The sequence below is a fragment of the Zobellia sp. OII3 genome (assembly GCF_002211465.1).
GTDB classification, from domain to species: Bacteria; Bacteroidota; Bacteroidia; order Flavobacteriales; family Flavobacteriaceae; genus Zobellia; species Zobellia galactanivorans.
In genome coordinates, this window is record NZ_MWRZ01000003.1 from 172,062 (window position 1) to 229,732 (window position 57,671).

Genomic DNA, 57,671 nt, shown 5'->3' on the forward strand with positions numbered 1-57,671 from the left:
CACTCGAAAAAGTAGACCATCAAAATATTCTTTCTTTTGTTTCGGCTTCGGCTATCGGGGTTTATCCAGATTCCTTAAGCCGATACTATACCGAAGAAGAAAAAGCGGTAGATGATAGTTTTTTGGGGGAGGTTGTAAAAGTTTGGGAAGAGGAAATCGATAAATTCAAAAGTTTTTCGTTCAGTGTAGCCAAGGTAAGGATAGGCTTGGTCATGTCATGTAAGGGCGGTGCTCTGCCCGAAATGGCCAAACCGGTCAAGCTTTACTTGGGCGCGGCATTCGGCAGTGGGGAGCAATGGCAGTCATGGATCCATATTTCCGATTTGGCCCGTATCTTCATTTTTGTATTGGAGCATGGCCTGAGCGGAGTTTATAACGGGGTGGGTCCCAATCCCGTTACCAATGCCAAGTTGGTAAAAGAAATAGCCAAGGTGTTTGATAGGCCGCTTTGGTTGCCCAACATCCCAAAGTTTGTCATGCGATTGTTGCTGGGTAAAATGTCCTACATCCTCTTTGCGAGTCAACGGGTCAGTTGCAAAAAAATAGAAGAAGAAGGTTTTAGTTTTGAATATCCCAACGTGTGCGTTGCCCTTGAAGGTATTTATAAAAGTGCCGAATGTGCCGATGCGTCAGGTATGCAAACCTTTAATAAAGAATATGTTTCCTAAACGGTTCTAAGATACTAACGTTCAAAACATCTGCAATTTGCAGGTGTTTTTTGTTTTAGGGCGTATGGGTGTGGTTTGTGGTAAGTAAGCTAGTCGGTCATGAAGGCCATAGGACCGTCTTTTTTTGGTGACATTTTGACATTTTTAAAGAAATGGCAGTACTTTTGCCAACCAAAACACGAGAATTCAAATTCAAGTAGAAATGAGCGATAAAGAAAAAGCTGAAGACTTTGAAGAAGTTGTTGATCAAGAGGAACAAACGGAAGTAGAGTCTGCGAACGATATAGAACAAGAAGAAGATATGCAAGAAGAGCTTAGTGTAGAAGAACAGTTAAGGGAAGATCTTGCAAAAGAGAAAGACAAATTCTTGCGTTTGTTCGCGGAGTTTGAAAACTTCAAAAGACGAACTTCAAAAGAAAGAATGGACCTGTTCAAAACAGCGGGGCAAGAAATTATTATTTCATTGTTGCCGGTCTTGGACGATTTTGAGCGTGCCTTGAAAGAGATGGCCAAATCTGAGGACAAGGAAATGTTCAAAGGAGTGGAATTGATTCGGGTGAAATTCCGTGAAACCCTAAAATCAAAGGGCTTAGAGGAAGTTCATGCTGAGGTGGGAGATGCGTTTGATGCAGAAATACACGAGGCCATTACACAGATTCCCGCGCCGAACAAAAAGCTCAAAGGTAAGATTGTTGATGTAGTCGAAAAAGGATTTAAGCTGGGCGATAGAATTATCCGTCACCCCAAAGTGGTGGTCGGAAACTAAAAGAAAAGGATGAAGGAAGATTATTACGAAATACTTGGCATCAGTAAAAATGCCAGTGCAGCGGAGATAAAAAAAGCATATAGAAAAAAGGCTTTGGAATTTCACCCTGATAAAAACCCAGGTGATTCTAGGGCGGAGGAAATGTTCAAGAAGTCTGCGGAGGCCTACGAGGTGCTGAGCAATCCTGACAAAAAAGCACGTTACGACCAGTTTGGCCATGCGGCCTTTGATGGTTCTGGAGGCTTCGGTGGCGGAAGCATGAACATGGATGATATCTTTAGCCAATTCGGCGATATTTTCGGTAGTGCTTTCGGTGGAGGTGGTTTCGGTGGCTTTGGCGGCGGAGGCGGTGGCCAGCGCAGGGTCAAGGGGAGCAATCTGCGCATTCGTGTTAAGCTGACCCTTGATGAAGTGGCCAATGGCGTTGAAAAGAAAGTAAAGGTCAGACGAAAAGTTCAGGCCAGTGGCGTTACCTATAAAACATGTGGTACGTGTAACGGTAGGGGGCAGGTTACCAAAATAACCAATACCATCTTAGGACGTATGCAGACCGCAGCTACCTGTAGCACTTGTGGGGGTAGTGGTCAGATATTGGACAAAAAACCGAGCGACGCCGATGCTCAAGGCCTGAAAGTTTCCGAAGAGACCGTAGCAATCAATATTCCTGCAGGGGTAGAAGAGGGGATGCAGTTAAAAGTGCCGGGCAAGGGTAATGACGCTCCCGGTAATGGTATTCCCGGTGATTTGTTGGTAGCCATAGAGACCATTGATCACGCTACGCTAAAACGTGAAGGGGATAATTTGCATTATGACCTGTACATCAGTTTTTCCGAGGCTGTTTTAGGTACATCAAAAGAAATTGATGCCGTTGGTGGCAAGGTGCGTATTAAACTTGAACCAGGGATCCAATCGGGTAAAATATTACGATTAAGGGGTAAGGGTATATCCAGTATTAACGGCTATGGTAGCGGTGACCTACTGGTGCATGTAAATGTCTGGACGCCAAAAGAACTCAATAAAGAACAACGAGACTTCTTCGAGCGAATGCAGAACAATGAAAATTTTGTGCCAAAACCTGAGAAATCTGATAAGTCTTTCTTTGAAAAAGTAAAAGATATGTTCTCTTAATTCAATTTTATTGAGTTTTAAATAAAAAACGTATATTTGGTTTAATATTGGATTACCAATATTAATTTTCTTTTTCATAGCAATTTTTTTCCCATCCTTATTCTATAAGGGTGGGTTTTGTTTTTAAGACCAATGCTAATGTCGTGTAAAGACAAAAAACTATCTTTGACAAAATTGCGTGCATGAACAATATTTTGGTCACTAAAGAGGTCACCAAACAATTTGGGGAACATACGGCTCTAGACAAAGTTTCTCTAGAGATTCCTAAAAATAGTATTTATGGACTTTTAGGGCCTAACGGTGCCGGAAAGACTACCCTTATACGTATTATCAATCAAATTACATACCCTGATCAAGGCGAGGTTTTCTTTGACGGACAACCTTTGAAGGCGGAGCATATTGCCCAAATTGGCTATTTGCCGGAAGAAAGGGGACTGTATAAGAGTATGAAGGTGGGCGAACAGGCCTTATATCTGGCACAATTAAAAGGTTTATCGAAGGCCGAAGCAAAAAAACGGTTGAAATTTTGGTTCGAGCGTTTGGAAATAGGGGATTGGTGGAACAAGAAAATTCAAGAGCTTTCTAAGGGCATGGCCCAAAAGATACAGTTTATCGTTACGGTATTGCACGAACCGAAACTCTTGATCTTTGATGAGCCCTTTAGCGGTTTTGATCCCATCAACGCCAATATTATCAAAGATGAAATACTAAAGCTCAAAGAGAATGGTACCTCCATTATATTTTCTACACATAGGATGGAATCGGTAGAGGAACTTTGCGAGTACATTGCACTGATTCACCGCTCTGAAAAAATACTGGACGGTAAGTTGTCCGATATAAAAAAGGCATATAAGAACAATATCTTTAAGGTAGGATTGCAAACCGAGCAAGCCGAAGTGCTTTTGCAAGAACTGGGCGACAAGTTTACCATCAACGCATCGCAAATCGACCTAGAGGAAAATCAATTGGACCTCACGCTTCAATTGCCGACCAATGATTCACGTGAATTATTGACCTATTTGTCGACCAAGGCCAACATCAACCATTTTGTAGAGACCATTCCGTCTACAAGTGAAATTTTTATACAAACGGTACAAAGCAAGGGAGGGGAGCATGAATAAACTATCGCTTATTATAAAAAGGGAATATTTGGCCAAGGTGCGGAATAAGTCCTTTGTAATAATGACATTTTTGAGTCCGATACTTATGGTCGCCATGGTGATTCTCATCGCGTATTTGACCAAAGTGAACGATAACGAATCACGTGTTATAGCCATCCTTAACGAAAGCGATTTTTTTTCAAACGATTTTGTGGGATCGGAAACCGTTTCATTTGTTGATTTTAGGGATATTTCCCTAGAGGCGGCAAAAGACTCCGTAGCGGGGCTCGGTTTTGATGGGTTGTTATACATTCCTAGGGATACAAGTTTAAAGGCTGTGACCGAGGGCGCGTTTTTTTTCACCCCCGATGCCCCGCCTACCCAAGTGGTACAGCGCTTGGAGAATACCTTTCAAGAACGCTTGCGCCAAGGGTATTTGCAGGAGTTGGGCATTACAGCGGCAGATTATGCGGCCATGGATGCCAACTTTGACCTCAATACGGCTACGTTCAGCGGAGAAACCAATCTTAAGGGCATTACCGAACTCAAGGCCTTTATCGGAGGCGGCTTTGGTTATCTGATCATGATGTTCATTATTATATACGGCGGCTTTGTGATGCGTAGCGTCATAGAAGAGAAGACGAGCCGTATTATAGAAGTGATCATTTCTTCGGTGAAGCCGTTTCAGTTGATGTTGGGCAAGATCATAGGTACCTCCTTGGCCGGTATTACACAGTTCGCTATTTGGATTGTTTCTGCCGGAATACTGTTATTGATATCGTTTGCCGTATTCGATATTGACCCGTCGGCCTTGAATACCGGGGTGTCGGTAGCACCCAATATGGGGCCGGCTATGCCATCGGTAGACCATACCATGCAATTGTATGCCCAAGAACTTTTTAAGATACCTTGGGTCATGTTGATTACCTTCTTTTTGATCTATTTTATTTTGGGCTATCTGATTTACAGTTCTATTTATGCCGCCATTGGTGCGGCGGTCGACAACGAGACCGATACCCAACAATTTATCTTTCCGATAATCATGCCTCTGATGTTGGCTATTTACGTAGGTTTCTTTTCGGTATTCAGTAATCCACATGGCCCCATCGCCGTGGGGTTTTCGCTTTTTCCCTTAACCTCACCTATAGTTATGCTGATGCGCTTACCTGGGGGAATAGGGGAAGGAGGGGTTCCTATTTGGGAACTGGTGACGAGTATTATCCTATTAATTGCTACTTTTATAGGTATCGTTTGGCTAGCGGCCAAAATTTATCGGGTAGGTATTCTTATGTACGGTAAAAAACCGACCTATAAGGAACTGTTCAAGTGGTTAAGGTATTGAACATGATACAAGACACACAAAGTAAGGTAGAAGAGATTATAGAAGAAGATATCTGGGGGGCCATCAAAGAATTTCTCAACCTGGGTATTAGGTTTGGCGAGGGTGAAAACACCATCAATATTACCATTGGTCTTTTGCTTTTGCTCTCCCTTGCATTTTTTGCTACAGGTTATATCCTGAAATGGATGCGTAAGCTTATAACCAGGCGAATGGAGGAAGAAGATCAGTTGAAGTTCGTTAGCGTCTTCAAATTTATCAGGTATGTCGTTTACTTGGTGGTCATACTGCTGACAATGAGCTCTGCGGGTATTGATATTACCCTCTTGCTAACGGCGTCTGCTGCATTGTTCGTCGGACTTGGTCTGGCACTTCAAGAACTTTTTCAAGATATCATTGGGGGCATTTTTATCATTATCGACAAGTCGTTGCACGTGGGCGATATTATTGAGGTCGATGGTAAGGTGGGAAAGGTTTTTGAGATAAAGCTACGTACCACAAGGGCCATAACCCGAGATGATAAGGTAATCATTATACCCAATCACAAGTTTATAAGCGATATCATTTACAATTATACCCAGAACCACAAAACGACACGTGAACAAGTTCGTATAGGGGTGGCCTATGGAAGTGATATACAATTGGTGACAAAAATATTGAAAAATATAGCGGAAGATCAAAGTGGGGTTTTGAACAGTCCGAAACCCTTCGTTATTTTTGAGGATTTTGGCGATTCGGCCTTGATGTTTTCTTTGAACTTCTATATTACCGATAGTTTTAGTGATCCTCGGATAAAAAGTGAAATACGGTACAAGATAGACGCTGAGTTTAGAAAGAACGCTGTTTCCATACCTTTTCCACAGAGAGATATACATATAATCCAACAAAAGCCGTTTTAGAATAGTGATATCAGTTCAACCGGAGGAAAGTATTAGATACCTTACCCGTACCATTTTTTTCTTTTTGTGGTCTTTTGTAGGCTTGGCACAAACACCTGATGTGATCAGGGCCGAATATATGTTGATGCCAAGAAATGATTCCGATGCCGAGTTGTCGCGAATGAAGCTATTGGTTAACGTTCCCATTAAGGTGCGCGATTCGAACAACGTGATTTTAGGGGCCGAATATAACCGCTTGGCCTATAATTTGGAAAGGGAGCTTCCCTTCAGTAGTGCGGGGTTGAAGCAGTTCCATGTCTTGGATTTTAACATGGCGTACGTTTGGAAATTCAATCCTAATTGGCGCTTTATCGGTGTGGTTACCCCACGTTTGGCATCCACATTGACCAATCCTTTGGAAAATGGTGATTTTTCGGTGAATGCCACGGTCGGCTTTTTTAAGGAAAAGAAAAACATAGACAAGCCTATGATTTTGGTGTTGGGCGTGGCCTATAATTCTACGGTGGCCCTTCGTATCCCCCTACCTATTTTTTATTATGAAAGACGCTTTAGCAAAAGTTGGAGCTTTGTAGTAGGAATACCTAAGACCGGAATGAAATTCCACCTCAAGGAAAGGCATCAGTTTCAAACCGAATTTATTTTTGACGGATACTATGTAAATCTTCAGAATAATATAGTGCTTCCGAATACCGTTAGTGCCTCGTCGGTATCGTCGTCTGCCGCATTGGTAACCGTGGGGTATCAGTTTAGGCTCGCCGCAAATACCTTTATCTATGCCTATGCCGGTCATACGGTGTTTCAAGACGGGGTGTTGAGAGATGCCGATAGAAATGATATATTTACATTAAACGATAATCCCAGTCTATACTTTAGAACGGGGTTTAGAATAGGACTCTAAATTCAAGATATTATGCCTAGAATATTAGTAATCGAAGATGAATCCGCGATCAGACGGGTGTTGGTAAAGATCCTTTCCGAAGAAAGCGACACCTATCAATTGGAAGAGGCCGAAGATGGCCTTAAAGGTTTGGAAGCGGTAAAGAACAATGATTATGACCTAGTGCTCTGTGATATTAAGATGCCCAAGATGGATGGTGTTGAGGTACTCGAAGCGGCCCGAAAAATTAAGCCGGAGACCCCTTTTATCATGATTTCGGGGCATGGAGACCTCGATACGGCCGTCAATACGATGCGAATAGGGGCTTTTGACTATATTTCAAAACCACCCGATTTAAATCGCCTTTTGACCACGGTGCGCAATGCGCTGGACCGTAAGGAATTGGTGGTCGAGAATAAAATCTTGAAAAAGAAGGTCAGTAAGAATTATGAAATGATCGGTGAGAGCGAAGAAATCACCATCATTAAGGATATGATAGAAAAAGTGGCACCTACCGATGCCCGTGTGCTTATAACGGGGGCAAACGGTACCGGAAAAGAACTGGTGGCCCATTGGCTCCATGAAAAGAGCCAACGTAGCGCTGCTCCGTTTATAGAGGTCAATTGTGCGGCCATTCCTTCCGAGCTTATAGAGAGCGAACTTTTCGGACATGTAAAGGGGGCATTTACTTCGGCGGTGAAAGATCGTGCGGGTAAATTTGAGGCGGCCAACAAGGGAACGATATTTCTAGATGAAATCGGCGATATGAGCCTGTCGGCGCAAGCCAAGGTCCTCAGGGCATTGCAGGAGAGTAAAATATCTCGCGTAGGTAGCGATAAGGATATTAAGGTCGATGTACGTGTCTTGGCGGCGACCAACAAAGACCTAAAAAAGGAAATCGAAGAGGGGAACTTTCGTGAAGACCTCTATCATCGACTGGCCGTTATTCTTATAAAGGTTCCTTCCTTGAACGATAGGCGAGACGATATTCCCTTGCTTATAGAGCATTTCGCGAAAAAAATAGTCAATGAACAAGGTATAGCCCCTAAGGCTTTTTCTGCAAAAGCGATCAAGCTTTTAAAGAGTTATGACTGGACAGGTAATATCAGGGAGCTCAGAAACGTTGTGGAACGATTGATAATCTTGGGCGGAAGTGAGGTTACTGAAGAAGATGTCAAACTTTTTGCCAGTAAGTAATAGACCTCCTACTTGGATAACTGATTGCACTCTCCAAGGCTTTGTAAGGCCTTGGCCGTAATCTCCTTGGTTTTTAGATTGTAGTATTTTTTGCCTTCCGACAGCTTGGGCTTTAAAAGTTCTTGTTCACAATTTTCGTAAATCCGTTGTGCAAAGAGTCGGGCCTCGGCACAATCTACCGTATTGATGACCTTTTCTAAGGAGTGTTTGTACTTTAGTAAGGCCTTGTCGATTTTCGCCCGTATTTCTGACTGGTCTACGACCCCTTCGTTGTAGGGTGTTTTCTTTGTGGTCTTGGTGACGTTCATGGCAAGGCTGTTCGACCCGTAAATACTCCCGTGCTCATCATGGTTGGCAATGGCATCCAAGCTTTCTTGGGTATAATCGAGGGCTTTATTGAGCAGTATGCGCGCACCGTTGATCGATGTTGCTCGGGTCGCATTTTTCAAATACTCTATATTTTCGATCATACTGTCGGTAGCGTACTCGCAACCACAGTCCTTAATTTGTTTTTTTGATTTTTCAAGGGCGGTCAAGGCTTTATAGGTATAAAACTTTGTCATTTTCAAATCGTGCATCGAAAGTGCTTTGTTCGTCTGGTTTTTGACGTAGCCGATATTTGAATTGGCGTATTCGCAGGCTTGACCCATTGCGAACGAGGAGAAAAACAAAAATGTGAAGATAAAATGTATTCGGTAAAATAACCTCATATAGTAGGAATTTTCGGCTGTAAAAATTTGGGGTTAATACAATGTAAAGTTAAGCCCGCCAGTAGCTTACAGACGAAATTTTTCGATGCATGGTAGGGCTCCTTGGATATTTTGGATAAAGCGGACACTTCTTTTGTTGAACGGTCATTTTTTTTAACAATTCACTACCGTTCAACGACAAAATATATTTATATTCAACCTATGTACGGACCAAAAATGACCCAGTTTAGGGTAGATAAAGAGATAGAGCTTTCAAAATGCCCCACCCATGTTGATTTTGGAAGGAGCGAAAAGGAGCTTAAAAAGGACTTAAAAAAGATTCGGGTTGAGCTTGGGGAGTTTCAAGATACCCTTTACGCCCATGGAAAATACAGTGTCTTGATCTGTTTGCAGGGTATGGATACGGCAGGGAAGGACAGTCTTATTCGTGAGGTATTCAAAGACTTCAATGCCCGGGGCGTGGTTGTTCATAGTTTTAAAGTGCCTACGGCCTTAGAACGGGGGCATGATTATTTGTGGCGCCACTATATAGCATTGCCGGCCAAGGGCAAGTTTGGGGTGTTCAATAGAACCCACTATGAAAACGTTTTGGTAACGAGGGTGCATCCCGAGTATATTTTAGGTGAACATATTCCCGGTATTCATTCCGTGGCCGATATTGACCAAGAATTTTGGGACAAACGCTTCGAGCAGATCAATAACTTTGAACGCCATATTGCCGAAAACGGTACCATCATCTTTAAGTTCTTTCTTCACCTGTCGAAAGAGGAACAGCGATTAAGGCTTTTAAGAAGATTGGCCCTGCAACGTAAGAACTGGAAATTTTCGCCTAGCGATCTTGAGGAGCGTAAGCTTTGGAAGAAATATCAACATTGTTACGAAGACGCCATTAACGAGACCTCGAAACCCCATGCCCCATGGTATATAGTTCCTGCGGATAATAAAAAGGCTGCCCGGGTGGTCGTAGCCTCTGTGCTTTTAGAGGAGCTCAAGAAATATAAAGACATTAAAGAACCCGACCTTGACGATAAAATAAAGGCTAACTTGGCCCTTTATAAAAACGAATTGGAAAACGAAAAGGAATGAAACGAATAAGTCTACTTCTATTATTGTACATCACTTTTGGAAATTCTGTTCTAGCCCAAGACAAAGATGCCGCGCAGATAAAAAAGATATATGATCAGGCCCTTACCCAAGGTAAAGCTTATGATTGGCTCAATTATCTTTCCAATCAGATAGGGGGCAGGCTGTCGGGCAGTGTTCAGGCCCAGCAGGCGGTCGAGTATACCAAGTCGCAATTAGATTCTTTGGGGCTTGATCGGGTTTGGCTCCAACCGGTAAAGGTCCCCAAATGGGTGAGGGGTACGCCTGAATTCGCCTATTTTGAAACGAGTCCGGGACTTTCTACCAATGTCAATATATGCGCCTTAGGGGGCTCTGTGGCAACTCCCTTGGGAGGTTTAAAGGCTGGTGTGGTAGAGGTTCAGGGTATTGAAGAGCTTGAGGCTCTAGGAAAGGAAATAATAGAAGGCAAGATCGTATTTTTTAATAGACCCATGGACCCGACCTTGATCAGCACCTTTGCCGCTTATTCAGGCTGCGTTGACCAAAGGTATTCTGGGGCCGAAGAGGCAGCCAAATACGGTGCCGTGGGGGTAATCGTAAGGTCTATGAACTTGAGGATAGATAATTTTCCACATACGGGTTCAATGGGATATGGGGATACCCCCGTTTCAAAACGCATACCGGCCGCCGCAATAAGTACCAAAGGGGCGGAATTGTTGAGTACTACCTTAAAGCTGAATTCCGAGACCAAGTTTTATTTTAAGCAAAATTGTAAGCAGTTCAATGACGTAGAGTCCTTTAACGTTATCGGTGAGATCAGGGGGGCCGAGTTTCCTAATGAAATCATGGTCATTGGGGGGCATCTCGATTCGTGGGACTTAGGGGATGGATCACACGATGATGGTGCGGGTTGCGTGCAGAGTATGGATGTGCTTCGCTTGTTAAAAACAACGGGTTACAAGCCTAAAAGAACAATCCGCGTCGTTCTGTTTATGAACGAGGAGAACGGATTAAGGGGAGGTAATAAATATGCTGAAATCGCCAAAGGCAAAAATGAAAAACATGTTTTTGCCCTGGAAAGCGATGCAGGAGGGTTTACGCCTCGCGGATTTTCTTTTGACTGTTCCGACGAAAACCTGAAGCAGGTTCATAGCTGGAAGAGCCTTTTTGAGCCGTATTATATCCATCTTTTTGAAAAAGGCTTTAGCGGGGCCGACATTCGCCCGTTGAAAGATGACGGAATCGTATTGGCCGGGCTTAGACCTGATTCCCAAAGGTATTTTGAGCACCATCATTCCGAAAATGACACCTTTGAACACGTCAATAAAAGGGAGCTTGAGCTAGGCGCGGCATCTATGGCCAGTTTGGTCTATCTGTTCGATACCTACGGTGTGGTGACTTCCCCCAAATAAATAACGGGAAAATAGTTCGTCTGAAGGGGCAGTCCACATCCTTTAAGGGAGGAGTTGCATCATAATCTTGACTAGGCGGGGATAAAGGACTTGTTCGGATATTTCCGGACAAAATTATGTACCTTTGCCGCTCATTAAAAAAATGAGAAATGCAAGACGGAATCTACGCAAAATTCAATACTGACAAAGGTGAGATTTTAGTAAAACTTACCCATGATAAAACGCCCGGTACGGTCGGTAATTTTGTTGCCTTGGCAGAAGGTAAGCAAGAAAATACGGCCAAGGCCAAAGGGGAGCCTTATTACGATGGGCTAAACTTTCACAGGGTCATACCTGATTTTATGATCCAGGGCGGATGTCCACAAGGAACCGGTACAGGTGACGCAGGATATAAGTTCGACGATGAATTTCATCCCGACCTAAACCATTCGGAACCCGGTGTCCTTTCTATGGCCAATGCAGGACCTGGCACTAATGGAAGCCAGTTTTTTATTACCCATGTACCTACTCCATGGTTGGATAACAAGCATACCGTTTTCGGACACGTTCAAAGCGGTCAGGATGTGGTCGATAGCATTGCCCAAGGCGATAAGATAAATAGTGTTGAAATCGTTCGCGTAGGTGACGATGCCGAAAAATGGGATGCACTTGCGGCATTCGAAAATTTTAAAACTTCCAAAGAACAGCGTCTTGCCGAAGAAAAGGCTAAGCAAGCTGCGGAATTGGACAAGGTTGCCGCCGGATTCGATGAAACCGAAAGTGGACTACGATATAAACTGATCCAAAAAGGTGATGGGCCCCAAGCCCAAAAGGGACAAACGGTTTCCGTTCATTACGAAGGATCTTTGTTGAATGGTCAAGTTTTTGATTCTTCTTACAAACGCAATCAGCCCATCGATTTTCAGTTGGGGGTAGGCCAGGTCATTCCCGGGTGGGATGAAGGCATAGCGCTATTGAAAGTAGGTGATAAGGCAAGGTTGGTGATACCATCGGATCTAGCGTACGGTAGTGCCGGCGCCGGTGGGGTAATTCCGCCGAACGCAACCCTATTGTTCGATGTTGAATTGATGGGGGTCAAATAAAAGACCCAAGTATATTATAAAAGAAAGCCCTGACCTTACGGTCGGGGCTTTTTTATTGTGATACATAGAGCATACCCAGTGGGGAAATTCCAAAGGAAATAAGTCTACTAAAGTTTTGTAAGGGTATTTTGATCAGCTATAATACCGCTCGCGTCTTGCAGGGTATATAGATGAAGTTAGCTTTTAAAAAAAAATGATGGTAGTAGGATACTACTTATCGTGAGTTCTTCGCCCTATTGGTACTTAAGAACAATAAAATGATATTTACTACCAACAGTATAAAGAGTATACCGAAAAAAGTTAACATAGTCGCTTCAATTATTATGGTTATTGGGGGATAAGTGTTTTTTATGAAGATGCATATATTCTAAAAGGGTTGCTTCAAAAAAACCTAAACAAATGTATGAAAAATATTACGAAGTTATTGTAGGTTGGCTAAAGGGCAAAAAAAAGCCCTGATACCATTGGTATCAGGGCCTGTATAAAAAAAGTTTATGCGTCTTTCTTAGTCTACAACTTTCACATTTACCGCGTTCAGTCCTTTTTTACCTTGTTGTAGCTCAAATTCTACAACGTCACCTTCACGAATTTCATCGATTAAACCAGAAATGTGTACAAAGTGATCTTCGCTTGAACCATCTTCAGTGATAAATCCGTAACCTTTGGAATCATTGAAGAATTTTACTGTTCCTTTACTCATAATACAAAAAAATTAAATTAAATTATGTCGCGAAGATAAGGTTAATAAATTTAATTAAATGATTTTTACCAAGTTATCTTTGGTTTATGCTAAGGTTAGTTGTAAGAATGTTACCTAATTTTGGTTCTAATTTTACTATCTTTTTTCTTTCCAAAAGGGGTAAAATAAAATGTTTTATTCCTTGGTTTACAAGAGCTGAACCTCTTGATACCTCCTGTGTTTTATAGGGTTTTAATTTATTTTCCTACAAATTTAATGTAGGAAATTTTAACGAATGCCTTGGGTGTCCTATTTGGGATTAAAGCATAAAAAAGCCATAGATGTTAAAATTCTATGGCTCTTATCAATATTTCGATTTTTTTATGCCGTCGGATCCGGAGTCATTCGCAAATAAGGTTTAATTTCTTTTACACCTTTACTGAACATGGTTTTTGCGTCTTCGGTAGTAATGGCCGGGCTAACAACCACGTCTTCACCGTTCTTCCAGTTGGCAGGGGTAGCTACCTTATGGTTCGCGGTAAGTTGTAATGAATCGATAACACGCAATAGCTCATGGAAGTTTCTACCTGTTGAAGCCGGATAGGTAATCATTAGCTTGACCGTTTTGTCGGGAGCGATGATAAAAACCGAACGAACGGTTAGGGTGTTGTCGGCATTTGGGTGAATCATGTCGTAAAGATCTGATACCTTTCGATCTTCATCGGCTATAATAGGGAAATCTACCGTAGTATTTTCAACCTCGTTGATATCTTTGATCCATTCAACATGGGATGCGGCCCCATCTACGCTCAAGGCCAACATTTTAACGTTGCGTTTCGCGAACTCATCTTTAAACTGGGCCGCAGTACCTAGTTCGGTGGTGCAGACCGGGGTGAAATCAGCAGGGTGTGAAAAAAGAATACCCCAACTATCGCCTAAATAATCGTAAAGGTTTATTTGGCCTAATGAACTATCGGCCGTAAAATTTGGGGCTTTGTCGCCCAATCGTATTGTTGCCATTTGAAATGTTTTTAGGTTTGAAATAGAATCCTATAAATTTAGTAGATTATAAAAACAGAACCTTAGGTTAATGGTTAAAAATCTATTAAAGTTTTCTATTTTTAGAAGTATGGAAAATAATGAACTAGAAGCCCTTCAATATCCGATAGGAAAATTTCAACGTCCGAAGGAAATTGACCACGAACAGATCCAGGAATGGATTGAGGTTCTTGAGAAATTGCCCAATGAATTAACTCTATTGGTCGAGGGCTTGACCGAAGAACAATTGGAAACCCCTTATCGACCGGGAGGGTGGACGGTAAGACAGACCATACATCATATAGCCGATAGCCATCACAACAGTTATATACGCTTTAAATGGGCCTTGACGGAAGACACCCCCATAATTAAGGCCTACGACGAGAAGGCTTGGGCTAAACTATTTGACAGTAAAACCGCACCCGTACAATTGGCATTAGACCATTTGAGTGCCGTTCATGGTAGATGGGTCTACTTGTTAAAAGGCCTTGGCGAAGAACAGTTAAAACGAAGGTTTGTTCATCCAGATAGCCGTGTAGCGATTGCTTTGGATGAGAATATCGGTCAGTATGCATGGCACGGGCGGCATCACTTCGCGCATATATACAATTTAATGGAAAGAAAGGGCTGGACCCGCTAAAGAACCTGCGCTATTTTTTCCATTTAATATTACAGCCGATACTCGGTTTCTGTACTTCGCTTATCTTTTGGTTGCCTAATAGCGCATCTATGGCATTGCGAAGGTCTTTTCCGGTTACGGGAATGCCATTCTCAGGTCTTGAGTCATCCAATTGCCCGCGATATACCAATTTTAGGTCGGCATCGAACAAATAAAAATCGGGAGTGCATGCGGCATCATAATCTTTGGCCACTTTTTGGGTTTCGTCATAGAGGTAGGGAAAGGTGTAACCTTCTTCTTCGGCTACCGCTTTCATAAGATGAGGGGCGTCTTGTGGGTAGTTCTCCACATCATTGCTCGAGATGGCGATAAAGCCGATACCCTTATCTTGGTAAGTCTTGGCGAGACGGACCAATTCGGGGTTGATGTGTTTTACAAAAGGACAGTGATTGCATATAAAGGCGATAAGCGTTCCCCTTCTTCCTTTGAGGTCATTTAGGGCCGACATTTCTTCCGTAATTGTATTTTGAAGCTTGAAATCTGGTGCTGTCGTGCCGAGCGGAAGCATATTGCTTGGTGTTCTTGCCATGGTGTTCTGTTGTTATCGATTTAAATTAGTAAAAAGTGTTTTGTGTCCCTTTGCCAAACCACAATCTATTTTTACCTTCATATTTTTATTGGTACGAACAAAAATAGAAATAATGGCCGAAACGATAAACTGGCAAGACTTTGCAAAGATAGATATGCGGGTGGGAACGATTGTAGAAGTTAATGATTTTCCTGAAGCGCGTAATCCGGCCTATCAGGTGCATATTGATTTTGGTGAGGAAATAGGTGTTAAAAAAACCTCGGCGCAGATTACTACGCTATATACAAAAGAAAAGCTTTTGGGTACCCAAGTGGTTGCCGTAGTTAACTTTCCGAAGAAACAAATTGCCAATTTTATGAGTGAATGTCTTATCTTGGGTGCCGTCAACGGTAAAGACGTTGTTCTCTTACAGCCGGAAGCAACTGTAGCCAACGGACTCAAAATATCATAATTGATTGACCGAAACCCTTTTAGATAACGTATCGCTTAATTTTGACGCCCAGGCACAATGGGTATTGAATGTTTCGCTCTCCCTGGTTATGTTCGGCATTGCCCTAGAAATATCCGTACAAGATTTTAAGGTGCTCTTTCAAACTCCAAAAGCTATTTTTACGGGCCTCCTTAGCCAATTTGTGCTATTGCCCTTGGTTACTTTTCTTTTGATTTTATGTATTGAACCTGTGGCAAGTATAGCCTTGGGTATAATTATGGTCGCCGCCTGTCCCGGGGGTAATGTTTCTAATTTTATATCACATATAGCGGGCGGTAACACGGCCCTTTCGGTCAGTCTTACGGCCGCAGCTACCTTATTGGCCGTGGTAATGACCCCTTTAAACCTGCAATTTTGGGGCGGACTCTATGGGCCTACCCAAAATATTCTTAAAGAAGTGGCCCTGTCGCCATGGCAAATGGTTGGGTTGGTCTCGCTTTTATTGGGCCTGCCCTTGGTCTTGGGTATTTGGTTGAACCATATAAAACCTGTTTTAGCAAAAAAAATGGGGAAAGTTCTTAAAACGGTATCGCTGATATTTTTTATACTATTGGTATTTTTGGCCTTGTATAATAACCGAGCGGTATTTTACGACTATATAATGTACGTTTTTTGGATCGTGGCATTGCATAATGTATTGGCATTTTTAACGGGTTTTTCGTTTGCCAAGCTTATGGGCCTATCGGAAAAAAATGTGCGTTCTATTACTATAGAAACGGGTATTCAGAATTCGGGATTGGGACTTCTTTTGATTTTCTCCTTTTTTGATGGTCTTGGCGGTATGGCGCTCTTGGCTGCCTTTTGGGGAATTTGGCATTTGGTGTCCGGTCTTTTGCTGGCTGCTTTTTGGGGTTATAAACCAATTAAAACAGAAAAACTGACTTGAAAAATATTGGCTATCGATTACTAAAGGTCTGGATCAAGTCCGGATTGTATTTGTACTATGGAAAAATAAGGGTTTCTGGACTCGAGAACGTGCCCAAGGACAAAGCGGTGTTGTTTTTGCCCAATCACCAAGGTGCCTTGCTGGATGTATTGCTGATTGCTGTTGACTGTAATCGTAAGCCTTTCTTCTTGACACGATCTGATGTCTTTACCAAGCCGACCTTGAAAAAATTCTTTGCGTATTTAAGAATGATTCCTATCTACCGTATACGGGATGGGAGGGAAGCCCTTAAAAATAACCAGGCCGTCTTTGACCAATGTGCGGAAATATTTAAAGACAATCATGCCATTGTTATGTTTCCCGAGGCCAACCATAACATTAAACGCCGCGTAAGACCCTTGAGCAAGGGCTTTACGCGAATTTTGTTCAATGCCGTCGAAAGATTGCCCGAAACGGAACTCTATATTGTGCCCGTGGGGCTAAACTATAGGGGCAATTCTAGTTTTCCCGATAAGGTAGCCCTTTACTACGATAAGAATATCTTGGTCAATACCTTGTATGACCCTAAGGATGTGCAAGCTTCAGTGAATAGGGTGAAGGGAAAAGTTTCCGATAGGTTGAAACAACTGACGACACATATAGAGGACTTCGATAATTATGAAAACATAGCGGGGCAGTTGAACCGCATGGATGTCGATTTTTTAGATCCTTTTGAAACGAACAAGGTGATAGAAGGATTGGATCCATCTGTAAAGGTATCGGATCAAGTAAGGAAAAAAGGACCGTTACGGGTCGTGGCCGATGCTATTTTTGAAGTACTGAACTTTCCGGTTATCTTACTCTGGCGTAAATGGGCCAAGCCAAAGGTTTGGGAACCTGAGTTTATGGGAACGCTCCGATTTGGATTTTCCTTATTGGCCTATCCTGTATACTATGCACTCTTGTTTACGTGTATCGCCCTGTTTTGTAATAGTCTTGTGGCCTTAGCCGTAATTTTGGCCTTGTTCGTATATAACTGGGCCTATGTTAGAAGGAATTGAATTAGGCCCCTAGGTATAGGTATAAAAAAACGACCACATGTTGTGGTCGTTTTTTTATTTAGGTTGCAAGTCTTTTTAAATATCGTCAAAGCTTACATCCGTAAAACTTTCGGTACTCGAAGGCTTCATTTCTCCGTTGGTGACAATTTCTTCTTCTTTTTTGAAATCTTTTTGGTGACGTTCGGAGATTACTTCTGAGCCCTTTTCCTCGATAATGAAATTCATCATTTCCTCTACATTGTCCTTAAAGGCTTGAAAATCTTCCTTGTATAAGTATATTTTGTGTTTCTTGTAGTGGAAAGAGCCATCGTCGTGAGTAAATTTTTTACTCTCTGTAATCGTTAAGTAATAATCTCCTGCCTTGGTACTTCTTACATCAAAAAAATATGTGCGTCTACCTGCCCGTAATACTTTGGAATGAATTTCCTCCTGGTCCATTGAATCTTTTTCGTTCATCGCGTTTAGTGTCTAGTTAATAGTGTTAATCTTTCAAAAATGTAAAAAAAAAGCCAATACGACAACAATTTTTTAGTTTTCTTTCTCTGAAAGTTGAGTGAAGTACAGATCTTTATAATATCCGTCAACACTGTTTAAATCACTATGGTTGCCTTCTTGAAGAAGTTCTCCATTGGAAAGAACCAAGACCTTATCGGCGTTTTTCGCCGAAGAAACACGATGGCTGACAATAAGAGTGGTACGATTTTTTGACGCTTTTTTCAGATTGTTCAGAATTTCTTCTTCAGTTTCTGTGTCAACTGCTGAAAGACAATCGTCAAAAAGATATATTTCGGGTTTTTTTAAGAGGGCACGCGCAATAGAGACCCTCTGTTTCTGTCCGCCGCTCAGGGTGATGCCCCTTTCGCCCAATACGGTGTCGTAGCCCTTGGTGAAACCTACGATGTTTTCATGTACTACCGCAGCTTTGGCCGCATTGATAACCTCTTCGTCGGTAGCGTCTTCCTTGCCGAATTTAATATTGTTCTTTATAGAGTCTGAAAATAAGAAGGCGTCTTGGGGTACCGCACCGATGGCTTGGCGTAAACTGTTTATGTTCAATTGCTCTATGGGGGTGTCGTCTATTAAGATTTCACCCGAGGTCACATCGTAAAGTCGGGCCACAAGGTCTAGAATAGTCGACTTTCCTGACCCGGTCTTTCCTAATATGGCTACCGTTTCCCCTTCGTTTATGGTGAAAGAAATATTCTTGAGGGCCGTAATTTCAGTGTCTTCATAAGTAAAGCTTACATTTCTGAATTCGATTTTTCCCTTTACGGGCGTTTCTTCGAGTACGGTATTCTTGATATCAGGAGATTCTTTTAAAAATTCGTTGATCCTTTTTTGTGAGGCTTCCGCCCTTTGTACGATAGAGGTCAACCAACCGATAATGGCTACCGGCCAAGTAAGCATGTTTACGTAGAGAATGAATTCCGCAATAACCCCGGAAGAGGCTATTTCCCCATTTATATATTGCTTTCCACCTATGTAAATAACGAAAATGTTACTAATACCGATGAGTAAGACCATTAGGGGGAAGAACCAAGCATTGACCTTTGCCAAATCCATACTCTTGTTTTTTCCTTCAAGGGCAAGGGAGCTGAGGTCGTTATTAATGTTCGGTTCCAAGGCATATGCCTTGATGACCGAAACCCCCGAAAATACTTCTTGGGTAAAGGTTGAAAGGGTAGAGAGGTATTGCTGAACAACCGTACTGCGTTCATGGATTACCTTGCTGATGTAATAGATAAGTACCGACAATATCGGCAAGGGTATTAAGGTATAGGCGGCGAGTTTCGGGGCCGTCATGAACATGATCGGGATGATACAGGCAAAGAGCGTCAGGGTGTTTATGCCGTACATCAGTGCCGGTCCGGTATACATTCGCACTTGGTTTACATCTTCGCTGATACGGTTCATCAGGTCGCCGGTGCGGTTCTTCTTGTAGAAATTTAGACTTAGAAATTGATAGTGGTCGAAAATTTCGTTTTTAAGGTCGTACTCGATATAGCGCGAAACGTTAATTATCGTCTGCCGCATTAAAAAGGTAAAGAAGCCCGATAAGAGGGCGGCACCCACAATGATCAGTATATATTCAAGAAGGAAATCCTTGGCGGTCGGTTCCGAGATCTTATCGTTCATGAAATCCTCGATAACCGTAATCGATTCTTTGACGTATCGGGGCATGACCAGTTGAAGCACCCGGGCAATGATGGTAATGAACAATCCGACCAATAATTTCGACCAGTATTTTTTAAAGTATTTATTTAGGTGTGCAAGTTCCTTCATGAAAGGTTTCGGCTAAGAAATATGTAATTGGCCAAAGATAGTGGTTTGGGTATAAACGAAATGTTATAAATACCATAAGATATTGCCTCGATATCGATTTACGCCCGTCGGCCCCGATATTTTATATACGTTAAATTTACGGTAAGTTTTAAAAATAATCAGGCTTCAAGGGGCTTAATAACAAGGTTTTGCGGAGGTCTGAAAACATTAAAGTGAAATGAAGCTGTCGTTTCATCGGTTTGTATAGTAGTCTTTTGGGCTTTATTCTTATTTTTGCGGCGTGAGAGTCAAACCAATACTATTCCAAAAAAGTTCTTTAAAATGCTAACACGAAGACATATACGGGTAAAAGTGATGCAATGTATTTATGCCATTACCCAATCTAAAGATGAGTCTTTAGAGAAACAAGAAAAATTTCTGCGGTTTAGCATAGATAATATGTACACGCTCTATCTACTTATGATGAGCCTTATTATAGAAATTCACCAAAGAGGGGCCGAGCAATTGAAGATTTCGTCAAAGAAATATTTGGCCACGGCTTCCGATACCTTTCCCGATCAAAAGAAATTTGTAAATAACCGATTGCTTTCCCAAATCGTCAATAACGAACCGTTGAAGGCAGAGCTGAAAAAACGCAAGCTCGAAAATTGGTATTTGAACGAAGAGTACGTAAAAATCATTTACAACAATATTGTAGCGAGTTCAACCTATGAAGACTATATGTCGGCTGAAGGCAGTAATTGGGCCGAAGATAAAGAGTTCGTCGTTACCTTGTTCAAAGATGTCATAGCCCCTGATGAAAAGATTTACGACTATTTTGAGGATAACAATCTTACTTGGGTAGATGATATTCCTATTGTAAACACTTTTATCCTTAAAATGCTAAGAAAGGTCAGGCCCGACCATCCCACCTCGTATTTCTTGCCTCGCTTGCTGAAGGATCAAGAAGATTTGGATTTTGCCAAAAAACTCTTGCGGAAGACCTTGCTCAAAGATGCCGAGTTGACCAAAGAGATAGAGGGCAAGACGCCCAATTGGGACAAGGACCGTATTGCCGATATGGATGCCATACTTTTAAAAATGGCCATATGCGAACTTCTAAACTTTCCGTCCATACCTGAAAAAGTAACGATTAACGAATTTTTGGAAATCGCCAAGGAGTATTCTACCCCTAAGAGCAGTATTTTTATCAATGGAATTTTAGACAACCTTGTAAAAGAATACAAAAAGGATGGAAAGCTTAACAAAATGGGTAGGGGTCTCATTTAAAATAAATGATTAATTTTGCCTTTAAACTAAAGTTAGAGATATGAAAAAAACAATTTTTGCCTTAAGTATATTTTCACTTTTGGCGTTCGTTTCTTGTAAAGAAAATGCGTCGAGTAAAGTAAAATCAGATAATGTTACCGAGGCTGCACAGCGCGATGAAGCCAGTAAGCAGGTTCCGGTAATGGAGTTTGAGAAAGCTGAGCATGACTTTGGTACCATTGAACAAGGTACACCACAAGAAACCATTTTTACTTTTAAAAATACGGGTAATGCCCCGTTGATCATAACCAGTGCCACCAGTTCTTGTGGTTGTACGGTTCCAAATCCACCAAAAGATCCTATCGCACCAGGAGAACAAGGGGAATTGGTAGTGAAGTTCAACGGATCGGGCCAGAACCAGGTTACCAAAACGATTACTGTAAATGCCAATACCGAAAAAGGAACCGAGCAATTGCGAATCAAAGCTTTTGTTAACCCTAAAGGGGCTGCTCCGGTAGGACCAACCAAATAATAATAGATTAGATACTAAATAAATATGGGTGATATAGGACAGTTTCTTCCGATGATATTGATTTTTGTGGTAGCGTATTTCTTTATGATACGCCCGCAAATGAAGCGTCAGAAAGATGAAAAGAAATTCGCGGCTGAATTAAAAAGAGGCGATAGGGTAATTACTAAAAGTGGTTTGCACGGCAAGATTATGGATTTGAACGATAGCGATTCTTCGTGTATTCTTGAAACCATGGCCGGTAAATTAAAATTTGATCGTTCTGCGATTTCAATGGAACTGAGCAAAAAACTGAACGCTCCCGAAAAGAAGTAAACGTACATTGTAGTACATATTAAACACCGCTAAGCAATTAGCGGTGTTTTTTTTGGTCGTTATGCTAGGGTAAATTAGTATATTCATCTCTTGAACAAAACAACCAAAATCGATGTACCATAATAGACGAAATTTTATAAAGAAAAGTTCCTTGGCCTTGGCAGGTTCGGGCGCGGCATTTTTATTTCCCATGGAGCTGTTGGCCACGCTGCGTAAAAAGGTGGGGCCGAACGATCAAATCAATGTAGGGCTTATTGGCTGCAAGGGTATGGGGTTTAGCGATTTGACGTCTATGTTGAAAATAAGCGAGACCAATGTGATGGCACTCTGCGACGTAGATGAAGCTGTTCTTAAGGCTAGGACGGAAGACCTCGGAAAGGCAGGGATTAAAAAGCCGTTGTGGTATCGCGATTATCGTAAGCTACTTGAGAATAAAGACATTGACGTGGTCATTATAGGTACGCCGGACCATTGGCATTGCCTGCAGTTGACCGATGCCTTGATGGCGGGAAAAGATGTCTATTGTGAAAAGCCTATAGCCAATTCCATTCAAGAGTCGAATATAATGCTAAACTACGTTAGCGCTAGTGACCGAATGGTGCAGATCGGACAATGGCAGCGTAGTCAGCCCCATTTTGTCGATGCCATTAATTTTGTGCATTCGGGCAAATTGGGCAATATACGTTTGGCAAAAGCTTGGGCCTACCAGGGTTGGATGAAACCTGTGCCCGTCGTAGCCGATTCTGCCGCGCCGGAAGGCGTAAACTATAAAATGTGGTTGGGACCGGCACCGGAGCGCGCCTTCAACGCAAACCGCTTTCATTTCAATTTTCGATGGTTTTGGGATTATGCGGGCGGCCTAATGACCGATTGGGGCGTGCACCTGTTGGATTATGCTTTATATGGAATGAAGGCGGGAACGCCTAAGTCGGTAATGGCCCTAGGAGGAAAATTCGCCTATCCGAACGATGCTTCCGAAACCCCGGATACCTTACAGACCGTTTTTGAATACGATGGCTTTTCAATTCTTTGGGAACATGCTACGGGTATTGATGGGGGGAATTATGGACGTAACCACGGTATAGCCTTTATTGGTAATAACGGCACTTTGGTCGTTGATCGGAACGGTTGGGAAGTGATACCTGAGGAAGAATTTGCCGGATGGGGCAAGAAAGGTACCCCTAAAATGGAAGCTGTCTCCTATGACAAGGGCAATGCCAGTGGATTGGATTTGCATACGGCAAATTTTATAGATGCAGTAAAGAGTCGCGATGGTTCTAAATTGAATGCCCCTATTAAAGTTGGCTATGATGCCGCTTTGGTATCGCATATGGGCAACGTAGCCTTTAAGACGGGCAACCGGATCTATTGGGACGAGGCTTCCGGAAAGTTTAAGGAAGAGGAGGCCAATAAGTTGATTACGGCCAACTATCAAAATGGCTGGAAACTACCTATGCTCTAAACCATAGGGCTTCCACATATAAAACAGGGAAGGGCTAGGATGTTTTTACTGAACAGGTCATTCAAGCCTTTGTCTTTGCTAATCATCGGCAAAATCTTGTCAAGTCGATTTAGTTTTGTTTTTTCACGTAGGGTTTCTGTAATGCATGTAGTGTCTTCACGCTGCTTGTAGTGGGGTTTATTTCCTTTTTCGAAAAAAAAACCTTAATGGAGCATGGCTAGGGGCTTTCCTTTTTGTGCAGTTTCAAGAAGGTTTTCGGGGTCGTTTAAAAAGACCCCGTTAAAGAACCAGATGCCGAAGTGGTGTTTGAACTTGCAAATGGCCAACACATTTTTTTTGTCCAAGGTATAGGTCGGAAAATTCCATTTATAGGTTTCCTCTAAATCGGTTTTCAAAACGAGTTGGCACAAGAGGGCGACACCGTTTTTAAATGATGTGCTTCGGTGTAGTAGGCTTCTACTTTTTTCGGCTATATCCATTAGGGAAGTGCAGTAAGTTGACTTCCCTAAGATAAGCTTTGTGGTTATACGGCTTTTTTGGCTACCAGTTCACAGATTTTGATGATGACCTCGGTGGCCTTTATCATGCTCTCTACGGGAATATATTCGTATTTTCCGTGAAAGTTGTGCCCGCCGGCAAAAATATTGGGGCATGGGAGCCCCATATAGCTGAGCTGTGAGCCATCGGTGCCACCACGTATGGGTTTGATGATGGGCGTTACGCGCATGGCTTCCATGGCCTCCTTGGCTATTTCTACGATGTGGTATACCGGTTCTACTTTTTCCTTCATATTAAAATACTGATCTTTTAATTCGAGGGTAATGCAATTGCCGTGAATTGAATTTAATTTATCGGTGATATTGCGAAGTAGTTGTTTTCTCTTTTCAAAATGGTCTTTGTCATGGTCACGTACGATAAGCTCAAATTCGGCATGTTCTATTGAGCCTTGAATGTGGTGTACGTGAAAGAAGCCTTCGCGTCCCTCGGTGTTTTGAGGGGTTTCTTCCGGGGGTAAGATCTCAAGAAATTCGCTGGCGATGCTTATGGCGTTTACCATTTTGTTTTTGGCGTATCCCGGATGTACACTCTTTCCTTTTATTATCACCTTGGCACTGGCCGCATTGAAATTTTCAAATTCTAGTTCGCCAATCTGGCTTCCGTCCATGGTATAGGCCCAATCGGCATCAAATTTTTCAACGTCAAAATGATGTGCCCCACGACCGATTTCTTCATCGGGGGTAAAACCGACCCTGATTTTTCCATGTTTTATTTCCGGATGGTTGATAAGGTATTCCATGGCCGTGACAATTTCGGTGATTCCGGCCTTATCATCGGCGCCCAAAAGGGTGGTTCCGTCCGTAGTGATGAGGGTTTGGCCCTTGTACTGCAGTAAATCCTCGAAATAATCGGGAGAGAGTACAATGTTTTCGTGGGCGTTCAGTACAATGTCCTTGCCGTCGTAATCCTCGATAATTTGCGGATTGACATTTGTAGCCGTAAAATCGGGAGAAGTGTCAAAATGCGATATAAAGCCTATGGTAGGCACTTCAATGTTGAGATTACTCGGTAAGGTGGCCGTAATGTAGGCGTTGTTGTCGATGGAAACTTCCTCCATGCCAATTTCCAGTAATTCTTCGACGAGTAAGTCTGCTAAATGCCATTGTTTTTCGGTGCTGGGCGTGGTCTTTGATTTGGGGTCGCTTTGAGTATCGATTTTTACATACTTCAAAAAGCGATCGATGATATGCTGCATCTAAAATGTTTTTGAATCAAAAGTACAAAATTGGGTTTACTAGATACAAACGAAGCCTGTTTTAAGACTATCTTTTTAGTGAATTTCTTACGTGAATGTTGGAAAATGCCTAACTTATGGTAGAATTAACTCCAATAATCAATTATGAAAAGAATGTATTTTTTATGCTATGTGCTGTTTTTTGGGTGCATAGCTATTGGAAGTGCTCAAATCACAGGTACGGTTTCAGATGAAGATGGCCCACTGCCCGGTGCATCCGTAGTGGTCAAAGGAACGACGACAGGTTCCACCACCGATTTTGACGGATTGTTTACGATCAATGCGGAGGTTGGCGATAAGCTGGTTATTTCTTACATCGGTTATGAGACCAAAGAAGTAACGGCCCAGTCGGGTACAATGAAGATCCAATTATCTTCGGGAGTAGCCTTGTCGGAGGTTATTATCGTGGGGTCGCGTAACCCGAACAGAACGGCTACCGAGAGTATGGTTCCGGTAGATGTAATTAGTATGAAGGAACTGAACAGTGTTGCCCCACAGGTGAACTTAAATCAGATCTTGAATTATGTAGCACCTTCTTTTACTTCAAACACCCAGACTATTTCAGATGGTACGGATCACGTTGATCCGGCTTCATTAAGAGGTTTGGGTCCTGATCAGGTTTTGGTACTGATCAATGGTAAAAGAAGACATACCTCTTCTTTGATCAATGTAAACGGAACTTTCGGACGTGGTAGTGTGGGTACCGATTTAAATGCTATACCGGCAGCCGCCATTCAGCGTATTGAAGTTTTAAGGGATGGGGCAGCTGCCCAATATGGTTCTGATGCCATAGCGGGGGTAATCAATATCGTTTTGAACAAGAGTGTGAACGAATTGAACATGTCGGTTACCTCTGGTGCTAATTTTTCCAAGAACGCCAATGATCAAACAGGCGGTGTAGATGGGGCTACGACCAACATAGCTGCTAGTTATGGTGTTCCCTTAGGTGAGAACGGAGGTTTCTTGAACTTTTCTGGTGATTTTGACGTACGTCAAGATTATAGTAGGATGAAGGAGTGGGAAGGTGGAATTTTTAATCAGTACAATGTGGTCGAGCGCTTTGCTAATAGTGATGGATATGATTTGATCAATTTACTTGATGATGATGTTTCTGATGTGATTCAGTATGCCGGTCAGGCAGGAATCGATTTGAATGGAGCGACTACCAAAGAAGAGCTTCGGCCAATTTTGGGAGCTGATGCTACGAATGCCGAACTTGCTGCACGTGGTCAAAAACGTAGTGATTACAATATGAGGGTAGGGCAATCGGCCTTACGAGGTGGACGTATCTTTGCCAACTTTTCCTTGCCTTTAGATGATAGCGGAACTGAGGTATATTCTTTTGCCGGTATCAGTTCAAGAACGGGTAATTCAGCAGGTTTTTATCGTTTGCCCAATCAAAGCAGGACATATACACCTGCATATATGAACGGATTTTTACCAGAAATCAATTCAACTATTAAAGACAGGTCGCTATCGGTGGGTGTTAAAGGAAAGATCAATGAATGGGATGTGGACTTGAGCAATACCTACGGAAAGAACTCTTTTCTGTATTCCATCGGAAATACCTTTAATGCATCCATGCAAAATGCATCACCTACCCTTTTTGATGCAGGGGGATTTTCTTTTGCACAGAATACGGCCAATTTAGACGTAACCCGCTTTTTTGAAGATGCGTTGTCTGGATTGAATGTGGCTTTTGGAGCGGAATACCGTGTCGAAAATTACGATATAGTGGCTGGGGAACCAGCTTCTTATGGGCAATATGATGGTACGGGGAATATAAACAATCCTTATGATGATATTGTTAGGGATGCTGCTGGTGTTCCCGTGTTGGATGGAGAGGAAAAAACAATACCAAATCCAAATTCGGATGTACGTGTACCAACGGATTTCTTCGGGGAATCTAGACCTGGTGGATCACAGGTTTTTCCTGGTTTTGGACCGTCGAATGAATTGTCTAGAGGAAGAAGTAGTGTTGCCGGTTACATTGATTTAGAAGCGGATTTTTCAGAAAAATTCGTTGCTAGTTTTGCTACACGTTTTGAGAATTATAGCGATTTTGGTTCTACCATCAATTTTAAATTGGCAACACGTTATAAGGTCAATGATAATATAAACCTTAGGGCTGCAGGGAATACGGGTTTTAGGGCTCCTTCCTTACATCAGATAAACTTCAACTCTACATCTACTATTTTTGATCAGAATGGCGACCCACAAGAAGTAGGTACCTTTGCCAATGATAGTAGGGCCGCTAAACTTTTGGGTATTCCTGAATTGAAGGAAGAAACTTCAAGTAGTATAAGTGTTGGTTTTACGGCCAAGATTCCAGATGCAAACCTAACCTTGACTGTAGATGGATATTATGTGGAAATTAATGATAGGGTAGTGTATACAGGTCAATTTGAAGGCCCGGGTACAGGAACTGAATTGGATAATTTGCTAAGTCAGGCAAATGCTACAGCTGCTTCCTTCTTTGCAAATGCGATCAATACCGAATCTCGTGGATTGGATGTAGTGTTTACGCATACGGCCAACTTAAGTGATAACTGGAGATTGAAATCCGATTTGGCGGGTACCTTATCTAAAACGAATCAAATAGGTGATATTAATTCATCAAAAGTGTTAGAAGATGCGGGTCTTGTAAATACTTATTTTCCAGAAGATAGTAGAGTGTATCTGGAAGAGGCCGTACCACGTACGAAAATCAACCTTTCCAACAGCCTTACCTCCGATAAATGGATCATGTTCTTAAGAAACGTATACTTTGGGGAAGTTACCGAAGCGACTACGGTCATAGCCAACCAACAGGTTTTTGGAACCAAGGTGGTGACCGACCTTTCCATTGGGTATAAGGCTACCGATGCCTTGACCTTGACCATAGGGGCCAATAACTTATTGGATATCTACCCCGATAGGGCCGAAGATCAATACAATAACCGTAGTGATGGCCGATTCGATTGGTCGCGTAGGGCGCAACAGTTCGGTATTGGAGGACGGTTCTTGTTTGCCCGTGTAAGCTTCGCTTTGAAGTAGAGTATTGAAAAGAAGGAATAATATAGGGAAAGGCCGTTCGAAAGAACGGTCTTTCTTTTTATTTAGGGGTGTCATACACAGAAGAAGTATAATTTTTCACTTAAAATGGTGTTTATATAAATGGATTCAAATTTTAAAAAGAGGTATATGTTGCGAAAATTATACGGTTCAATGGTATTTTTGATGCTTTTTACATCGGTAAATGCCCAAAATTGCACATTGGATATAGGTGGAAAGAACAATGAGGCCATCAAAACTATTTTTCAATTGAACGAAGAGCAAATAAGCACTATGGAAGCCCTACAAGGCGAACTGGAGGTGCAGACCAAGGATATTGAAGGGCAAATAGAAAAGCTGTTGGCCGAACATCCGCAAAGCAGCGAAGAAGACCTCATTAAATTGGCGGAAAAATACAAGGTATTGCAGCAACAGCTGGTACAGGCGGCCTACGACAGTGATAAAAAACTCTTGTCGCTCTTCAATTCAAAACAGTATGAGCGTTATCTTCGACTCTGTAATGAAGCTATAAGGATACCTATCAAGGTAATTCCTAAAAATTATGAAATCCCTGAAGGGGAAGATTAAGAATCTAAGAGGCGGGGCACGTCTTTTTTTAAGACATGTTCCATGTCCCGACATATAAAAATAGTAGTAAGTTATGCCTGTACTAGGGGGTAAGTTTGTATTTTTGCGCAAATTCTATATACCCTCATGTATAAGTCTATTCTTCAGCCCTTACTTTTTTTGCTAGATGCCGAAAAAGCCCATCACCTTACCTTTTCTCTAGTCCGTTTTCTTTGTAAAATTGGTTTTTCAAGCCTGTTCGAGGCCATCTATAAAATAGAGGACCCACGTCTGGAAAAGGAAGTCTTTGGAATTCGGTTCAAAAATCCGGTAGGTCTGGCGGCGGGTTTCGATAAAGATGCCAAGCTCTACAATGAGTTGTCCAATTTTGGATTTGGTTTTGTTGAGATAGGAACCTTAACGCCCAAACCCCAAGAGGGAAATCCTAAAAAGAGATTGTTCAGGCTGAAGCCCGATCAGGCGATTGTCAACCGTATGGGGTTTAACAATATGGGGGTTGCCGATGCCGTAGGGCGATTGAAAAAGAAGCACAAAGTACTCATTGGAGGCAATATTGGAAAAAATAAGCTTACACCCAATGAAAATGCGGTTTCAGATTACCTTATCTGTTTTGATGCGCTTTTTGATCACGTCGATTACTTTGTGGTCAATGTAAGTTCACCTAATACGCCTGGCCTACGCGAGCTTCAAGATAAAGCACCTTTGACCGCCCTTTTGCTGGAACTGAAATCCGAAAACACAAAACTGGCACGGCAGAAACAAGCAAAGGAAAGGCCGATTCTATTGAAGATTGCCCCAGACCTTACGGACGACCAGCTTTTGGATATTATCGCTATTGTTGGCGATACTAAAATAGATGGTGTTATTGCGACCAATACGACCATTGGGCGAGAACATCTAAAATCGGATGCTTCGCTCGTTAGTGAAACGGGTGGCTTGAGTGGAAAACCATTGACCAAAAGAAGCACCGAAGTGATTCGGTTCTTAGCGGAAAGAAGCAACAAAGCTTTCCCTATAATAGGTGTGGGCGGAATACATTCCGAAGAGGATGCACTCGAAAAATTAGAAGCTGGGGCAGACCTTGTTCAATTGTATACCGGTTTTATCTACGAAGGACCGGCCTTGATAAAACGAATCAATAAAGCCATTCTTAAAAAGCAGAGGCAATAAAATTTATTTGGACTTTAAGGTAATACTGATCTTATTTGGCCCAATAATCTACAACGAGCACATCGTCTAAGTGCGGTCCCAAAATGTCGCCAAAGGCTTTATGGTCGGGGTGGGGCAAATAAACGGCACGGTCTTCCTCGCTGTTGAAGGTAAGGAAGAAACAATGGGTAAATCCTTGGTTTAATCCTTCAGGACTGTTGTTCAGTCCCCACTCATATCCCACGATTTGTGGAATTTTAGAGGGTAGGGCGGTAAATGCCTCCTCAACTTTTTTGATGTCTTCTTTCGTGGTTTCGGGTTTGAATTTGAATAAAACTACATGACGTAGCAGACTGTCTTCTTGCATGCTGATAGATTGATCGGTTTGGTGGGCGGTCCTATTTTTGAAGGCCATAGAAAGTAAGGCGAACAAAATGAGACATAAGGTGAGTGTAAGGTAACTTTGTTTCATGATATAGTCGTTTCTCTGTAATTCAATACATACTTTATACTAAAAAAGGCAATAATGCTACATACGTATAACCTAAGGAAAGACAGGAGGGAAGCCTCTCAAAAAAACTAAACGGTCGGTAAGATATAAAAAAGAGTCGTTACTTTAGCGGCGCGTTGCCGGAATCGCCCCAAAAATCGTGTATTTATTGGTTCGGGAACGAACAGTGATACTGAATAATTTAAAAATGAATTACGAAACGCTCTATACTTTTATGTTGGCCGCCGTGGCCTTGTCCATTTCGCCGGGTCCTGATAATATTTATGTATTGATGCAAAGTCTGGTCAATGGTAAAAAACACGGATTGGCTACTACGGCGGGACTCATGTCGGGTTGTCTGGTGCATACGAGTTTGTTGGCCTTTGGGGTGTCAATGGTGATCAAGGAAAGTGATACCCTCTTTTTCGGAATTAAATTGTTGGGGGCCATTTACCTCTTTTATCTGGCGTACAAGGTGTTTAAAAGTAGTGGCTCGCTAAGTTTGACCGAAGGTTCGGTACCTAAAAAAGGGCTCTGGGAGCTATTTAGGCAGGGGTTTATCATGAATGTATTAAACCCCAAGGTTGCTATTTTCTTTTTGGCCTTCTTTCCCGGTTTTCTCTTTAGCGATGATATGAGTACCGTAGTTCAGTTCTATGTGCTGGGGCTGGTCTTTATGTTCGTTTCCTTTATAGTTTTCAGCTTAATAGCGGTGCTTTCGGGGAGTATTTCGTCGTATTTTACATCAAAGCCCAAAATGGGAATTTATCTGAAATGGCTACAAATCATTGTCTTTATTGGTATTGCGGTCTATATTCTGGTATCGGATAAATAATGCTAATTTTGATTAGTTTTATGAGTGGTTTCTGCTGCCTCATAAGAAATGTAAGCACATGATGGAAAAGGTGAAGGTAATCGAATGTCCTAGGGATGCCATGCAAGGTATCAAACCTTTTATTCCTACCGGCGAAAAGGTAAAGTACATTCAGGCTTTGCTGGGTTGTGGTTTCGATACCATAGATTTCGGGAGTTTTGTGTCCCCCAAGGCCATTCCACAAATGGTTGATACCGCCGAGGTATTATCGCAATTGGACTTGTCGAAGACCCAGAGTAAATTGTTGAGTATCGTGGCTAACGTTAGAGGGGCCCAAGAGGCGTCGCAGCACCCCGAGATTCAATATTTGGGGTATCCTTTTTCTATATCCGAGAATTTTCAGATGCGTAATACGCATAAAACCATAGATCAGTCGGTAGAAATACTCCAAGAAATATTAAATATTGCCGACGCTTCGGGAAAAGAAGTGGTGACGTATATATCAATGGGTTTTGGTAATCCTTATGGAGATCCGTGGGATGTGGATATAGTAGGGGAATGGACCGAAAAATTGAGTGCCATGGGGGCTAAGATACTCTCGCTTTCCGATACCGTAGGTTCGTCTACCCCAGAGGTTATCAAGTACCTGTTTTCAAATTTGATTCCCAAGTATCCCGATATTGAATTTGGTGCCCATTTGCATACTACACCGAGTCGGTGGCATGAAAAGGTAGATGCCGCCTACAAATCGGGTTGCCGTAGGTTCGATGGGGCGATTCAGGGCTTCGGAGGTTGCCCGATGGCCAAAGATGAACTTACCGGAAACATGCCTACCGAGCAGATGCTTTCGTATTTTACCGCGGAAAAGGTAGATAGCGGAGTCAATTGGATGGTTTTTGAAGCTGCATACAATAAGGCTACCGAGTTGTTTTCGCAGTATCACTAGTTCTCGTTCCCTCCACACATTCGGTTCAGGTAACTATCCAAATTAAGCTGAAATAGGGTGCCTTCGACCAAGTCGTGCACGGCGTTCAATTCTTTTAGGTTCATGGCCAAGGTAATCTGTGGTGCGGGAGTGTCTAAAAGTAGCGACCTACAGGTTTCATGTTGTTGGCAATCCTTGCAAAGGGCATTGCTGTTCATCGTACACTCAATGTTCTTTTGAAACTGTACGAGTTCTTTTTCGGTCAATAAGAGACCTGTGTCCCTAAAGACGATCTGTATCTTACTGGTGTCTTTTATCGAGTTTCTTTTCCATTGAAATGCAACGCCAAAGGGGTTGTGGTATATGGGGGTAATGTCGTCCATAGTGTAATTTTTAGATATTTTGGGGTGAACATTTTATGTTATACGCTACTTTGATCAAGCCTATCCTCTCCTTGGGGTAGGGAGGGGTATGCGCCTTAAATTCTGAATCAAAAATAGTATTTTTATTTAGATTAATTATAAATAGAGTGAAAATACCCCAAATTTTTATCCCCTATTTTATTCCTCTAGGAGCGGCAAAGGCAATGAGGGTGTTATTATTTAGAATAAATAAAAATTATTTTGCACAGACAAGCTCCATGTGTTATCTTTGCCACTCAATTTAAATCAAGTCTAAATAAACATATATCCTTCATAATGAAAAAAGCCCTGTTTATATTGGCCCTTAGTTCGGCAATAGTCCTTACATCGTGTAGTTCAGATGATGATGCGTCAGGAATGGACGAAACTATAACAATCGATAATCCGGTTAGTTATTCTTTTGAGCGCGATGGCGAGTCTACCGTAAGTTTCAGTGGTCAGACCACGCGTATTAAAATGGCCCATGAGCTTTTGACCAATTTTTTGGATGAAAGTAATACGGCCGAAAGTTTGAAGGCCATGTTCGCCCATGATGATGGTGCGGCCGATTTTGAGGATGCTGATTTAAATGCTTCGGATAAAAATTTACGTAGTAAGACGGCGGCTTCTGTAGATTATTTTTATGCCAATACTACGGACCAAACCCTTATCCGTGCCGATTTTGAGTCATGGATAGAAGGCCAGGTAAATGAAGTTTTTGCCAATTGGAATGTTTCCGCGGCTGCGGGAATTGCAGGTCAATTGGCCGACGGTGAAAAAATACGTTATGTAAACGCAAAAGGTCTTGAGTACAACCAATTGTTCGCCAAAGGCTTGATAGGGGCCCTGATGACCGACCAGGCGCTTAACAACTACTTGAGTCCAACGGTGTTGGATGAATCTTCCAATCGTACCGATAACGATGCCGGAACGGTATTAGAGGGCAAGTCTTATACCAATATGGAACATAAATGGGATGAGGCCTATGGTTATGTATATGGCTTGAATGCCGATGCTTCTGATCCCAATGCCGATCTGGGAGCCGATAGTTTTTTGAACGAATACATAGGGAAACTTGAAGAGGATGCCGATTTCGCCGGAATAGCCGATGATATATTTCAAGCTTTTAAATTAGGGCGTGCTGCCATTGTAGCGGGAGATTATGGGGTACGTGATGCCCAAGCTGAGATTATTCGAGAGAAAATATCATTAGTACCTGCTGTTAGGGGGGTGTTTTATATGCAGCGTGCAAAAGCGACTTTAGCAGATGAGGTGCCTAATTACGCAAGTGCTTTTCACGCATTGTCCGAAGCCTATGGTTTTATCTATAGTTTGCGTTTTACGCGAAAGCCGGGTACGGACGCCCCTTATTTTTCAAAAGCCGAATCTGATGAGCTTTTGGAAGAATTGATGGATGATGGCGCCAATGGCTTGTGGGATTTAAAAGCGGAAACCATAGATGAGATTTCGGAAGATATCGCCGAACGCTTCGGATTTACCGTGGCCCAGGCCGCTGACTAATGGCGAGGGCAATATTAAAATTTAAGTGTTTTAAAAAAAAGCAGTATCTGTTAGGTGATAACAGGCTGCTTTTTATACTTTTGTTTAATTAGAATAAATAAAAATAAGCTATGAGGAGGTTTTTTGCCCTATTTACCGTGGCCACAATGATATGGGCCTGCAGCTCGGATAATAGTGGGGGAGGTACATCGGATGACGTAGATCCGGAACCGGTCAGTTTTGAACGAGGACCCATGTTGGCGAACTGGGCCGACAATATTATTAAACCTTCCTATGAAGCTTTTTCTAATGAAATGTCGGGTTTGCAAACGGCATTTGATACTTTCAAAGCCGATGCTACCGAAACCAACCTTGTAGCCTTTAGGGAATCATGGTTATCTGCCTATAAAATGTGGCAAAGGGTTTCTATGTTCGAGATAGGTCCGGCCGAAACGGTTGGGTTTCGCCTGAATATGAATATTTATCCTACCGATGCCGAAAAAATAGAGGGTTTTGTAGCTTCGGAAAGTTATGATCTTGGCCTTGCTTCCAACAGAAATGCCAAAGGCTTCCCTGCTTTAGATTATTTAATTAACGGCTTGGGCGATACCGATACGGATATCGTGGCAAAATATAATGGAGTGGAAAAAGAGAAGCTGATTGCTTATACAGAAGCCATTATTGCCGATATGTCAAGTCTCACATCTGGGGTACTTGCGGAGTGGGATTCAGGATATAGGGATACTTTTGTGGCAAACGACGGTGCGTCTTCGACCGCATCGGTAGACCGGTTTATCAACGATTATATTTTTTACTACGAGAAATATTTGAGAGCAGGTAAAATGGGAATTCCTATAGGTGCTTTTTCGGAAAGTGTACTTCCACAAAATGTTGAGGCCTATTACAAAGCCGATGTTTCTAACGAACTTTTTATAGAAGGGTTTGAGGCTGTACAGGATTTTTTCAATGGCGTACATTATGGAAAAACGACATCTGGCGAAAGCCTGGCGTCTTACTTGGATGCGTTGAACGAGGTTAAGGATGGTGAAGATTTAACAAAGCTAATCAACGAACAGTTCGACTTGGCTAAGACTAAGGTGGAAGCCTTGGCTCCTTTTCGTGAAGAACTTGAAGATAATGTGCCGCCCACAAATATGCTTTTGGCGTATGACGAGGTACAACGCATTGTTCCTTTGTTCAAAGTGGATATGGTTTCGGCCATGAGCGTAAGTATTGACTTTGTTGATACGGATGGCGACTAGAAAATGAACCGTTTCATAAGCAAACATATTACAGCCCCTATAGAGGCCGCCCCTTTGGCGGTCTTTCGCATTTTATTTGGTGTGATGATGTTGCTTAGTATTGTAAGGTTTTGGAGCTACGGATGGATCGAAAAATTATATATACAGCCCAAACTCTTCTTCTCATATTATGGCTTTGAGTGGGTAAAACCCTTGGGAGCTTATACCTATCTCATATTTATTATCTGTGGACTCTCGGCCATCTTTGTGGCACTGGGTTATAGGTATAGAATGGCGATTATTATGTTTTTTCTCAGCTTTACCTATATAGAGTTGATGGATAAGACCACCTATCTCAACCATTACTATTTTATTAGCCTCGTTGGTTTTTTGATGATTTTTCTTCCGGCCAACGCCTATTTTTCTTTGGATGCCAAGCTAAACCCTAAAAAAGCCTTTCAGAAGATTCCGGCTTGGACGGTCAATGGTATAAAGCTCATGCTGGGCATCGTTTATTTTTACGCGGGATTGGCCAAGCTAAACTCCGATTGGCTTTTTAAGGCCATGCCCTTGAAAATTTGGTTGCCCTCTAAATTCGATACCCCGCTTTTAGGACAGTTTTTGCACGAAGAATGGGTGCAATATGCTTTTAGTTGGTTCGGGGCCGGTTATGATTTGGCCATTCCATTCCTGTTATTGTACAAAAAGACACGCCCTTTTGCTTTTTTAATGGTGGTTGTCTTTCATGTAACGACACGGGTGCTCTTCCCTATAGGCATGTTTCCATATGTCATGATAGTCTCTACATTAATATTCTTTGATTCATCTTTTCATCATAAGCTCTTGAGCTATGTTAGTGGTCTTTTCCGAATACACAAAAATCGCTTTGATAACGGTCAGGTCTTGGTTTTCGCCTCGAATGTTAAAACGAATTCCAAATTGGTTTTAATGGCCGTCTTTTTTGTGGTGCAATTGCTGATGCCCTGGCGCTACCTGGCGTATCCAGGGGAATTGTTTTGGACGGAAGAGGGGTATCGTTTCTCTTGGCGGGTGATGCTTATGGAAAAATCGGGCTATGCCCAGTTCAAAGTAGTGAGCAAAGATTCGGGGAGGTGGTTTTATGTCGATAATTCCGATTTTTTGACACCCTTTCAAGAAAAACAAATGTCTTTTCAACCTGATTTTATATTAGAATATGCACACTATCTGAAAAGACATTTTGAAAAAGATGGACACAAAAATGTGCAAATATTCGTCGATTGCCGCGTGGCCTTGAACGGAAGGTTAAGTACTACCTACATCGACCCAAAAGTAGACCTTGCCCAAGAGCGGGAGTCGTTTGAACATAAAAGTTGGATAATACCTTTTACTGATGAAATTAAGGGAATTTAGTATCGTATTCATAGTATTCTTAACCTCGTTTTCCGGCTTTTCGCAGATTACGATTTCGGGTAACGTAACCGATGAAAAGGGGAAGCCTGTTCAAGATGCAGAGGTGTATTTAAAAGAGGTGCAACTTCTAAAAACTACCGATGCCGATGGTAATTTTGAGTTTTCCAATATTACCGGAGGTAAGTACACCGTAGTAGTCTTCGCTTTTGAATATGATGTATATGAAAAGGAATTGACCTTTGATTCCGCTTTTAATCTCAGTGTTCAACTCCAGCGTATAAAATCACAAGAACTTTCAGAAGTGGTTCTGACCGAAAGAAGGGAAAAGGTATTCGCTTTAAAGCAATTAAAAAAGGTGGAAGGCACCGCTATTTATGCCGGTAAAAAAACAGAGGTCGTGCTTATGGAGGGCCTTACCGGAAACCTTGCGGCCAACAATGCCAGACAAATCTATAGCCAGGTTGTGGGGCTAAATATTTATGATAATGGCGATGCCGGTTTGCAGCTAAATATTGGAGGTAGGGGGTTGGACCCTAATAGAACGGCTAATTTCAATACACGCCAGAACGGTTATGATATTAGTGCGGATGTGTTGGGTTACCCGGAAAGTTATTATACCCCACCTGCGGAAGCGCTTGAGGAAATTCAAGTAGTACGTGGTGCGGCTTCTTTGCAATACGGGTCTCAATTTGGGGGCTTGATCAATTTTAAGTTTAAAAAACCAAATCCGAATAAGGAGATAGAACTTATTTCCCGTCAGACCGTCGGTTCGTACAATCTGTTTACAAGCTTCAATAGTTTAAGTGGTACGGTGGGTAAATTCAGTTATTATACTTATCTCAGCTATAAAGATGGAAATGGCTTCCGCCCGAATTCAAATTTTAACAGCAAGAACTATTTCACACATTTAGCTTACGAGATTTCCAATAAAACCAAAGTAAGCTTAGAGACTACTTTCTTGCATTATTTAGCGAAGCAACCAGGTGGTTTGACCGATGCCCAATTTTATGAAGACCCAAGGTTTAGTAATCGTGAAAGAAACTGGTTCGAAGTAGATTGGAGACTATATTCGTTTCGTTTGGATCACGCCTTTTCCCCAAAGACAGATTTTAGTCTCAATATTTTCGGTTTGAATGCCTCGCGTAGGGCCTTGGGTTTTCGTACCAATAGGGTTTCCCAAGATGATATTACAACTGGACCACGGGAATTGTTAATCGATGATTTTAGCAACTGGGGTGCAGAAGCAAGGGTGTTGACAAGGTATAATTTGGCGGGTACCGAATCGGCCCTTTTATTAGGTTCTAAAGTTTATAAAACAAATAATGACCAAAGGCAAGGACCGGGCTCTGCAGCTGCGGATGCCGATTTTAATTTTGCCGATGCCAGTTTTCCAAACTACGAAAGACAGTCTCAGTTCAATTTCCCGAACTTCAATGTGGCTTTGTTTGGGGAGAACATATTCAACCTTTCAGATAAATTAGCTTTAACTCCTGGGTTTCGTTTGGAGCATATTAAAACAGAAAGTATAGGTAGTTACCAAGAGATTACCTTAGACTTGGCGGATAATCCATTGCTAAATAGGGAGGTAGAGGATAATAGGGTTTTTGATAGAACCTTTGTTTTGTTGGGACTTGGAGCAACATATAAGCTGTCACCTAGTGTAGAATTGTACGGGAATTTTTCGCAAAACTACCGTTCCGTAACCTTCAGTGATATACGGGTGGTGAATCCTTCTTTTCAAGTAGATTCAAATATTTCAGATGAAGATGGCTTTACCGCAGACTTTGGTGCCAGGGGAAGATTTAAAGATGCGCTATCGTATGACATAAGTATATATGGGCTCTATTATGATAATAGGCTAGGAGAAATATTAAAAGAGGAAACCCAGGTTAACGCGGCCGGAGAAGAAGTTTCAACGGGAAGATTATTAAGGGCAAGAGGCAATATAGGTACCGCGTTTATTTATGGTTTGGAAAGTTTTGCGAACTGGAGCTTAAAGGAAACCTTCTTTCCGCAATCGGAAAAAGTGAAATTGAATTACTTTGCCAATGTGGCCATTACTAAATCGGAATACCTTTCTTCCGAACGAAACAATGTAGAAGGCAAGGAAGTGGAGTTTATTCCAAAAGTCAATCTTAAGACGGGATTAAACTTTGGTTATGATAACCTTTTGGGAAGCCTTCAGTATACTTATTTTGCCGATCAGTTTACCGATGCTACCAATGCGCCACAAGACGTAAATGATAACCAAAGAGGGATAGAAGGGGTGATTCCTGCCTATGATATTTTAGATTTCTCGCTCTCGTACACCTATAAAAAATGGAAGTTGGAAGCGGGCGTCAATAACCTTTTAGATAATTCATATTTTACCCGAAGGGCTACAGGTTACCCGGGGCCAGGTATTATTCCATCCGAACCGAGAACATTTTATACAACGCTTCAGTTCAAATTGTAGGGTGCTTGCAAAGGGTTTCAAGGGGGTATTTTGGGGTTTTTCAGGATGTGGGTACGAAAAAAGGTAAGATCATTTTCGTTTTATGGGGATATCACCTCAAAGCCTGTGGGCAATTTCCGAGTAAATAGTTTTAGTCATATTCCCCTAGGTCAATAGACTGAATAACAAATTAATTTCACTACATTTGCACGCAATTAAATCTTTAATTGCTATGCAAGCCCACCTAAACAAAATCGTTGGAGAAGGTCTCACTTATGATGACGTACTCCTAGTCCCCGCCTTTTCAGAAGTCCTCCCTAGAGAGGTAAATATTCAAAGCAAGTTTACGCGTAACATTACGATCAATGTCCCGGTTGTTTCGGCCGCCATGGATACGGTTACCGAGTCGCGTATGGCCATTGCCATTGCCCAAGAAGGGGGTATTGGGGTGCTTCATAAGAATATGACCATCGAGCAACAAGCGGTAAAGGTGCGCAAGGTAAAGCGTGCAGAAAGTGGAATGATTATCGATCCGGTTACATTGCCCTTGAATTCTTTTGTGCGTGATGCCAAGGCGAATATGAAGGAGTATAGTATCGGTGGTATCCCCATAGTTGATGATGAAGGCAAACTGATCGGTATCGTTACCAATAGGGACCTTCGTTTTGAGAAAAACAACGACCGTCCGATTTCCGAGGTAATGACCTCTAAAAATTTGGTTACGGTGAGTGAGGGTACTTCATTGGAGCAGGCCGAAGACATTCTTCAAGAGAATAAAATCGAAAAATTACCGGTAGTCGATAAGGATAATAAGTTAGTGGGACTTATCACGTTTAGGGATATCACAAAACTTACCCAGAAACCTATAGCCAATAAAGATACGTATGGAAGGTTGCGCGTAGCGGCTGCCATAGGGGTAACTCCCGATGCGGTCGATCGGGCGGAGGCATTGGTAAATGCAGGTGTAGATGCCGTAGTTATTGATACGGCCCATGGCCATACCAAAGGTGTGGTGGCTGTTTTAAAGGAAGTAAAAAAGAAATTTCCGGACCTTGATGTTATCGTAGGTAATATTGCTACGGGCGAGGCCGCCAAATATTTGGTTGAAGCTGGGGCAGATGCCGTAAAAGTGGGTATCGGACCGGGTTCCATTTGTACCACCCGTGTAGTTGCAGGGGTAGGTTTTCCTCAATTTTCGGCTGTACTCGAAGTTTCCGCCGCCATCAAAGGCTCCGGTGTTCCGGTAATTGCCGATGGTGGAATCCGTTATACTGGTGATATCCCAAAAGCTATCGCCGCCGGTGCCGATACGGTTATGTTAGGGTCCCTATTGGCAGGAACTAAAGAATCTCCTGGGGAAACCATTATCTATGAAGGACGAAAATTTAAATCGTACCGAGGTATGGGTTCTGTTGAAGCTATGAAAGAAGGTAGTAAAGACCGTTACTTTCAAGATGTGGAAGATGATATTAAAAAACTGGTGCCAGAAGGTATCGTAGGTCGCGTACCTTACAAAGGGGAACTTTATGAAAGTATCCATCAATTTGTAGGGGGGCTTCGTGCCGGCATGGGATATTGCGGGGCAAAGGATATCAATGCCTTAAAAGAAAACGGTCGTTTCGTTAAGATTACCGCTAGTGGTATTAACGAAAGCCATCCTCATGATGTGACCATTACCAAAGAATCACCTAATTATAGTAGGTAAGTTTATGCGGGGGGCGGTCGCTCCCCGCAACTTTATTCTTTTTCTTCTTTATTTCGTGACTGTACCCGGTATAAATCGTCAGAGGCTTGCATCAGCTTGCCCAACAATGTAGGTTCTAAATTCGGGTTGTCACTTAGGAATTCCTTTAAAATAGTATAGGCTTCGGCAGAAGTGTGTTTGCCGATGGTGTTGCTGAGCCATCCTTTCGGAAAGAAAATATCCCCTGTTTTTTGAATCTCTTCCAATAGATCAAGGCTCGCCCTTAGATTTACAAGTCTTTCCTTTGCGCGCAAGGGGTGGTTCAGGTAGGCCAAGGCCTGCAAGACCCAAGATTCCTTCTGTCGGTTCCCCTCGTCTGTAAGGGAGTCGAAAAAACGATTCCTAACGGTTTTGTCTTTCGATAGGGAAGGGAGAAGGAAGTTGAACTCCGCCAGTTTATCGGGATTGTCGATGGCTTTTTTAGCCTGCTCTATAATGCTTTTAGAATCGGAATGGCCGAATAGGGCCAATCGCATTGCCATCTTTGTATAATCGTCTTGGTTGAGCTTTAAGTTGGGTATAAGGAGGTCTTTGTGCCAAACTTGGTACAATTGTTCTTTCGATTCTTCGGAATAGGCCACTGAGCCAAAAGTTGAAAATAGACTTTTTTTAATATTGGCCGGAAGTTCAGACTGCAACTGCGACCAAAGTTGATCGGCAAGCCGTGGTTGGTACCTTGTTCTTTCGTCTGGGCTAAGGTACTTCCAGAAGATAGTGGTCGTATAGCCGGAAAGTAAATTGACCAATAGCTCATTTTTTTCGCTAACTAGTTTTTGACCGAAAAAATCCAGTAAGGTTGTAGGGGAGAGGGCACCGTTTAAAGTGTTCTCATAAGTATTGATATACATATAGCCCCGGGCTACGTCATCTTCGATTGTGAGGTCGGTTTTTGTGTTGTGGATAGGAAAAACCCCATAGCCCATGCCATTGGAGTTGTAAATGATCGATATGGGTTTTGGCTTACCTATGGCTTCGGGAAGGTTGATACTGCTTCCGTTCATATCGACTAAAACCTTTTGTAGACTGTCTTTATAGACCAAGGTCAGTTCAAAGGTTTGGGGCCATACATGGTAGCTGTTGTCTTCGGCGGTCTGACTTATTTCAAAGGAAGATATGTTCTGGTTGGCATCATAGACAATTTGTTCGTGAAATATAGGGCGACTAGGACTGTTCACCCATACTTCGCTCCATTCTTCAATGTCTATGTCCGATTTACCGTCAAGAATATGAACAAGGTCGCTCCATTCGGCATTGCTGTTCTTGTAAGTTGTAATATATTCCTGTATCCCCTCCTGAAAAGCCTTTTTTCCTATAAGGGCTTCTAACTGTCGCATCATTATCGGGGCTTTGCTATAGATGATGCTTCCGTATAATGAACCTGCATTGTTGAGGTTGTCGAGTTTTTGGCGAATTGGGTTTGAGCCCTGGGTTCTGTCTTCGCTGTAGGCCCTAGGGTAATGGGTGGTCATAAATGAAAGGTCGTGGTTGATGTCCGGAAAGGCCGGATTCGCTATTTTATCGGCAATAAAATTGGCAAAGACTTCCTTCATCCAGACATCGTTGAACCAGTTCATGGTGACTAAATCGCCGAACCACATATGACTGGTTTCGTGCGCTATAAGTTTTAGTCGTCGCAGTTTCTGGTTTTTTGTGGAAGTCGTGTCGAGAAATAGGGCTTCTTCTTTGTATTGAATTGCTCCTACATGCTCCATTCCGCCGTATTGAAACCCGGGGATGGCGGCAAAGTCGAGTTTTTGGAAGGGAAATGGATGATGGGTATAGTCTTCTAAAAAGGATATGGATTGCTGGTGTAGACGAAAGATCGTATCGGTGCTGTAGGCGACCTTGTTATCGTCGGTTTCCCTGTATAATAGAGTCATGTCGAATTTACCCGGATTTTTGCGGGTGGTTTTGAATTTGCCGGCTACAAAAGAAAATAGGTAGGTACTCATTTGGTCCGACGGGCCAAAATAGTGCTTGCTGAATCCGTTAATTTCCTCTTTTTTGATTTCGGGCGCCCCGCAGAGCACGGCCCAATCTTTGGGTGCGGTAATTTCCATGGAGTAGGTGGCCTTGATATTCGGTTGGTCAAAACACGGGAAGAGGGTTCGCGCACGGTCGGGTACTAAGAGTGTATATAGGTAGTCTTCATTGCGGTTCAGTGAAGATTCGCCGGCCGTAAATGCTATTTCTATGGTATTTTTTCCAAGTTTGAGGTGCTTGGCAGCTATGGAGATGTGCTCTTTTTGATGGACGATTGGAATGGTCTGCCCATTGGCTTGAATCGATTTTAAATGGTCGCTTTCTTCTTTGAAATCTAAATATAAAGGCGCGTCTAGGTTTGAAATTTGCAAGCTCAGAAGGAGTTTGGAGGTAATAGGTGCCGTCTTTTCTGCTGGAATTTGAAACTTGAGTCGGTACTCGACCTCGGAAACTTGGTCTTTTCTGTAATTTGCCAATTCCAAGGAAACACCGTTTGTCAACTCGGGCAGATGGTTTTTGGGCTCTTTGCACGAAAAGAGGAATAAGCCGGTAAGGGCTGCGATAAAGAATATTTTCATGAACTTTTGAAATTCGCGATTTGCTATGGGAAAATGAAAGTACTCAAAAGTAAAAACGAATACAAGTAGATAGGGTATCTAAGTTTTAAGGCATAAAAAAACCCGATACCGTTTGAAGTGGTATCGGGTTTTATACAATCTTATCGTTATGGTTCTTTACTTTCCTTCTCCGGCGTAAGTCTTCCAGTCTTGTTCTTTATAAATGTTGTCGCCAAAGTATCTGGCAATACTCAAGAAAGGCTCGGGTTTTTGATATCCGGGCACGGGCGAAAGCATGTTCATTTCCTCGTCAAGGAAAATCGTAGTCGGATAACTCAACCGTCCCTGCATTAGGGCTGCTGCAAATTCGTGATAGCCTTTTCTTCCAGAGGGAACGAACTTGTAGGTCTTTCCCTTGAACTCTATGGGCTCTTTGCCCTCACCATCAAGTTTGACCATGTAAAAGTTCTCCGCCATATAGGCAGCGACCTCTGAATTTTGAAAGGTATCTTTGTCCATCTTCTTGCACCAACCGCACCAGTCGGTATAGACATCGATAAATATTTTCTTAGGATTTTTTTCGGTAGCCACCAATTCGGCAGCCTCGTTCCAACTTAACCATTGTACTTCTTGCGCACTCAGGGTTAGGGCCGATAGTCCCATAAAAACAAAAAGGATGGTTTTCAAGGCAGATACTCTCATGTTACTTTTTTCAATGGTTAGTCTAACAACTATACCAAAACTAACGAAAATACCTGATCTTTATTTTGCTAGGGCCTTTTCCTTTTTCTGAGCGAAAAGGTCTTTAACGTCGATTTGGTGCTTGACGAGGTCTTCAAAGGTTTCGCGTTCTCGGATCAAGATCGCTTTGCCTTCGTGCCACAGTACTTCTGCCGGACGGAATCTGGAGTTGTAGTTGCTCGCCATGGTAAAACAATATGCTCCTGCATTCTTGAAACAAAGAATGTCGCCTTCGCTTATTTCGTTGATCCTTCTGTTGCTGGCAAAGGTATCGGTCTCACAGATATAGCCTACTACAGAGTAATAGCGCTCCCTGCCCGTAGGATTGGATATGTTGATGATACGGTGCGTAGCCCCGTATAGCATTGGACGGATCAAATGGTTGAACCCAGAATCTATACTGGCGAAAACCGTTGAGGTCGTTTGCTTCACTACATTGACCTTGGCCAGAAAGTGACCCGCTTCGCTTACCAAGAACTTACCGGGTTCAAAGGCAAGTGTTAATTCTTTACCGTACTCTTTGCAGAATTCATTGAAGCGCGAACCTAGTTTTTTGCCCAATTCCTCTACGTTGGTCTCGATATCGCCTTCTTTGTAGGGTACTTTAAAACCGCTACCGAAGTCTATGAAATCTAAATTCTTGAAGTTTTTGGCGGTTTCAAACAAGATTTCCGAAGCGTATAAAAATACATCGATATCAAGAATATCGCTTCCGGTGTGCATGTGAATTCCGTTGATGTTCATTTTGGTCACCTCTACAATGCGCAATAAGTGCGGAATCTGGTGAATGCTGATACCGAATTTGGAATCAATATGGCCTACGGAAATATTCGAGTTACCACCCGCCATTACATGGGGGTTGATCCGAATACAAACGGGTACATTAGGATGTTTGCTGCCGAATTGCTCTAAGATGGAAAGGTTGTCTATATTGATACGGACACCAAGTTTGGAGGCCTCTTCGATCTCTTCCAGGGAAACCCCATTGGGCGTAAAAATTATCGATTCAGGTTTGAAACCGGCAAGTAGGCCCAATTGAACCTCTTGAATGGAAACAGTGTCAAGTCCGCTACCCAAACTATTCATCAATTTGAGTATGGCCACATTGGACAATGCCTTGGCCGCGTAGTTCAATTTTAGTTTCTTTACGCTTCCAAAAGCATTTGTTAGTCGTTGAAACTGAGAGATTATTTTTCCCGAATCGTAAACGTAAACGGGGTCTCCAAAGGTTTTTGCTATATTGAGCAAATCAGTATGATTCATAATACTTCAGTATTTGGTGCGAATTTAACCCGATTAAGCGTTATGAGCAAAAAAAACAAGCACAAATATAAAAAATACAACAAATTGTTATTTTTGAAACATGTGTTGAATTTTATTATTTGTGATTCTTCATTTGAGTTGTACTTTTAGCCTAAATATTTTGCATCATGAGACTGCCCTTATTTCCTTTACAATCCATTTTTTTTCCTGGGGAAACCGTACCCCTGCATATTTTTGAAGACCGGTATAAACAACTTATTTCCGATTGTAGGAAGGAGGCCTTGACCTTTGGGATCCCGGTTTATATCAATAACGGTATGACCTATGGAACCGAAGTACAATTGGTGGAGATAGTCAACTCTTATGACAACGGGGAGATGGATGTGACCTGTGTCGGTCGTCAAGTGTTCCGAATATTGAGTTTTGAGAACCAGATGCCCGGCAAGCTCTACGCTGGCGGTACCGTAGAATTTCTTGACAGTGTAAACGATGCCGATAAGGCCTTAAAAAAAACGGTACTGGACCAGATATATCGATTGTACGACCTTATGGGCGTGTCGTATGCGCCCCTGCCTCTCGAGAAGTTCAACAGTTATGTCTTGGTGCATAAAATGGGACTCTCGTTCGAGCAGGAATACGAGCTTTTACAAATGCCTAGGGAAAGTGACCGCATGCTTTTTATGCAATCGCATTTGGAGTCTACGATTGCTATGTTGAACGAGGTGAACCGTACGAAGAAAACTATTGAAATGAACGGGAACTTCAAGAATTTCGACCCATTGGATTTTAAGGACTTCAATTTGTAATCGTAGTTTTAAATTGAAATTCATGTAGTTAAACGAAGTGTTTTGCTTCGTTATATACCTGAATTTTATCCGACTCCTTAGGAACTTCAAAAATTGTTAAGCAACTAACTCCATAATTCATTAGTCTAAATGCCGTGGGTTTGCTATTTTTGCTTTCGAATCTAAATATACCTTAATATATGAATCTTCACGAGTACCAAGGAAAAGAGATTTTGGCCAGTTTCGGTGTGCGCATTCAGCGCGGTATAGTGGCCCATAATTCAAAGGAAGCGGTTGAGGCTGCAAAACAATTGACTGCAGAGACCGGAACCGGATGGCACGTAATAAAGGCCCAGGTACATGCGGGCGGCCGTGGTAAAGGTGGAGGTGTAAAATTGGCCAAAAACCTAAAGGAAGTAGAAGAAATTGCAGGAAACATTATTGGAATGAACCTGGTTACCCCGCAGACATCTGCAGCGGGTAAAAAGGTACATCAAGTTTTGGTCGCCGAAGATGTTTATTATCCAGGTGATAGCGAAACCAATGAGTTCTATATGTCCGTACTTTTGAACAGGGGGACCGGAAGAAACATGATCATGTACTCTACTGAGGGAGGAATGGATATCGAAGAGGTGGCCGAGAGCACTCCACATCTTATTTTTACCGAAGAGATTGATCCTGCTACAGGTCTTTTGCCTTTCCAGGCACGAAAAATAGCCTTTAACCTAGGTCTTTCGGGTACGGCGTTCAAAGAGATGACAAAGTTCGTGTCCGCCTTGTACAAAGCATATGTAGAGAGTGACTCCAGTATGTTCGAAATCAACCCTGTGTTAAAAACATCGGATGATAAGATTATGGCCGTAGATGCCAAAGTGTCTATCGATGACAATGCGCTTTTCCGCAGAAAGCAATATGCCGAAATGCGTGATTTGCGAGAAGAGAACCCTATTGAAGTAGAAGCCCGTGCAGTAGGCCTTAACTATGTTGACCTTGACGGAAACGTAGGTTGTATGGTTAACGGAGCCGGATTGGCAATGGCAACTATGGATTTGATAAAAATGGCAGGTGGTGAGCCCGCTAACTTCTTGGATGTTGGTGGTACGGCCGATGCTAAAAGGGTAGAGGAAGCTTTCCGAATTATCTTAAAGGACGAAGGTGTTAAAGCCATCCTTATCAACATATTCGGAGGTATCGTTCGTTGTGACCGTGTAGCACAAGGTGTTGTTGATGCATATAAGAACATGGGTGACGCTATCAAAGTGCCGATCATTGTTAGACTACAAGGTACTAATGCGGAACTTGCCAAGGAAATTATCGACAACTCTGGTTTGGCCGTACACTCAGCCGTTCAGTTTCAGGAAGCTGCCGATAAGGTTAAGGAAGTTTTGAGTTAGTATTCAATACGATATAATTTAAGGAAAGGGGCGAATATTCATATCGCCCCTTTTTTATGTCTTGCATTTCGTTCCTTGGCGCTTACATACGACCGTTTTTAAGAATCAGCTAGCTTTAGGTCGTGCCAAAACCTAACATATCGTTAGATTTTACACCTGTTTTATGACATTAATGTTTTGTAGTGTTAAAATTTGGTAAATTGTGAATATGCGTGCTCTATTTTATGATATCTTTAATTTGAATTAGCGAACGGATTTTTACATTTCAAACCAAAATATCATGAAAAAAGCAGTTTATACCTTGGTCTTGGTAATGGCGTTGGGTATCAATTACGGTATGGCCAACACCCCTGTAGAACACAAACCTAAAATCTCAAAGGTACTTACTTCCCAAATTTACCAGATGCTTGGTGAATACGAGGTGCCAAATGACATTAGAGGTGCCAAGGCCGAAGTACGTGTGGCCGTTGATAAAGGCAATTACTTGAGAATTTTATCCATTGAGACCGATAATGCCCAATTGGATAAATATATTAGAAGTGCAATTGATTTTGAGCGGCTTGCAAAGGGTTCGTTTGAACAAGGTGTAGTCTATCGTATTCCGATAGAAGTAGCAAAAAAATAGTTTTCCATTCTTTGGAAACGTAAACGGCCACTCTTAGAGTGGCCGTTTTTTTATTGGGTATTCCTAAGTTTAGATTTGAAAGGCTTCCTTGATTTCGTCATAAACGATTTCCCCTTCTACGATGTTCAGGCCTTTTTGTAGGCAGGCATCCTTTTCGGTGGCCTTTTGCCATCCGAGGTTGGCCAGTTTAATGACATAGGGTAGGGTTACATTGGTCAGGGCCATGGTTGAGGTATGTGGTACTGCTCCCGGCATATTGGCCACACAGTAATGTACAACATCATCTATAATATATATGGGGTCTTCGTGCGTGGTAGGTTTCGTGGTCTCGACACAACCTCCTTGGTCTACGGCCACATCGACAATAACCGTTCCTGGGCGCATTTCCTTTAGCATGTCCTTGGTAATCAAGTTGGGGGCTTTCGCTCCTTTTAGCAATACACCACCAATAATCAGGTCGTGGGTCTTGATATGCTTTCTGATATTGAATTCGTTCGAGAATTCGGTGACCACATGAGGGGGCATTACATCGTTTACGTAACGCAAACGCTTCATGTTGATATCCAAGATAGTGACGTGGGCGCCAAGTCCCGCCGCCATTTTTGCGGCCTGAATACCGACTATTCCTGCACCGAGGACCAGTACCCTGCCTGGGGCTACACCGGGTACACCACCTAAAAGAACGCCTCTTCCCTTTACGGGCTTCTCCAAGTATTTGGCCCCTTGTTGAATGGCCATTCTACCGGCTACTTCAGACATGGGGGTCAATAGAGGTAGGGTGCCTTCATCGTCTTCCACTGTTTCGTAGGCGATACATATCGATTTGCTTTTGATCATGGCCTCGGTCAAGGCTTCGCTAGAGGCAAAATGAAAATAGGTGAATACAATCTGTTGTGGTTGTACCAAGGCGTACTCTACCTCCGTAGGTTCCTTTACTTTTACGATCATCTCACTGATGCCGTAGACTTGGCCTATGGTGTCTAAGATAAGGGCCCCGGCTTTCTTGTAGTCGTTATCAAAAAATCCACTGCCTTCGCCTGCAGTGGATTGGATGTATACGGTGTGGCCGTATTTGGTAAGTTCGTAAACACCTGCGGGGGTCATACCCACCCGGCTTTCATTGTTTTTTATTTCTTTAGGGATGCCTATTTTCATAGTGAACGGGGGCTTAAGATTAAAATGTGACTCTAAATAATGCAGGGGCGACTTTTAAAAGGCCCCAGTGAAAATAACTTAAATTAAGGAAAACGAACCATTTGGGGCTAAAAGAGTTTTTTTTAACTTTCTTCCGATGACCTGTGATTGGTGTTAAGACCAACATATGTGCCGTATTGTCCTGATATTTCGGGACTTTCGATTCTTTTGACTTTTTTAATGGCGTATGGAAGAAACGAGACTATGGTCATACCAGCTCCTATCAACAATAAGGTAAGCGGGCTAACAAATACTTCGCTAAACGAGAATATGCCGATTACCAAAATAGTGGAGAAGGGAAGGGAACAGGCCAAAATGTTTACGGCAAAGTTGATATCGAAGGTCGGTTCGGTCTGTTGGTCGTTCTCTTCCATGCTGCTAACGGCGCTCATATGGGCAAAGGGCCAAAAGCTGCAGGCACTTTGGGGGAATACTACCAACAAAAGAACCAGAGGGGCCGCTAAGGTGGGAAGCAATAATACGAATATACCTGAGATAAGGAAGGTAATGCCCGATCGGCGTACCAAAAGCGATAGGATGAGTCCGAATTCACCGGATTTTATACGTACGGCCATGCCGATGAACAATAACACCAAAGGCGTCATGAGTGTCTTCACGCTTAACACCGTATTTTTTAGAAAAAGTGGTAGGGAATCGAGGTTTAGCCCGAAAGCCAAAAGGAGGAGCCCAACGATCAAGACAAGGTTGATGGGTTCTTTGAGCAGTGAAAGGCCTAGACTTTTTAGTTTATTTGAAGTAGAAGGCTTGCCTTCTTGGGCCGAACGAAGATGGTACCAGTTCATGGCGAGCATATAGAGCATAATAAGTACGAAAATTTTATTGCCCACATCGGCCAGTGCCGCCAATGCCAAAGAATCGTCACCTAGGTATATGGCCAAGAAAGGAAAGCAGGATAGTCCGGGTGCCAATGAGGGGAGCAACATCATTATCGTGCGCTTTTTTGCACTTTGCTCTTTTGATAATGATATGCCGAGTATGTATTTTGATGCGGCCAGCATGATCAAGTTGAATGCCAGGGCCAGTACAGGGAATATTAAAAGTGAGCTGTCAAGTTTTATTTTTAATAAGGCAACGAATATCACAGCGGGCAGGGCTATACTGAGTATGAGTACTTTAACCCCTTTTAAATCCTGTTTCGCTACCTTTTTTTGTAGTAGGAAGCCCAAACCAATTATGAGTAATAGTTCTAAAGTGTTTTGAAGGGCGAAATTCATGAGTAAGCAGTTTAAGGTTATTGTTTAGTCTGTAAGTGAGAAAGGCCTATTGGGAGCCGAGCATAAAAGCATCAAGTCTGTTGGTTTTACGTTCGGCTCTTGGCCATTATAATTATGCCAGTACCTTTTGTAGGGCCGTAGTGAAGAGTTTCATTTCTTCCATGGTACCCATGCTCACACGACACCAATTTTTGTCCATAATGCTGAAGGCGCGTACGCCAACACCTTCTGCGGTCATTTTCTCCAAGAATGCTTTTCCTTCCATTTCAATAGGAAAGATTATAAAACTTGTAGATGATGGTACATAGCTATAACCCATTCCGTCTAATACAGAATAAACATACTCCCTACATTCAGAATTCAATTTTCTTGTTTTGTTTGAAAATTCAGTATCATCCATACTTGCCATTGCAGCATAAACTGATGGTAATGAAATACCCATACCACCTCTTGTTATTTTTTGAATGATAGCCAATGTTTCTGGTTGAGCAACCATGTAACCTACACGTAAGCCGGCCATACCTTGAATTTTAGAGAAAGTACGTGCAATCATTACATTCTTGCCTTCGTTTATTAGAGATACCATACTTTTTTTAGCAGCATCATCTAAAAATCCTAAATAGGCTTCATCTACAAAAATTGGAACTTTTTCAGAAACCCTAGAGCAAAAATCAATAAGTTCTTCGTGGTCTGTCATACTTCCCGTTGGATTGTTCGGGTTACAGATGTATACCAATTTTGTGTCAGCGTCGATGGCAGCTTCCATAGCTGGTAAATCATGAGACCAATCATCTTTTAGTTTGATAGGCTTCCATGTTGCTCCTGTAGCTTCAGCTACTTTTATCAATGACATGTATGAAGGGTCTGCAGAAACAATATTTCCTCCATTTTGGAAAAATACCATCGCAGTTTTTTCTAAAAGGTCAGAAGAACCAGGCCCCATCATAATAGTTTCGGCTTCAACTCCTTCTAATACTGCAATTTTATCTATGAGTGTATATAACTCCTTCCAGGCATATCTGTTACCTTTTGGTGCATATTTTTGCATAGCATCAACTGCCATAGGAGATGGTCCGTAAGGGTTTTCATTGGCGTTTAATTTTGCAAGAAGTTCAACAGGTTTGTCTACATCATAAGGCAAATACTCTTTAAAAAAGGGAGTATATGGAAGATTGCCTTGAGCATCTATGGTCACTGGCTCGTTACCAAATGCCCCATAACTCAAATACGGTGCAGCTATTGCCCCGGCAGCTGTAAGTGCTCCTCGTTTCAACCAAGCTCTTCTGTCTAATGTTTTCATAATAATATGTGTTTTAAGTTAAAAAGTTTAAGTTCAATTTGATTCCACAGGTTCTGCGTTTAAGCCTAAATCACCTGACGCAATAATGGTAGTCCCATCAACATCGTATATGTTGATATGAGAATCCATTTCCGAAATACCTTCATAAAAACCAGCTTCGTCAATTACATAAAACTTGTTTTCCCCAAATTCGGCATAAAAATTAAGGAGAGGAAGGTATTCCTCGGTATCTCCATCACGATCATAGTCATCTGTATCCAACTGTGTATCATCTTCGTCAAATTGTTCTGCAAAAATCTTGACGTCATACAGGGTCATCATTGTTGTAATTTCTGTGCCAACAGCTCCCTCCATAATTGCTGAAGGATAAACAATTTCAAAAGGATCAGTTGAGTCATAGAGTGCACTGAACTCCGGGCTGTCCAGAGAAACCTGTACCAATGTCTGGTCTAGAGTAGTTTTATAAAAAACGACTCTACCAGTTACATTTGACCCTGACGGATCGGTAGATTCAATCGTGTATGCCATGTATTCGTTCAAGGTGCCACCTCCTTCTGCAGTAGTGAGAACAGGATCCAGTCTTTCTTGTTCACATGAAAACAAGCTTGCCGTAACCACTAGTGCTGCTAAAATGTTTTTTATATACTTTATCATAATTCTCTGTTTTAAGATTTTTACCAAATATTCGTCACTATAGTGTAAAGCTCAGTCTCCCAAAGTAGTAGGCTCCTGATGACCCTTGCTGATAGTTGGAATACAGGTTGAAGGTTCTTAGCTCGTACCTTATGATTTCAGGATATTCGTTAAAGATGTTGTTCCCTCCAACGGTAAAGCTGATTTTGTCGGTAAAGTTGTAAGTGATACCAATATCCGTGGTAAATTCAGGTGTAAAAAATTGGTCGGCATAACCAGTGCTGCCATCAAGTAAGGTACGTTGGATGTTGTCTCTTGTTTGAACGGAGCCAAAGCGTGTACCTCTTAACATGGCCGAGAACTTGCCAATGGAATAATTGAGTGTGCCAATAATTTTACTACTTGGTGTTCCGGTTTCGAATTGACCGATAAGGCTGCGGTTGACATAATTGTCGGCCAATTCTTCGTCGGTTAGGTTGGTGTTCAGGTCAGGTAGGTTTACGCCTTCGAATGTGTTCTCCCTAAAGGTTCCCGATAGTATTACGCCTAATCGTCCCGCTCCAAGATTGGTGTTGTAGTTCATTACGGCTTCAACCCCTTTAGTGCTGATGTCACCGCCATTTATTCTAAAACTGGCCAGACCACTACCTATGATCGGGGAGAGTACGGGGGCTTGACCTGCGTCAAATTCCCCGGTTTCGAAAATTCTATCGAATATGTCAATTTTATAGGCATCGACCGTAAGGTTCAGTTTTCCGATTTTGGTAGTGAAGCCTAGGCTATAGTTTCTTGATCGTTCTTCCTGTAACTGGTTTACTCCTAAGGCTCTTGCGGCAGAACTGCTGTTTTGGTAGAGTGTGCCATCAAATGGTTGTAGGCCGATGAAAAAGGTATAACTGTGCGAATAGTTTAATTCTTGAAGGGATGGTGCCCTAAAGCCACTACTGAAAGACCCTCTAAAGGCAAAATTATCGCCGATGGAATAGCGGGCAGCTACTTTGCCGGTCATTACATTTCCGAAGTCGGAAAAGTTTTCCATACGAACGGCTCCTGAAATCAAGAAATCTTCCGTAACATCCAATTCCATATCTAAATACGCCGCCATTACGGAACGGTAGGTGTTACTTTCGTTTTCCGGAGCAAAACCTCTGAAGCACTGGCAGTTCAAAGCGTAGTTTTTCACCAATTCCTGGCTTACCCCTGCATATGGAAGTACGACCGCATTTCCAGAGCCGTCAACAATTGGGGTTCCGTTTAGGTCTTCCAAGGGGAAACCGTCGGGACCAACGAGGGCTTGGTTGTCTTGTGTAGCTGTTACAACGCCTGCGGTGCCTGCTGTCCAACTTTCTTCTTGACCGGCTACTATGGAGTAATTCTCTACTCTTAACTCCCCACCAAAGGCCACGTTAAGCCCAGATAGAATATCATCGTAATAATTATTGAAATCTAGGTTGATGGTGTTTTGGGCGAAGCTGTGCGTACCTAGGTTCATTTCGGTCGGGGAACTTGTTCCTATACTGGCATTCCAGGTATTGAACATTCCGTATTTGGCGGAGTTCATACCAAAACTGTTACTCAGGTCAAAATCGAAATCACCTAGTTTACCTGTGATACCCATGGATAAGGAAAGATTGTATTGGTCGGTGTAAATCTGTGGCCTAAATCCGTTCGGGTATAGGTCGTAACTTGTTCGGTCTGCTTGTCCGGCCCTTCTGTAAAAGCAGCTGTAGGCATCTGAGTATTGGTAGCCGAAGTCTCCAAAAGCATAAAAATCCGTGGTTTCACTCAAGGGATTTTCAAGGTTGAAGCCAAAGCCGATGAGGGTTTTTGCAGGTTGTCCCGAATAGGTGGAGACGTCTACCTGTTCAATATCCCTTGCGGCCATGAGGCCTTCTACAGTTGTTAATGAGCCAATTGCTGCGGCGTCACCGTTTGCTTGGGCGGCAATAAGTTCTGGGTTGGTTATTACGGGTCTACCGCTAACATCGGTAGTTTCATTGTTCAAATAGTTGTCGCTGTAAAGGGGGGCTCTGTCTATCTCAAGAACTGTGGGGCGTATGGTACGTTCCGATTGGCTTATTAAAGCTGATGCGTTAAAGAAGCCTCCGTTTTCGAAACCTACACCGTAATTGCCGTCGAATTGAAAGTTGAATCCGTCCCAATCGCCCGAGGATCTGTTCAAGGTTTTTTCCCCATCGGTTAGGTCAGAATCGCTAAAGTCGGGGGACTTGTTCGGGTAGCCTCCAACGGTAAGGGTTCCCGTAAATTCACCGGTTCCTTTTTTGGTAACTACGTTGATTACCCCGGCAATGGCATCGGAGCCGTACTGGGCCGAAGCGCCATCCCTAAGTATTTCAATATGGTCAATGCCAATGGAAGGTATAAATTTCATATCTACGGCATTAGAAGCTGTACCGGTCTGTGATGCCGATAAGATGGCCGAGGTGTGCCTTCTCTTTCCGTTAACCAATACTAACATTTGGTTAGGCGCCAATCCCCTGAGGCTTGGTGGGCTAACGAAAGACGAAAGGTCTCCTCCACCGCTGGTATATGCCGTAAATGAAGGGGCCGAAGCCGCTAACATTTGGGAAAGATCTTGCTGTGGCATATTGATGGCGTCTTTTTTTATGTCGATGACATCTACTGGCACCGGGGTGTCTAGCTTGGTTCTGGGTTGTCCCCTTGAGCCGATTACGATCGTTTCAAGTAGTTGTTCCGCCGCCATAACCAAGGTGACGTTTAATGTGGTCTGTCCGTTTATGGGTATTTCCTTGGTGCCGTAACCCAATGATGAGAATATAAGAATGGCATCGGCCGGGGCATCTATGGTATACTCCCCGTCAAAATTTGTAGTGGCCCCTTTTGTCGTGCCTTTAATAATGATGTCGGTGCCGGGTAGTACAACACCTTCTTCGTCGATTACCGTACCGGTAATAGTCTGCTCTTGGCCAAATGATACATATATGCAGTTTAACAAGAGGAATGATAGTATTAGAGCTTTCTTCATAAGTACGTGTTTTGGTTGATACTAAACAGTATTCATTTGTCCGACCTCACCTTGCCCTACTCATGGGGGAACGGTGGTCAAATGCATATCAAAAGAAAAGTTCCGGATACTTAACGGTGTCGATTGTCAATTTCTGTGACCTAACGACAAGACAATATTAGGGTGAGTTTTTGACAAAAAAAAATGTGAAATGGTTTGAAAATACTGGTTTTTAGTAGGTTACAAACGTATTGTCTAACGAATCGATAATTTTTTGGCCAATTTTAACCGATATGGCAGATTTTGTTTTTCGGTGGTTTAAAATCTATCAATTAGTAGAAATTGTCTTATGAAATCACTTTTATGGCATCCAAAATTTGACATGGTCAATTTTTAATTATATCTATAAAAAAACGCCTTTTATTAGTGAATTATAACTGTTTTTTTTAAATCATTAAACTATTTTTACTAAAATCATCTATTTGGTAAATTAAATTGAAAGATTTTTTAATCAATAAAGTTGATTGTCAGGCTTTGAGCCCTGAAATGAGGCAAATACTAACCGCGAAAAATACTACAAATGAGAGATAAACTTGATGGAGTAGATCACAAAATATTGACCTTGTTGTCCGACGACGCACAGATGCCGTATACCGAGGTTGCCAAAAGGGCCGGGATCTCTCCGGGAACGGTTCATATGAGAACCCGAAAGATGAAGAATATGGGGGTAATCAAGGGGGCTACCCTGAGTTTGGACTATAGTAAGATGGGGTATAAAATGACGGTTTTTCTGGGGATTTACCTACGTGAGAGTTTTTTGTACAAAACGGTTATGGAAGAGCTTGCTAAAATTCGGGAGGTGGTAAAAATTCACCATAGTACGGGTAAGTACGATATATTCATTAAAGTCCATGCAAAAGATAGTCTCCACTATCGTAACCTTTACCAAGAATCTATACTTACTATAGAAGGGATAAGGGGTATAGAGTCGTTTATATCGGTGGAGGAGAAAATGAGCCGACATATAGATTTTGAAGGATAATCGACCATTGCTTGGTGGTACTGCCAATAGCGCTTAAATAAAAATGAGCCCATGATGATGTTTTTTGGTAATAAAACGTTAAAAACCGTTTTTTGGGTAACGATCGTATACTTCCGTCGTCTTTAAGGTATATCATCAATCATTTAAATCAACAAATCATGAGAAATTTAAGTTTACTATGGGTGGCTGTAATGCTACTATCGGTCGGTAGTCTTTTTGCCAATGGGAAAGAGAGTGAAAAACCTTCAGGAAGTCTGGCTTATCAAATAGCTGAGCTATTAAGTGACAACGAATTGACCGCCCAAGAGGTCGATAAGCTTGCAAGTGTGAGTTTTACGTTGAATGAACGTCAAGAGATCGTAATATTGGCGATCGATTCCGATAACGAGGTTGTAAAGGCCTTTGTGGAAGAAAGACTTGAGGCTAAAAAGGTAGTTGTGCAAGGGTATAAGGCAGGCAGGACCTATACTTTGCCGGTGCGGATAGCCCGCTAAGCTGTGTTGTTGGAAGAAATATGGATCCTGAGACCCGATTAATTATCGGACTCAGGATTTTTTTTTGTTCTTGTATTTTACGTTGGTAATATCTTTGTTTATCCGTTTTTGCTGTTGGGTCTTGAAGTCCGGGCGCTTCTGTTTCAAGGGCTTTACGGGTTTCTTCATCAGTACCTCGCCAGGGTTTTTTGGGTTGTCCTTCGTTCCTCTTAAGTGGATAACTAGTCCGTTCAAGAAATTACGTAAAACTTGATCCCCACACTCCCGGTAATTGGGGTGGTCTTCTTTTCTGAAAAAAGCACCCAATTCACTCTTGCTAATGTTGAAATCAACAAGTTTTAAGATGTCTACGATCTCATCATCGCGCAACATGAGGGCTACTCTAAGCTTTTTGAAAACATCGTTATTGTCCATTGTCAAAAATTTTTGACAAGGTATTACAAATTAAACTTCCGACCACAATCGCTAGGCAATTATCGGGTATATAATATGGGAAGTAACCCTTCTAACCTATC

The 57,671-nt window shown here is 42.3% G+C and carries 53 protein-coding genes (1 of these 53 only partly in view); 34 read left to right on the top strand and 19 right to left on the bottom strand.

Annotated elements, in window-relative coordinates:
* From B4Q04_RS11560 to B4Q04_RS11595, 8 genes are all read left to right on the top strand, one after another.
* Positions 1 to 668, top strand: the 3' portion of a protein-coding gene (locus tag B4Q04_RS11560) for a TIGR01777 family oxidoreductase (RefSeq protein WP_013994164.1). The gene continues 298 nt to the left of window position 1, outside the view; only the last 668 of its 966 coding nucleotides appear in the window; its start codon lies beyond the left edge, outside the window; it ends in the stop codon at positions 666 to 668.
* A 202-nt stretch (positions 669 to 870) separates the two neighbouring features.
* Positions 871 to 1,434: a nucleotide exchange factor GrpE gene (locus tag B4Q04_RS11565; protein ID WP_013994165.1), complete on the top strand. Its 564-nt coding sequence runs from the start codon at positions 871 to 873 to the stop codon at positions 1,432 to 1,434.
* A 9-nt stretch (positions 1,435 to 1,443) separates the two neighbouring features.
* Entirely contained in the window at positions 1,444 to 2,562 is a 1,119-nt protein-coding gene (dnaJ, locus tag B4Q04_RS11570; protein ID WP_013994166.1) for a molecular chaperone DnaJ, read from the top strand.
* Positions 2,563 to 2,744: 182 nt separating this feature from the next.
* A complete protein-coding gene (locus B4Q04_RS11575) occupies positions 2,745 to 3,683 on the top strand; it encodes an ABC transporter ATP-binding protein (protein ID WP_013994167.1) in 939 nt (312 codons plus the stop codon).
* The gene (locus B4Q04_RS11580; protein ID WP_088696914.1) at positions 3,676 to 5,004 is read left to right on the top strand and encodes an ABC transporter permease; all 1,329 of its coding nucleotides are present in this window, start codon (positions 3,676 to 3,678) and stop codon (positions 5,002 to 5,004) included. Before B4Q04_RS11575 ends, B4Q04_RS11580 begins: the two co-directional genes overlap by 8 nt.
* Before the next feature lie 2 nt (positions 5,005 to 5,006).
* Positions 5,007 to 5,900: a mechanosensitive ion channel family protein gene (locus tag B4Q04_RS11585; RefSeq protein ID WP_088696915.1), complete on the top strand. Its 894-nt coding sequence runs from the start codon at positions 5,007 to 5,009 to the stop codon at positions 5,898 to 5,900.
* 4 nt (positions 5,901 to 5,904) lie between these two features.
* Complete coding sequence (locus B4Q04_RS11590) at positions 5,905 to 6,798, top strand: DUF6268 family outer membrane beta-barrel protein (RefSeq protein ID WP_052725554.1); 894 nt, start codon at positions 5,905 to 5,907, stop codon at positions 6,796 to 6,798.
* A gap of 12 nt (positions 6,799 to 6,810) precedes the next feature.
* Entirely contained in the window at positions 6,811 to 7,974 is a 1,164-nt protein-coding gene (locus B4Q04_RS11595) for a sigma-54-dependent transcriptional regulator (protein WP_013994171.1), read from the top strand.
* 8 nt (positions 7,975 to 7,982) lie between these two features.
* On the opposite strand, the gene B4Q04_RS11600 is transcribed toward B4Q04_RS11595, so the two are convergent.
* Positions 7,983 to 8,684 (bottom strand): hypothetical protein, encoded by a 702-nt coding sequence (locus B4Q04_RS11600; RefSeq protein ID WP_013994172.1) that lies wholly within the window; start codon positions 8,682 to 8,684, stop codon positions 7,983 to 7,985.
* A gap of 201 nt (positions 8,685 to 8,885) precedes the next feature.
* Here B4Q04_RS11600 and B4Q04_RS11605 point away from each other — a divergent pair, with 201 nt between their 5' ends.
* From B4Q04_RS11605 to B4Q04_RS11615, 3 genes are all read left to right on the top strand, one after another.
* Positions 8,886 to 9,770, top strand: coding sequence for a PPK2 family polyphosphate kinase (locus B4Q04_RS11605; protein ID WP_013994173.1), 885 nt, complete (start codon positions 8,886 to 8,888; stop codon positions 9,768 to 9,770).
* Positions 9,767 to 11,161 carry a M20/M25/M40 family metallo-hydrolase gene (locus tag B4Q04_RS11610; protein ID WP_088696916.1) on the top strand — a complete coding sequence of 465 codons (1,395 nt, stop codon included), beginning with the start codon at positions 9,767 to 9,769 and terminating at the stop codon, positions 11,159 to 11,161. The genes B4Q04_RS11605 and B4Q04_RS11610 overlap by 4 nt, the downstream gene beginning before the upstream one ends.
* Positions 11,162 to 11,310: 149 nt before the next feature.
* Positions 11,311 to 12,243, top strand: a complete 933-nt coding sequence (locus tag B4Q04_RS11615; protein WP_013994175.1) for a peptidylprolyl isomerase — start codon at positions 11,311 to 11,313, stop codon at positions 12,241 to 12,243.
* A 505-nt stretch (positions 12,244 to 12,748) separates the two neighbouring features.
* On the opposite strand, the gene B4Q04_RS11620 is transcribed toward B4Q04_RS11615, so the two are convergent.
* Both B4Q04_RS11620 and B4Q04_RS11625 read right to left on the bottom strand, forming a co-directional pair.
* Positions 12,749 to 12,943, bottom strand: a complete 195-nt coding sequence (locus B4Q04_RS11620; RefSeq protein WP_013994176.1) for a cold-shock protein — start codon at positions 12,941 to 12,943, stop codon at positions 12,749 to 12,751.
* A gap of 360 nt (positions 12,944 to 13,303) precedes the next feature.
* Positions 13,304 to 13,942, bottom strand: a complete 639-nt coding sequence (locus B4Q04_RS11625) for a peroxiredoxin (RefSeq protein WP_013994177.1) — start codon at positions 13,940 to 13,942, stop codon at positions 13,304 to 13,306.
* 109 nt (positions 13,943 to 14,051) lie between these two features.
* Here B4Q04_RS11625 and B4Q04_RS11630 point away from each other — a divergent pair, with 109 nt between their 5' ends.
* The gene (locus B4Q04_RS11630; RefSeq protein ID WP_046287493.1) at positions 14,052 to 14,600 is read left to right on the top strand and encodes a YfiT family bacillithiol transferase; all 549 of its coding nucleotides are present in this window, start codon (positions 14,052 to 14,054) and stop codon (positions 14,598 to 14,600) included.
* 10 nt (positions 14,601 to 14,610) lie between these two features.
* Here the strand turns inward: B4Q04_RS11630 and B4Q04_RS11635 are convergent, their stop codons facing one another.
* On the bottom strand, positions 14,611 to 15,168 hold the full coding sequence (locus B4Q04_RS11635) for a thioredoxin family protein (protein WP_013994179.1): 558 nt from the start codon (positions 15,166 to 15,168) through the stop codon (positions 14,611 to 14,613).
* A 112-nt stretch (positions 15,169 to 15,280) separates the two neighbouring features.
* On the opposite strand from B4Q04_RS11635, the gene B4Q04_RS11640 reads away from it, so the two are divergent.
* Genes B4Q04_RS11640 through B4Q04_RS11650 form a run of 3 tightly spaced genes read left to right on the top strand, consistent with a single transcriptional unit; the run spans position 15,281 to position 17,584 of the window.
* Positions 15,281 to 15,619, top strand: a complete 339-nt coding sequence (locus B4Q04_RS11640) for a tRNA-binding protein (protein ID WP_088697020.1) — start codon at positions 15,281 to 15,283, stop codon at positions 15,617 to 15,619.
* A 4-nt stretch (positions 15,620 to 15,623) separates the two neighbouring features.
* On the top strand, positions 15,624 to 16,544 hold the full coding sequence (locus tag B4Q04_RS11645; RefSeq protein WP_088696917.1) for a bile acid:sodium symporter family protein: 921 nt from the start codon (positions 15,624 to 15,626) through the stop codon (positions 16,542 to 16,544).
* Positions 16,541 to 17,584 (top strand): lysophospholipid acyltransferase family protein, encoded by a 1,044-nt coding sequence (locus tag B4Q04_RS11650; RefSeq protein WP_013994182.1) that lies wholly within the window; start codon positions 16,541 to 16,543, stop codon positions 17,582 to 17,584. Before B4Q04_RS11645 ends, B4Q04_RS11650 begins: the two co-directional genes overlap by 4 nt.
* A 75-nt stretch (positions 17,585 to 17,659) precedes the next feature.
* Here B4Q04_RS11650 and B4Q04_RS11655 read toward each other — a convergent pair whose 3' ends face one another.
* Positions 17,660 to 18,040 (bottom strand): PUR family DNA/RNA-binding protein, encoded by a 381-nt coding sequence (locus B4Q04_RS11655; protein WP_013994183.1) that lies wholly within the window; start codon positions 18,038 to 18,040, stop codon positions 17,660 to 17,662.
* Between the two features lie 72 nt (positions 18,041 to 18,112).
* Positions 18,113 to 19,867 (bottom strand): ABC transporter ATP-binding protein, encoded by a 1,755-nt coding sequence (locus B4Q04_RS11660; RefSeq protein ID WP_013994184.1) that lies wholly within the window; start codon positions 19,865 to 19,867, stop codon positions 18,113 to 18,115.
* Positions 19,868 to 20,188: 321 nt separating this feature from the next.
* Between B4Q04_RS11660 and nusB the strand changes: the two genes are divergently transcribed.
* The 4 genes from nusB (at position 20,189) to B4Q04_RS11680 (ending at position 23,421) form a co-directional block, all read left to right on the top strand.
* Entirely contained in the window at positions 20,189 to 21,136 is a 948-nt protein-coding gene (gene nusB, locus B4Q04_RS11665; protein WP_046287494.1) for a transcription antitermination factor NusB, read from the top strand.
* A 40-nt stretch (positions 21,137 to 21,176) separates the two neighbouring features.
* Complete coding sequence (locus tag B4Q04_RS11670) at positions 21,177 to 21,647, top strand: DUF1573 domain-containing protein (RefSeq protein ID WP_013994186.1); 471 nt, start codon at positions 21,177 to 21,179, stop codon at positions 21,645 to 21,647.
* Between the two features lie 24 nt (positions 21,648 to 21,671).
* Positions 21,672 to 21,959 carry a preprotein translocase subunit YajC gene (gene yajC / locus B4Q04_RS11675; protein WP_013994187.1) on the top strand — a complete coding sequence of 96 codons (288 nt, stop codon included), beginning with the start codon at positions 21,672 to 21,674 and terminating at the stop codon, positions 21,957 to 21,959.
* Between the two features lie 112 nt (positions 21,960 to 22,071).
* Positions 22,072 to 23,421: a Gfo/Idh/MocA family protein gene (locus B4Q04_RS11680; protein WP_088696918.1), complete on the top strand. Its 1,350-nt coding sequence runs from the start codon at positions 22,072 to 22,074 to the stop codon at positions 23,419 to 23,421.
* A gap of 203 nt (positions 23,422 to 23,624) precedes the next feature.
* Here B4Q04_RS11680 and B4Q04_RS22950 read toward each other — a convergent pair whose 3' ends face one another.
* Together B4Q04_RS22950 and pepT are read right to left on the bottom strand one after the other, a co-directional pair.
* Positions 23,625 to 23,900: a DUF1801 domain-containing protein gene (locus tag B4Q04_RS22950; RefSeq protein ID WP_088696919.1), complete on the bottom strand. Its 276-nt coding sequence runs from the start codon at positions 23,898 to 23,900 to the stop codon at positions 23,625 to 23,627.
* Positions 23,901 to 23,944: 44 nt separating this feature from the next.
* Positions 23,945 to 25,174 carry a peptidase T gene (pepT, locus tag B4Q04_RS11690; RefSeq protein WP_088696920.1) on the bottom strand — a complete coding sequence of 410 codons (1,230 nt, stop codon included), beginning with the start codon at positions 25,172 to 25,174 and terminating at the stop codon, positions 23,945 to 23,947.
* Positions 25,175 to 25,318: 144 nt separating this feature from the next.
* Between pepT and B4Q04_RS11695 the strand changes: the two genes are divergently transcribed.
* From B4Q04_RS11695 to B4Q04_RS11705, 3 genes are all read left to right on the top strand, one after another.
* Positions 25,319 to 28,249, top strand: coding sequence for a TonB-dependent receptor (locus B4Q04_RS11695; protein WP_088696921.1), 2,931 nt, complete (start codon positions 25,319 to 25,321; stop codon positions 28,247 to 28,249).
* 147 nt (positions 28,250 to 28,396) lie between these two features.
* A complete protein-coding gene (locus B4Q04_RS11700; RefSeq protein ID WP_123772367.1) occupies positions 28,397 to 28,834 on the top strand; it encodes a hypothetical protein in 438 nt (145 codons plus the stop codon).
* A gap of 126 nt (positions 28,835 to 28,960) precedes the next feature.
* Positions 28,961 to 30,004, top strand: coding sequence for a quinone-dependent dihydroorotate dehydrogenase (locus B4Q04_RS11705; RefSeq protein WP_013994193.1), 1,044 nt, complete (start codon positions 28,961 to 28,963; stop codon positions 30,002 to 30,004).
* Between the two features lie 31 nt (positions 30,005 to 30,035).
* Here the strand turns inward: B4Q04_RS11705 and B4Q04_RS11710 are convergent, their stop codons facing one another.
* Positions 30,036 to 30,455 carry a Dabb family protein gene (locus tag B4Q04_RS11710; protein ID WP_013994194.1) on the bottom strand — a complete coding sequence of 140 codons (420 nt, stop codon included), beginning with the start codon at positions 30,453 to 30,455 and terminating at the stop codon, positions 30,036 to 30,038.
* A gap of 226 nt (positions 30,456 to 30,681) precedes the next feature.
* Between B4Q04_RS11710 and B4Q04_RS11715 the strand changes: the two genes are divergently transcribed.
* Positions 30,682 to 31,308: a LysE family translocator gene (locus tag B4Q04_RS11715; RefSeq protein ID WP_088696922.1), complete on the top strand. Its 627-nt coding sequence runs from the start codon at positions 30,682 to 30,684 to the stop codon at positions 31,306 to 31,308.
* Positions 31,309 to 31,366: 58 nt separating this feature from the next.
* Positions 31,367 to 32,233: a hydroxymethylglutaryl-CoA lyase gene (locus B4Q04_RS11720; RefSeq protein ID WP_013994196.1), complete on the top strand. Its 867-nt coding sequence runs from the start codon at positions 31,367 to 31,369 to the stop codon at positions 32,231 to 32,233.
* Here B4Q04_RS11720 and B4Q04_RS11725 read toward each other — a convergent pair.
* Entirely contained in the window at positions 32,230 to 32,595 is a 366-nt protein-coding gene (locus B4Q04_RS11725; RefSeq protein WP_013994197.1) for a hypothetical protein, read from the bottom strand. The genes B4Q04_RS11720 and B4Q04_RS11725 overlap by 4 nt on opposite strands.
* A gap of 315 nt (positions 32,596 to 32,910) precedes the next feature.
* Between B4Q04_RS11725 and B4Q04_RS11730 the strand changes: the two genes are divergently transcribed.
* The 5 genes from B4Q04_RS11730 to guaB all read left to right on the top strand — a co-directional run bounded on the left by B4Q04_RS11730 (position 32,911) and on the right by guaB (position 40,885).
* Complete coding sequence (locus tag B4Q04_RS11730; RefSeq protein ID WP_088696923.1) at positions 32,911 to 34,134, top strand: DUF4856 domain-containing protein; 1,224 nt, start codon at positions 32,911 to 32,913, stop codon at positions 34,132 to 34,134.
* A gap of 110 nt (positions 34,135 to 34,244) precedes the next feature.
* Positions 34,245 to 35,375: an imelysin family protein gene (locus B4Q04_RS11735; protein WP_088696924.1), complete on the top strand. Its 1,131-nt coding sequence runs from the start codon at positions 34,245 to 34,247 to the stop codon at positions 35,373 to 35,375.
* 3 nt (positions 35,376 to 35,378) lie between these two features.
* A complete protein-coding gene (locus B4Q04_RS11740; RefSeq protein WP_088696925.1) occupies positions 35,379 to 36,746 on the top strand; it encodes an HTTM domain-containing protein in 1,368 nt (455 codons plus the stop codon).
* A complete protein-coding gene (locus tag B4Q04_RS11745) occupies positions 36,727 to 39,201 on the top strand; it encodes a TonB-dependent receptor domain-containing protein (RefSeq protein ID WP_088696926.1) in 2,475 nt (824 codons plus the stop codon). Before B4Q04_RS11740 ends, B4Q04_RS11745 begins: the two co-directional genes overlap by 20 nt.
* A 211-nt stretch (positions 39,202 to 39,412) precedes the next feature.
* A complete protein-coding gene (gene guaB / locus B4Q04_RS11750) occupies positions 39,413 to 40,885 on the top strand; it encodes an IMP dehydrogenase (protein WP_013994203.1) in 1,473 nt (490 codons plus the stop codon).
* Between the two features lie 32 nt (positions 40,886 to 40,917).
* On the opposite strand, the gene B4Q04_RS11755 is transcribed toward guaB, so the two are convergent.
* From B4Q04_RS11755 to lysA, 3 genes are all read right to left on the bottom strand, one after another.
* Positions 40,918 to 43,485: a M1 family metallopeptidase gene (locus tag B4Q04_RS11755; RefSeq protein ID WP_088696927.1), complete on the bottom strand. Its 2,568-nt coding sequence runs from the start codon at positions 43,483 to 43,485 to the stop codon at positions 40,918 to 40,920.
* 156 nt (positions 43,486 to 43,641) lie between these two features.
* Positions 43,642 to 44,166 (bottom strand): thioredoxin family protein, encoded by a 525-nt coding sequence (locus tag B4Q04_RS11760; RefSeq protein ID WP_013994205.1) that lies wholly within the window; start codon positions 44,164 to 44,166, stop codon positions 43,642 to 43,644.
* A gap of 60 nt (positions 44,167 to 44,226) precedes the next feature.
* The gene (lysA, locus tag B4Q04_RS11765) at positions 44,227 to 45,468 is read right to left on the bottom strand and encodes a diaminopimelate decarboxylase (RefSeq protein WP_013994206.1); all 1,242 of its coding nucleotides are present in this window, start codon (positions 45,466 to 45,468) and stop codon (positions 44,227 to 44,229) included.
* A gap of 167 nt (positions 45,469 to 45,635) precedes the next feature.
* Here lysA and B4Q04_RS11770 point away from each other — a divergent pair, with 167 nt between their 5' ends.
* From B4Q04_RS11770 to B4Q04_RS11780, 3 genes are all read left to right on the top strand, one after another.
* Positions 45,636 to 46,274, top strand: a complete 639-nt coding sequence (locus B4Q04_RS11770; RefSeq protein ID WP_088696928.1) for an LON peptidase substrate-binding domain-containing protein — start codon at positions 45,636 to 45,638, stop codon at positions 46,272 to 46,274.
* A 179-nt stretch (positions 46,275 to 46,453) separates the two neighbouring features.
* On the top strand, positions 46,454 to 47,647 hold the full coding sequence (sucC, locus tag B4Q04_RS11775; protein ID WP_013994208.1) for an ADP-forming succinate--CoA ligase subunit beta: 1,194 nt from the start codon (positions 46,454 to 46,456) through the stop codon (positions 47,645 to 47,647).
* Positions 47,648 to 47,927: 280 nt separating this feature from the next.
* A complete protein-coding gene (locus B4Q04_RS11780) occupies positions 47,928 to 48,272 on the top strand; it encodes a hypothetical protein (RefSeq protein ID WP_088696929.1) in 345 nt (114 codons plus the stop codon).
* A gap of 69 nt (positions 48,273 to 48,341) precedes the next feature.
* Here the strand turns inward: B4Q04_RS11780 and ald are convergent, their stop codons facing one another.
* The 5 genes from ald to B4Q04_RS11805 form a co-directional block, all read right to left on the bottom strand.
* Complete coding sequence (ald, locus tag B4Q04_RS11785; protein WP_013994210.1) at positions 48,342 to 49,427, bottom strand: alanine dehydrogenase; 1,086 nt, start codon at positions 49,425 to 49,427, stop codon at positions 48,342 to 48,344.
* A gap of 122 nt (positions 49,428 to 49,549) precedes the next feature.
* Entirely contained in the window at positions 49,550 to 50,701 is a 1,152-nt protein-coding gene (locus tag B4Q04_RS11790) for a permease (protein WP_088696930.1), read from the bottom strand.
* A gap of 112 nt (positions 50,702 to 50,813) precedes the next feature.
* On the bottom strand, positions 50,814 to 52,001 hold the full coding sequence (locus B4Q04_RS11795) for a pyridoxal phosphate-dependent aminotransferase (RefSeq protein WP_088696931.1): 1,188 nt from the start codon (positions 51,999 to 52,001) through the stop codon (positions 50,814 to 50,816).
* 33 nt (positions 52,002 to 52,034) lie between these two features.
* The gene (locus tag B4Q04_RS11800; RefSeq protein ID WP_088696932.1) at positions 52,035 to 52,655 is read right to left on the bottom strand and encodes a hypothetical protein; all 621 of its coding nucleotides are present in this window, start codon (positions 52,653 to 52,655) and stop codon (positions 52,035 to 52,037) included.
* Between the two features lie 37 nt (positions 52,656 to 52,692).
* A complete protein-coding gene (locus B4Q04_RS11805) occupies positions 52,693 to 55,641 on the bottom strand; it encodes a TonB-dependent receptor (RefSeq protein ID WP_013994214.1) in 2,949 nt (982 codons plus the stop codon).
* Positions 55,642 to 56,200: 559 nt separating this feature from the next.
* Between B4Q04_RS11805 and B4Q04_RS11810 the strand changes: the two genes are divergently transcribed.
* Together B4Q04_RS11810 and B4Q04_RS11815 are read left to right on the top strand one after the other, a co-directional pair.
* Positions 56,201 to 56,662 carry an Lrp/AsnC family transcriptional regulator gene (locus B4Q04_RS11810; RefSeq protein WP_013994215.1) on the top strand — a complete coding sequence of 154 codons (462 nt, stop codon included), beginning with the start codon at positions 56,201 to 56,203 and terminating at the stop codon, positions 56,660 to 56,662.
* A gap of 158 nt (positions 56,663 to 56,820) precedes the next feature.
* The gene (locus tag B4Q04_RS11815) at positions 56,821 to 57,156 is read left to right on the top strand and encodes a hypothetical protein (protein ID WP_052725558.1); all 336 of its coding nucleotides are present in this window, start codon (positions 56,821 to 56,823) and stop codon (positions 57,154 to 57,156) included.
* Positions 57,157 to 57,207: 51 nt separating this feature from the next.
* Here the strand turns inward: B4Q04_RS11815 and B4Q04_RS11820 are convergent, their stop codons facing one another.
* Positions 57,208 to 57,570: a DUF1456 family protein gene (locus B4Q04_RS11820; RefSeq protein WP_013994217.1), complete on the bottom strand. Its 363-nt coding sequence runs from the start codon at positions 57,568 to 57,570 to the stop codon at positions 57,208 to 57,210.
* Positions 57,571 to 57,671 lie beyond the last annotated feature (101 nt).

Excerpts from the sequence above, each read along its gene's own strand:
- guaB (WP_013994203.1), top strand. The coding sequence starts at position 39,413 with ATGCAAGCCCACCTAAACAAAATCGTTGGAGAAGGTCTCACTTATGAT.
- B4Q04_RS11735 (WP_088696924.1), top strand. The coding sequence starts at position 34,245 with ATGAGGAGGTTTTTTGCCCTATTTACCGTGGCCACAATGATATGGGCC.
- B4Q04_RS11795 (WP_088696931.1), bottom strand. The coding sequence starts at position 52,001 with ATGAAAACATTAGACAGAAGAGCTTGGTTGAAACGAGGAGCACTTACA.
- B4Q04_RS11710 (WP_013994194.1), bottom strand. The coding sequence starts at position 30,455 with ATGAAACAAAGTTACCTTACACTCACCTTATGTCTCATTTTGTTCGCC.
- B4Q04_RS11715 (WP_088696922.1), top strand. The coding sequence starts at position 30,682 with ATGAATTACGAAACGCTCTATACTTTTATGTTGGCCGCCGTGGCCTTG.
- B4Q04_RS11615 (WP_013994175.1), top strand. The coding sequence starts at position 11,311 with ATGCAAGACGGAATCTACGCAAAATTCAATACTGACAAAGGTGAGATT.
- B4Q04_RS11610 (WP_088696916.1), top strand. The coding sequence starts at position 9,767 with ATGAAACGAATAAGTCTACTTCTATTATTGTACATCACTTTTGGAAAT.
- B4Q04_RS11630 (WP_046287493.1), top strand. The coding sequence starts at position 14,052 with ATGGAAAATAATGAACTAGAAGCCCTTCAATATCCGATAGGAAAATTT.
- lysA (WP_013994206.1), bottom strand. The coding sequence starts at position 45,468 with ATGAATCATACTGATTTGCTCAATATAGCAAAAACCTTTGGAGACCCC.
- B4Q04_RS11695 (WP_088696921.1), top strand. The coding sequence starts at position 25,319 with ATGAAAAGAATGTATTTTTTATGCTATGTGCTGTTTTTTGGGTGCATA.
- B4Q04_RS11760 (WP_013994205.1), bottom strand. The coding sequence starts at position 44,166 with ATGAGAGTATCTGCCTTGAAAACCATCCTTTTTGTTTTTATGGGACTA.
- pepT (WP_088696920.1), bottom strand. The coding sequence starts at position 25,174 with ATGCAGCATATCATCGATCGCTTTTTGAAGTATGTAAAAATCGATACT.
- B4Q04_RS22950 (WP_088696919.1), bottom strand. The coding sequence starts at position 23,900 with ATGGATATAGCCGAAAAAAGTAGAAGCCTACTACACCGAAGCACATCA.
- B4Q04_RS11810 (WP_013994215.1), top strand. The coding sequence starts at position 56,201 with ATGAGAGATAAACTTGATGGAGTAGATCACAAAATATTGACCTTGTTG.
- B4Q04_RS11660 (WP_013994184.1), bottom strand. The coding sequence starts at position 19,867 with ATGAAGGAACTTGCACACCTAAATAAATACTTTAAAAAATACTGGTCG.
- ald (WP_013994210.1), bottom strand. The coding sequence starts at position 49,427 with ATGAAAATAGGCATCCCTAAAGAAATAAAAAACAATGAAAGCCGGGTG.
- B4Q04_RS11805 (WP_013994214.1), bottom strand. The coding sequence starts at position 55,641 with ATGAAGAAAGCTCTAATACTATCATTCCTCTTGTTAAACTGCATATAT.
- B4Q04_RS11575 (WP_013994167.1), top strand. The coding sequence starts at position 2,745 with ATGAACAATATTTTGGTCACTAAAGAGGTCACCAAACAATTTGGGGAA.
- B4Q04_RS11680 (WP_088696918.1), top strand. The coding sequence starts at position 22,072 with ATGTACCATAATAGACGAAATTTTATAAAGAAAAGTTCCTTGGCCTTG.
- B4Q04_RS11820 (WP_013994217.1), bottom strand. The coding sequence starts at position 57,570 with ATGGACAATAACGATGTTTTCAAAAAGCTTAGAGTAGCCCTCATGTTG.
- yajC (WP_013994187.1), top strand. The coding sequence starts at position 21,672 with ATGGGTGATATAGGACAGTTTCTTCCGATGATATTGATTTTTGTGGTA.
- B4Q04_RS11635 (WP_013994179.1), bottom strand. The coding sequence starts at position 15,168 with ATGGCAAGAACACCAAGCAATATGCTTCCGCTCGGCACGACAGCACCA.
- B4Q04_RS11620 (WP_013994176.1), bottom strand. The coding sequence starts at position 12,943 with ATGAGTAAAGGAACAGTAAAATTCTTCAATGATTCCAAAGGTTACGGA.
- B4Q04_RS11740 (WP_088696925.1), top strand. The coding sequence starts at position 35,379 with ATGAACCGTTTCATAAGCAAACATATTACAGCCCCTATAGAGGCCGCC.
- B4Q04_RS11640 (WP_088697020.1), top strand. The coding sequence starts at position 15,281 with ATGGCCGAAACGATAAACTGGCAAGACTTTGCAAAGATAGATATGCGG.
- B4Q04_RS11745 (WP_088696926.1), top strand. The coding sequence starts at position 36,727 with ATGAAATTAAGGGAATTTAGTATCGTATTCATAGTATTCTTAACCTCG.
- B4Q04_RS11605 (WP_013994173.1), top strand. The coding sequence starts at position 8,886 with ATGTACGGACCAAAAATGACCCAGTTTAGGGTAGATAAAGAGATAGAG.
- nusB (WP_046287494.1), top strand. The coding sequence starts at position 20,189 with ATGCTAACACGAAGACATATACGGGTAAAAGTGATGCAATGTATTTAT.
- B4Q04_RS11730 (WP_088696923.1), top strand. The coding sequence starts at position 32,911 with ATGAAAAAAGCCCTGTTTATATTGGCCCTTAGTTCGGCAATAGTCCTT.
- B4Q04_RS11580 (WP_088696914.1), top strand. The coding sequence starts at position 3,676 with ATGAATAAACTATCGCTTATTATAAAAAGGGAATATTTGGCCAAGGTG.
- B4Q04_RS11755 (WP_088696927.1), bottom strand. The coding sequence starts at position 43,485 with ATGAAAATATTCTTTATCGCAGCCCTTACCGGCTTATTCCTCTTTTCG.
- B4Q04_RS11565 (WP_013994165.1), top strand. The coding sequence starts at position 871 with ATGAGCGATAAAGAAAAAGCTGAAGACTTTGAAGAAGTTGTTGATCAA.
- B4Q04_RS11725 (WP_013994197.1), bottom strand. The coding sequence starts at position 32,595 with ATGGACGACATTACCCCCATATACCACAACCCCTTTGGCGTTGCATTT.
- B4Q04_RS11600 (WP_013994172.1), bottom strand. The coding sequence starts at position 8,684 with ATGAGGTTATTTTACCGAATACATTTTATCTTCACATTTTTGTTTTTC.
- B4Q04_RS11815 (WP_052725558.1), top strand. The coding sequence starts at position 56,821 with ATGAGAAATTTAAGTTTACTATGGGTGGCTGTAATGCTACTATCGGTC.
- dnaJ (WP_013994166.1), top strand. The coding sequence starts at position 1,444 with ATGAAGGAAGATTATTACGAAATACTTGGCATCAGTAAAAATGCCAGT.
- B4Q04_RS11670 (WP_013994186.1), top strand. The coding sequence starts at position 21,177 with ATGAAAAAAACAATTTTTGCCTTAAGTATATTTTCACTTTTGGCGTTC.
- B4Q04_RS11800 (WP_088696932.1), bottom strand. The coding sequence starts at position 52,655 with ATGATAAAGTATATAAAAAACATTTTAGCAGCACTAGTGGTTACGGCA.
- B4Q04_RS11705 (WP_013994193.1), top strand. The coding sequence starts at position 28,961 with ATGTATAAGTCTATTCTTCAGCCCTTACTTTTTTTGCTAGATGCCGAA.
- B4Q04_RS11655 (WP_013994183.1), bottom strand. The coding sequence starts at position 18,040 with ATGAACGAAAAAGATTCAATGGACCAGGAGGAAATTCATTCCAAAGTA.
- B4Q04_RS11595 (WP_013994171.1), top strand. The coding sequence starts at position 6,811 with ATGCCTAGAATATTAGTAATCGAAGATGAATCCGCGATCAGACGGGTG.
- B4Q04_RS11585 (WP_088696915.1), top strand. The coding sequence starts at position 5,007 with ATGATACAAGACACACAAAGTAAGGTAGAAGAGATTATAGAAGAAGAT.
- B4Q04_RS11770 (WP_088696928.1), top strand. The coding sequence starts at position 45,636 with ATGAGACTGCCCTTATTTCCTTTACAATCCATTTTTTTTCCTGGGGAA.
- B4Q04_RS11700 (WP_123772367.1), top strand. The coding sequence starts at position 28,397 with ATGTTGCGAAAATTATACGGTTCAATGGTATTTTTGATGCTTTTTACA.
- B4Q04_RS11790 (WP_088696930.1), bottom strand. The coding sequence starts at position 50,701 with ATGAATTTCGCCCTTCAAAACACTTTAGAACTATTACTCATAATTGGT.
- sucC (WP_013994208.1), top strand. The coding sequence starts at position 46,454 with ATGAATCTTCACGAGTACCAAGGAAAAGAGATTTTGGCCAGTTTCGGT.
- B4Q04_RS11780 (WP_088696929.1), top strand. The coding sequence starts at position 47,928 with ATGAAAAAAGCAGTTTATACCTTGGTCTTGGTAATGGCGTTGGGTATC.
- B4Q04_RS11625 (WP_013994177.1), bottom strand. The coding sequence starts at position 13,942 with ATGGCAACAATACGATTGGGCGACAAAGCCCCAAATTTTACGGCCGAT.
- B4Q04_RS11720 (WP_013994196.1), top strand. The coding sequence starts at position 31,367 with ATGATGGAAAAGGTGAAGGTAATCGAATGTCCTAGGGATGCCATGCAA.